General features: G+C 60.0%; 48 protein-coding genes and 1 tRNA gene (2 of these 49 running past the window's edge). 30 read left to right on the forward strand and 19 right to left on the reverse strand.

What is annotated here, in order from left to right; all coding sequences use genetic code 11:
- The 13 genes in view from nuoF to AC0V6T_RS05945 are tightly spaced (at most 29 nt apart) and all read left to right on the forward strand, a layout consistent with a single transcriptional unit that may run on beyond the window.
- Positions 1–1,247: the 3' portion of an NADH-quinone oxidoreductase subunit NuoF gene (gene nuoF / locus AC0V6T_RS05885; protein WP_486125140.1), read on the forward strand. Its footprint begins 46 nt before the window's first position; the window shows 1,247 of its 1,293 coding nt (coding positions 47–1,293); its start codon lies off the left edge, out of view; the stop codon is at positions 1,245–1,247.
- Positions 1,248–1,249: 2 nt separating this feature from the next.
- Positions 1,250–3,265: an NADH-quinone oxidoreductase subunit NuoG gene (nuoG, locus tag AC0V6T_RS05890; protein ID WP_486125142.1), complete on the forward strand. Its 2,016-nt coding sequence runs from the start codon at positions 1,250–1,252 to the stop codon at positions 3,263–3,265.
- Positions 3,262–4,404: an NADH-quinone oxidoreductase subunit NuoH gene (nuoH, locus tag AC0V6T_RS05895; RefSeq protein WP_486125144.1), complete on the forward strand. Its 1,143-nt coding sequence runs from the start codon at positions 3,262–3,264 to the stop codon at positions 4,402–4,404. The genes nuoG and nuoH overlap by 4 nt, the downstream gene beginning before the upstream one ends.
- Positions 4,401–4,889, forward strand: coding sequence for an NADH-quinone oxidoreductase subunit NuoI (nuoI, locus tag AC0V6T_RS05900; protein ID WP_007164311.1), 489 nt, complete (start codon positions 4,401–4,403; stop codon positions 4,887–4,889). The genes nuoH and nuoI overlap by 4 nt, the downstream gene beginning before the upstream one ends.
- A 27-nt stretch (positions 4,890–4,916) precedes the next feature.
- Entirely contained in the window at positions 4,917–5,540 is a 624-nt protein-coding gene (locus tag AC0V6T_RS05905; protein WP_007164310.1) for an NADH-quinone oxidoreductase subunit J, read from the forward strand.
- Positions 5,537–5,845 carry an NADH-quinone oxidoreductase subunit NuoK gene (gene nuoK, locus AC0V6T_RS05910; protein ID WP_007164309.1) on the forward strand — a complete coding sequence of 103 codons (309 nt, stop codon included), beginning with the start codon at positions 5,537–5,539 and terminating at the stop codon, positions 5,843–5,845. The genes AC0V6T_RS05905 and nuoK overlap by 4 nt, the downstream gene beginning before the upstream one ends.
- 6 nt (positions 5,846–5,851) lie before the next feature.
- Complete coding sequence (gene nuoL / locus AC0V6T_RS05915; protein WP_486125148.1) at positions 5,852–7,861, forward strand: NADH-quinone oxidoreductase subunit L; 2,010 nt, start codon at positions 5,852–5,854, stop codon at positions 7,859–7,861.
- A gap of 15 nt (positions 7,862–7,876) precedes the next feature.
- Positions 7,877–9,418 (forward strand): NADH-quinone oxidoreductase subunit M, encoded by a 1,542-nt coding sequence (locus AC0V6T_RS05920; RefSeq protein WP_486125150.1) that lies wholly within the window; start codon positions 7,877–7,879, stop codon positions 9,416–9,418.
- Positions 9,419–9,420: 2 nt separating this feature from the next.
- A complete protein-coding gene (gene nuoN / locus AC0V6T_RS05925; protein WP_486128513.1) occupies positions 9,421–10,899 on the forward strand; it encodes an NADH-quinone oxidoreductase subunit NuoN in 1,479 nt (492 codons plus the stop codon).
- A 14-nt stretch (positions 10,900–10,913) separates the two neighbouring features.
- Positions 10,914–11,624: a biotin--[acetyl-CoA-carboxylase] ligase gene (locus AC0V6T_RS05930; protein WP_486125152.1), complete on the forward strand. Its 711-nt coding sequence runs from the start codon at positions 10,914–10,916 to the stop codon at positions 11,622–11,624.
- Between the two features lie 15 nt (positions 11,625–11,639).
- Entirely contained in the window at positions 11,640–12,437 is a 798-nt protein-coding gene (locus AC0V6T_RS05935) for a type III pantothenate kinase (protein WP_486125154.1), read from the forward strand.
- 29 nt (positions 12,438–12,466) lie between these two features.
- A complete protein-coding gene (locus AC0V6T_RS05940) occupies positions 12,467–14,134 on the forward strand; it encodes a ribonuclease J (RefSeq protein ID WP_486125156.1) in 1,668 nt (555 codons plus the stop codon).
- A complete protein-coding gene (locus AC0V6T_RS05945) occupies positions 14,134–14,424 on the forward strand; it encodes a DUF1467 family protein (RefSeq protein ID WP_486125158.1) in 291 nt (96 codons plus the stop codon). The genes AC0V6T_RS05940 and AC0V6T_RS05945 overlap by 1 nt, the downstream gene beginning before the upstream one ends.
- Before the next feature lie 6 nt (positions 14,425–14,430).
- Here the strand turns inward: AC0V6T_RS05945 and AC0V6T_RS05950 are convergent, their stop codons facing one another.
- Positions 14,431–17,010: a coiled-coil domain-containing protein gene (locus AC0V6T_RS05950; RefSeq protein WP_486125160.1), complete on the reverse strand. Its 2,580-nt coding sequence runs from the start codon at positions 17,008–17,010 to the stop codon at positions 14,431–14,433.
- A 70-nt stretch (positions 17,011–17,080) separates the two neighbouring features.
- On the opposite strand from AC0V6T_RS05950, the gene AC0V6T_RS05955 reads away from it, so the two are divergent.
- The 4 genes from AC0V6T_RS05955 (at position 17,081) to AC0V6T_RS05970 (ending at position 21,127) form a co-directional block, all read left to right on the forward strand.
- A complete protein-coding gene (locus AC0V6T_RS05955) occupies positions 17,081–17,398 on the forward strand; it encodes a hypothetical protein (RefSeq protein WP_007164300.1) in 318 nt (105 codons plus the stop codon).
- 122 nt (positions 17,399–17,520) lie between these two features.
- Positions 17,521–18,729, forward strand: a complete 1,209-nt coding sequence (locus AC0V6T_RS05960) for a hypothetical protein (RefSeq protein WP_486125162.1) — start codon at positions 17,521–17,523, stop codon at positions 18,727–18,729.
- Positions 18,730–18,785: 56 nt separating this feature from the next.
- Positions 18,786–19,709, forward strand: coding sequence for a hypothetical protein (locus AC0V6T_RS05965; RefSeq protein WP_486125164.1), 924 nt, complete (start codon positions 18,786–18,788; stop codon positions 19,707–19,709).
- Positions 19,706–21,127 carry a sensor histidine kinase gene (locus AC0V6T_RS05970; protein ID WP_486125166.1) on the forward strand — a complete coding sequence of 474 codons (1,422 nt, stop codon included), beginning with the start codon at positions 19,706–19,708 and terminating at the stop codon, positions 21,125–21,127. The genes AC0V6T_RS05965 and AC0V6T_RS05970 overlap by 4 nt, the downstream gene beginning before the upstream one ends.
- Before the next feature lie 63 nt (positions 21,128–21,190).
- On the opposite strand, the gene AC0V6T_RS05975 is transcribed toward AC0V6T_RS05970, so the two are convergent.
- Both AC0V6T_RS05975 and gltX read right to left on the reverse strand, forming a co-directional pair.
- Positions 21,191–22,477 carry a citrate synthase gene (locus tag AC0V6T_RS05975; RefSeq protein ID WP_486125168.1) on the reverse strand — a complete coding sequence of 429 codons (1,287 nt, stop codon included), beginning with the start codon at positions 22,475–22,477 and terminating at the stop codon, positions 21,191–21,193.
- A 45-nt stretch (positions 22,478–22,522) separates the two neighbouring features.
- A complete protein-coding gene (gltX, locus tag AC0V6T_RS05980; RefSeq protein WP_486125170.1) occupies positions 22,523–23,926 on the reverse strand; it encodes a glutamate--tRNA ligase in 1,404 nt (467 codons plus the stop codon).
- A gap of 36 nt (positions 23,927–23,962) precedes the next feature.
- On the opposite strand from gltX, the gene AC0V6T_RS05985 reads away from it, so the two are divergent.
- Positions 23,963–26,248: a ComEC/Rec2 family competence protein gene (locus AC0V6T_RS05985; protein ID WP_486125172.1), complete on the forward strand. Its 2,286-nt coding sequence runs from the start codon at positions 23,963–23,965 to the stop codon at positions 26,246–26,248.
- 23 nt (positions 26,249–26,271) lie between these two features.
- On the opposite strand, the gene lexA is transcribed toward AC0V6T_RS05985, so the two are convergent.
- From lexA to AC0V6T_RS06035, 10 genes are all read right to left on the reverse strand, one after another.
- Complete coding sequence (gene lexA / locus AC0V6T_RS05990) at positions 26,272–26,976, reverse strand: transcriptional repressor LexA (protein ID WP_486125174.1); 705 nt, start codon at positions 26,974–26,976, stop codon at positions 26,272–26,274.
- A gap of 214 nt (positions 26,977–27,190) precedes the next feature.
- Complete coding sequence (locus AC0V6T_RS05995; protein WP_486125176.1) at positions 27,191–28,369, reverse strand: molybdopterin molybdotransferase MoeA; 1,179 nt, start codon at positions 28,367–28,369, stop codon at positions 27,191–27,193.
- Positions 28,366–28,842, reverse strand: coding sequence for a cyclic pyranopterin monophosphate synthase MoaC (gene moaC, locus AC0V6T_RS06000; RefSeq protein WP_486125178.1), 477 nt, complete (start codon positions 28,840–28,842; stop codon positions 28,366–28,368). Before moaC ends, AC0V6T_RS05995 begins: the two co-directional genes overlap by 4 nt.
- Before the next feature lie 168 nt (positions 28,843–29,010).
- Complete coding sequence (gene trpC, locus AC0V6T_RS06005) at positions 29,011–29,799, reverse strand: indole-3-glycerol phosphate synthase TrpC (RefSeq protein WP_486125180.1); 789 nt, start codon at positions 29,797–29,799, stop codon at positions 29,011–29,013.
- A gap of 5 nt (positions 29,800–29,804) precedes the next feature.
- Positions 29,805–30,797, reverse strand: coding sequence for an anthranilate phosphoribosyltransferase (gene trpD, locus AC0V6T_RS06010; protein ID WP_486125182.1), 993 nt, complete (start codon positions 30,795–30,797; stop codon positions 29,805–29,807).
- A complete protein-coding gene (locus tag AC0V6T_RS06015) occupies positions 30,794–31,396 on the reverse strand; it encodes an anthranilate synthase component II (protein ID WP_486125183.1) in 603 nt (200 codons plus the stop codon). The genes trpD and AC0V6T_RS06015 overlap by 4 nt, the downstream gene beginning before the upstream one ends.
- Positions 31,393–32,370: a prolyl aminopeptidase gene (gene pip, locus AC0V6T_RS06020; protein ID WP_486125185.1), complete on the reverse strand. Its 978-nt coding sequence runs from the start codon at positions 32,368–32,370 to the stop codon at positions 31,393–31,395. The genes AC0V6T_RS06015 and pip overlap by 4 nt, the downstream gene beginning before the upstream one ends.
- On the reverse strand, positions 32,363–33,202 hold the full coding sequence (locus AC0V6T_RS06025; protein WP_486125187.1) for a phosphodiester glycosidase family protein: 840 nt from the start codon (positions 33,200–33,202) through the stop codon (positions 32,363–32,365). The genes pip and AC0V6T_RS06025 overlap by 8 nt, the downstream gene beginning before the upstream one ends.
- Positions 33,199–34,716 (reverse strand): anthranilate synthase component I family protein, encoded by a 1,518-nt coding sequence (locus tag AC0V6T_RS06030; protein WP_486128515.1) that lies wholly within the window; start codon positions 34,714–34,716, stop codon positions 33,199–33,201. Before AC0V6T_RS06030 ends, AC0V6T_RS06025 begins: the two co-directional genes overlap by 4 nt.
- A gap of 50 nt (positions 34,717–34,766) precedes the next feature.
- A complete protein-coding gene (locus AC0V6T_RS06035) occupies positions 34,767–36,704 on the reverse strand; it encodes a SurA N-terminal domain-containing protein (protein WP_486125189.1) in 1,938 nt (645 codons plus the stop codon).
- Between the two features lie 291 nt (positions 36,705–36,995).
- Between AC0V6T_RS06035 and tpiA the strand changes: the two genes are divergently transcribed.
- From tpiA to pyrG, 3 genes are all read left to right on the forward strand, one after another.
- Positions 36,996–37,760, forward strand: coding sequence for a triose-phosphate isomerase (gene tpiA / locus AC0V6T_RS06040; protein ID WP_486125191.1), 765 nt, complete (start codon positions 36,996–36,998; stop codon positions 37,758–37,760).
- 115 nt (positions 37,761–37,875) lie between these two features.
- Positions 37,876–38,298, forward strand: coding sequence for a preprotein translocase subunit SecG (gene secG, locus AC0V6T_RS06045; RefSeq protein ID WP_486125193.1), 423 nt, complete (start codon positions 37,876–37,878; stop codon positions 38,296–38,298).
- A 105-nt stretch (positions 38,299–38,403) separates the two neighbouring features.
- Positions 38,404–40,041 (forward strand): CTP synthase, encoded by a 1,638-nt coding sequence (pyrG, locus tag AC0V6T_RS06050; protein ID WP_007164281.1) that lies wholly within the window; start codon positions 38,404–38,406, stop codon positions 40,039–40,041.
- 534 nt (positions 40,042–40,575) lie between these two features.
- Here pyrG and AC0V6T_RS06055 read toward each other — a convergent pair.
- On the reverse strand, positions 40,576–41,067 hold the full coding sequence (locus AC0V6T_RS06055; protein ID WP_486125195.1) for an Hsp20 family protein: 492 nt from the start codon (positions 41,065–41,067) through the stop codon (positions 40,576–40,578).
- Positions 41,068–41,244: 177 nt separating this feature from the next.
- On the opposite strand from AC0V6T_RS06055, the gene grxC reads away from it, so the two are divergent.
- The 5 genes from grxC to AC0V6T_RS06080 all read left to right on the forward strand — a co-directional run bounded on the left by grxC (position 41,245) and on the right by AC0V6T_RS06080 (position 45,152).
- Positions 41,245–41,508: a glutaredoxin 3 gene (gene grxC / locus AC0V6T_RS06060; protein ID WP_007164279.1), complete on the forward strand. Its 264-nt coding sequence runs from the start codon at positions 41,245–41,247 to the stop codon at positions 41,506–41,508.
- Positions 41,509–42,330 (forward strand): carbon-nitrogen hydrolase family protein, encoded by an 822-nt coding sequence (locus AC0V6T_RS06065; protein WP_486125198.1) that lies wholly within the window; start codon positions 41,509–41,511, stop codon positions 42,328–42,330.
- A gap of 9 nt (positions 42,331–42,339) precedes the next feature.
- Complete coding sequence (locus AC0V6T_RS06070) at positions 42,340–42,828, forward strand: DUF1178 family protein (RefSeq protein ID WP_486125200.1); 489 nt, start codon at positions 42,340–42,342, stop codon at positions 42,826–42,828.
- 40 nt (positions 42,829–42,868) lie between these two features.
- Positions 42,869–42,945, forward strand: a tRNA-Arg gene (locus AC0V6T_RS06075).
- An 86-nt stretch (positions 42,946–43,031) separates the two neighbouring features.
- Positions 43,032–45,152 (forward strand): S9 family peptidase, encoded by a 2,121-nt coding sequence (locus tag AC0V6T_RS06080; RefSeq protein WP_486125202.1) that lies wholly within the window; start codon positions 43,032–43,034, stop codon positions 45,150–45,152.
- A 17-nt stretch (positions 45,153–45,169) separates the two neighbouring features.
- Here the strand turns inward: AC0V6T_RS06080 and AC0V6T_RS06085 are convergent, their stop codons facing one another.
- From AC0V6T_RS06085 to AC0V6T_RS06105, 5 genes are all read right to left on the reverse strand, one after another.
- Entirely contained in the window at positions 45,170–48,490 is a 3,321-nt protein-coding gene (locus AC0V6T_RS06085; protein WP_486125204.1) for a S41 family peptidase, read from the reverse strand.
- 104 nt (positions 48,491–48,594) lie between these two features.
- Positions 48,595–50,649 (reverse strand): prolyl oligopeptidase family serine peptidase, encoded by a 2,055-nt coding sequence (locus AC0V6T_RS06090; protein WP_486125206.1) that lies wholly within the window; start codon positions 50,647–50,649, stop codon positions 48,595–48,597.
- 329 nt (positions 50,650–50,978) lie between these two features.
- The gene (locus tag AC0V6T_RS06095) at positions 50,979–52,142 is read right to left on the reverse strand and encodes an MFS transporter (protein ID WP_486125208.1); all 1,164 of its coding nucleotides are present in this window, start codon (positions 52,140–52,142) and stop codon (positions 50,979–50,981) included.
- 62 nt (positions 52,143–52,204) lie between these two features.
- Positions 52,205–53,116 (reverse strand): haloalkane dehalogenase, encoded by a 912-nt coding sequence (locus tag AC0V6T_RS06100; protein ID WP_486125210.1) that lies wholly within the window; start codon positions 53,114–53,116, stop codon positions 52,205–52,207.
- A 56-nt stretch (positions 53,117–53,172) separates the two neighbouring features.
- On the reverse strand, positions 53,173–54,021 hold the full coding sequence (locus AC0V6T_RS06105; RefSeq protein ID WP_486125212.1) for a mechanosensitive ion channel family protein: 849 nt from the start codon (positions 54,019–54,021) through the stop codon (positions 53,173–53,175).
- 147 nt (positions 54,022–54,168) lie between these two features.
- On the opposite strand from AC0V6T_RS06105, the gene AC0V6T_RS06110 reads away from it, so the two are divergent.
- From AC0V6T_RS06110 to AC0V6T_RS06125, 4 genes are all read left to right on the forward strand, one after another.
- Positions 54,169–55,335 (forward strand): acyl-CoA dehydrogenase family protein, encoded by a 1,167-nt coding sequence (locus AC0V6T_RS06110; RefSeq protein WP_486128517.1) that lies wholly within the window; start codon positions 54,169–54,171, stop codon positions 55,333–55,335.
- Positions 55,336–55,463: 128 nt separating this feature from the next.
- Positions 55,464–55,763 carry an FtsB family cell division protein gene (locus tag AC0V6T_RS06115; RefSeq protein WP_486125214.1) on the forward strand — a complete coding sequence of 100 codons (300 nt, stop codon included), beginning with the start codon at positions 55,464–55,466 and terminating at the stop codon, positions 55,761–55,763.
- A 183-nt stretch (positions 55,764–55,946) separates the two neighbouring features.
- Positions 55,947–57,047: a pyruvate dehydrogenase (acetyl-transferring) E1 component subunit alpha gene (gene pdhA / locus AC0V6T_RS06120; protein WP_007164267.1), complete on the forward strand. Its 1,101-nt coding sequence runs from the start codon at positions 55,947–55,949 to the stop codon at positions 57,045–57,047.
- 3 nt (positions 57,048–57,050) lie between these two features.
- Positions 57,051–57,671, forward strand: partial view of a pyruvate dehydrogenase complex E1 component subunit beta gene (locus AC0V6T_RS06125; protein ID WP_486125216.1) — the 5' end (the start) only. It continues 735 nt past the right edge of the window; only the first 621 of its 1,356 coding nucleotides appear in the window; it begins with the start codon at positions 57,051–57,053; the stop codon falls past the right edge of the window.

The following is a 57,671-nucleotide window of genomic DNA, read 5'->3' on the forward strand; positions in this document are numbered from 1 at the left end:
AGGATGCCGGGCTCAAGGCTGCGCAGGCGCGCGGCGATTGGGACAATACCAAGGCCCTGATCGAGCGGGGCCAGGACGCGATCATCGAAGAGATCAAGGCATCTGGCCTTCGCGGGCGGGGCGGTGCAGGCTTCCCTACCGGCCTCAAATGGTCGTTCATGCCAAAGGAATCGAAGGACGGTCGTCCGAGCTTCCTCGTCATCAACGCCGACGAATCCGAGCCCGGTTCGTGCAAGGATCGCGAGATCATCCGTCACGATCCGCACAAGCTGGTCGAAGGCGCACTCGTCGCCGGTTTCGCGATGCGCGCGCGTGCCGCCTATATCTACATTCGCGGCGAATACATTCGCGAAGCGCAGGTGCTGCAGGCTGCCATCGACGAAGCTTATGACGCAGGCCTGATCGGAAAGAATGCCAGCGGTTCAGGCTTCGATTTCGACGTTTTCATGCACCGCGGTGCGGGCGCCTATATCTGCGGCGAAGAGACCGCGATGATCGAGAGCCTTGAGGGCAAGAAGGGCCAGCCACGTCTCAAGCCGCCTTTCCCGGCAGGCGCTGGCCTTTATGGCTGCCCGACCACGGTGAATAACGTGGAATCTATCGCCGTCGTGCCCACGATTCTGCGTCGCAGCGCCAATTGGTTCTCAAGCTTTGGGCGTGAGAATAACAAGGGCACCAAGCTCTTCCAGATCAGCGGCCATGTCGAAAAGCCCTGCGTTGTCGAAGAAGCGATGAGCATTCCTTTCGAGGAACTGATCGAAAAGCATTGCGGCGGTATTCGCGGCGGGTGGGACAACCTGCTGGCGGTTATTCCCGGGGGTTCCTCGGTTCCGCTGGTTCCGGCAGAGCAGATCCGTAACGCGCCGATGGATTTTGACGGGCTCAAGGATCTTGGCTCGGGGCTCGGCACGGCAGCTGTCATCGTGATGGATAAGTCCACCGACATCGTGCGCGCGATCAGTCGCCTGTCCTACTTCTACAAGCACGAAAGTTGCGGCCAGTGCACGCCGTGCCGCGAAGGAACGGGCTGGATGTGGCGCGTGATGGAGCGTCTTCGCACCGGCGATGCGGCAATCGAGGAAATCGACATGCTGCACGAAGTGACCAAGCAGGTCGAAGGCCACACCATCTGCGCTCTGGGTGACGCAGCAGCGTGGCCCATCCAGGGCCTGATCCGTCACTTCCGCCCGGAACTTGAGCGCCGGATCGAAGAACACAACGACAAATTTGCTGAGGCAGCGGAGTAACCATGCCTAAAGTCACCGTAGACGGCGAAGAACTCGAAGTCCCGGCAGGCGCTACCGTCCTGCAGGCATGCGAGATTGCGGGTAAGGAAATCCCGCGCTTCTGCTATCACGAACGCCTTTCGATTGCGGGCAATTGCCGCATGTGTCTGGTCGAGGTTAAGCCTGGACCGCCCAAGCCGCAGGCGTCCTGCGCACTTCCGGCTGCCGACGGCCAAGAAATCCGCACCGATACGCCGATGGTCAAAAAGGCCCGCGAAGGGGTGATGGAGTTCCTGCTCATCAACCATCCGCTCGACTGTCCGATCTGCGACCAGGGTGGTGAGTGCGACTTGCAGGATCAGGCTGTCGCCTATGGCCGCGGCGGATCGCGCACCAAGGAAAACAAGCGCGCGGTCACCGAAAAATACATGGGCCCGCTGATCAAGACGATCATGACCCGCTGCATCCATTGCACCCGCTGCGTTCGCTTCTCGGAAGAGATCGCTGGCGTCGACGAAATCGGCGCACTTTATCGCGGCGAGGACATGCAGATCACGACCTATCTGGAGCAGGCTGCAAAGCATGAGCTTTCTGCCAACGTGATCGATCTGTGCCCGGTTGGTGCTCTGACTTCGCGTCCCTACGCCTTCGAGGCGCGTCCATGGGAGTTGAAGCGCACGCTTTCGATCGACGTGTCGGATGCTGTGGGCGCGAATATCTCGCTGCACTCGAAGGGCCGCGAAGTCATGCGCGCACTTCCGCGCATCAATGATGGCGTCAACGAAGAGTGGCTGTCGGACAAGGGCCGCTATCAGGTTGATGGCCTGATGAAGCGCCGCCTCGACAAGGTCTTTATCCGCAAGGGCGGCAAACTTCAGGCCTCAGGCTGGAGCGAGGCTTTCGAGACGATCGCAAGCCACCTCGGCAGCGACAAGAGCTCAATTGCGGCGGTCGCTGGTGACATGGTCGATTGCGAGACGATGTTCGCAGCCAAGTCGCTTTTGAAGGCTTGTGGCTCGGACCTCGTCGAAGCACGTCAGACCGGCATGACCTACGATGTGTCGAACATTGCGGCGGTCAACTTCAATTCGACGCTCGCCGGGATCGAGACCGCCGATGCGATCCTGATCGTCGGCTCGCACATTCGCTGGGAAGCGGCGCTGGTCAACGCGCGGATCCGCAAGGCGGTGAAGCATGGCGGGAAAGTGTTCGTGGTCGGTCCTGAATGGGAAACCACTTATCCTGCAGAATTCCTTGGCGAAGATCTGAAGGTTCTCAATCGCGTACCCAAGGCTCTTGGCGATGCGATGAAGACTGCGGAACGCCCGGCTGTGATCCTCGGCGGCGCGGCATTGGCGGCAGGGGCGCTCGCACCTGCGCTCAAGCTCGTCGATAAGTTCGGGCTCGTGAAAGACGGTTGGAACGGGTTCAACGTGTTGCACATGAGTGCGGCTCGCATGGGTTCGCTGATGCTCGACTTTACGGTCGAGGGCGGGATGGCAGACATCGCCGCAGCCAGGCCCAAGGTCGTCTTGAGCCTCGGTGCGGACGAGATGGATCACGAACCGTTCGCCGACAGCCTCAAGGTCTATATCGGCCATCACGGCGACAAAGGCGCGCATGCGGCGGACATTATCCTTCCGGCGGCAAGCTATGCCGAGAAGGACGGAACCTACGTCAACACCGAGGGCCGCGTGCAGTATGCAGAAAAAGCCGTCTTCGCGCCGGGCGATGCCCGCGAAGATTGGACGATCCTTCGTGCGCTCGCCGATGCGCTGGGCGTAAGCGTCGGCTTCGACAGCTTCACCGAACTTCAGGGCGCTATGATCGCCGAAGTGCCTGAGTTCGGCGAGGAAAGCCTCGCTGATTACGGCGCGCTTCCCAAGGCTGACAGCAGCGCCAAGGCGGAAGGCACGATCAGCGCCTATCCGATCAAGGATTTCTACCTCACCAACCCCATCGCCCGTGCGAGCGCGGTCATGCAGCAATGCTCGGCTGAACTGCTCCACGCCGATGAGATCAAGGAGGCTGCGGAATGACCGAATTCTTCCAAAGCTTTGGCATGTCCTATGAGTGGGCATGGACCGTCGCCACGCTCGTCGGCATCCTCGCGATTTCGCTGATCGTGATGTTCTCGGTCGCGATGGTGATCTATGTCGACCGCAAGGTGCTCGGCGCGATCATGCTGCGCCGCGGGCCCAACGTGGTCGGTCCGTTCGGGTTGCTGCAGTCGTTTGCCGACGGGCTCAAGGTGTTCCTGCAGGAAACCATCATCCCGAGCGCCGCGAACAAGGGCATCTTCCTGCTTGCGCCGATCATCACGTTTACCGTTGCGCTCGCCGCATGGGCGGTGATCCCGTTCGATGCGGGCGTGGTGCTGGCGGATATCAATGTCGGCCTTCTATACATCCTCGCGATCTCGTCGCTTGGCGTTTACGGCGTGGTGATGAGCGGATGGGCTTCCAACTCAAAGTATCCGTTCTTCTCCGCGATGCGCGCAGCTGCGCAGATGATCTCTTACGAGGTCTCCATCGGTTTTATCCTCGTATGCGTCGTGCTGTGGGCGGGAACGTTCAACATGACCGGCATTGTCGAGGCGCAGCGTGGGCACGGCTTCGGGATCGTCAACGGGTTCTTCTTCAACCTGCTGTTGTTCCCGATGTTCGTTGTGTTCTTCATCTCGGCACTGGCCGAAACAGCACGCGCACCCTTCGACCTGACCGAGGCGGAATCCGAGCTCGTTGCCGGCTACCAGACCGAGTATTCGAGCATGGCCTTCGCCCTGTTCTGGCTGGGCGAATATGCGAACATCCTGCTGATGTGCTCGCTGTGCACGCTGCTCTTCATGGGCGGATGGCTGCCCCCGATTGAGTGGGCACCGCTCTATTACGTGCCGGGCATCGTGTGGTTCTTGCTCAAGACCTTCTTCTTCTTCCTGCTGTTCAGCTGGATCTGGGCGACCGTGCCGCGTTACCGCTATGACCAGCTGATGCGGCTTGGCTGGAAAGTGTTCCTGCCGATGAGCCTGCTCTTCGTGGCGGCGATCAGCGGATACCTGATGGCGACCGGCCACTTCACCGGTCCGGCACCGCTTGTCGACCCGGCCAGCGTTGCACCTGCTGATTTCGTCGAAACCCAACCGGCAGCACAACCAATTGCTGCGAGTGAAGCATCATGAGTACCGCAACACAGCTCCTCAAATCGTTCACCCTGTGGGAGTTCCTCAAGGCTCACAGCTTGACCTTGAAGTACTTCTTCAAGCCCAAGGTGACGATCAATTATCCTTTCGAGAAGTCGCCGCTCAGCCCGCGTTTTCGCGGTGAGCACGCGCTGCGTCGTTACCCTAACGGCGAAGAGCGTTGCATCGCTTGTAAGCTGTGCGAAGCGGTGTGCCCCGCGCAGGCAATCACGATTGAAGCAGAGCCGCGCGAAGACGGCAGCCGCCGCACCACGCGCTACGACATCGACATGACGAAATGCATCTATTGCGGCTTTTGCCAGGAAGCCTGCCCGGTCGATGCCATCGTCGAGGGTCCGAATTTCGAATATGCCACCGAAACTCGCGAAGAGCTGCTTTACGACAAGGCGAAGCTGCTCGCGAATGGTGACAAATGGGAACGGGCCATCGCGGCCAATCTTGAAGCCGACGCACCCTATCGTTAAGGGCGCGCTCAGCGGAAAACGGGGATCATGATTCAAGTTCTTGCCTTCTACCTGTTCGCAGGGCTCGTCATCGCGAGTGCGGTCATGGTCATCATGGCCCGTAACCCGGTGCACAGCGTCCTGTGGCTCATCCTCTCGTTCTTCAACGCGGCAGGCCTCATGGTGCTCGTCGGTGCCGAGTTTATCGCGATGCTGCTGGTGATCGTTTACGTCGGCGCGGTCGCGGTTTTGTTCCTGTTCGTGGTGATGATGCTCGACATCGACTTTGCTGCAATGCGCGCTGGTTTCATCAAGAATTTCCCTTTGGGAATTGCGGTTGCGCTGATCCTGCTGGCTGAGCTTTTCCTTGGCCTTGGCGCTTATGGCGCAGGCGGTATCGAGCTTGGCACGCCTGACGGAACCGCAGCGGAGCGCGGCGATGTCAGCAACATTCAGGCTATCGGTGCTCTGCTTTACGGGCGCTACATCGTGCTGTTCGAAATCGCGGGGATCATCCTGCTGGTTGCGATGATCGGCGCGATCGTCCTCACCCACCGCGAAGCCAAGCCGGGTGCGCGCGGTCGTCAGGACATCGGCAAGCAGATCCGCCGCCGCCCCGAAGAGGCAACCGTCATGAAAAATCCCGAATACGGGAAGGGGGTCGAGCTGTGAGCATCGGCATCGAACATTACCTAGTCGTAGGCGCGATCCTGTTCGTGCTCGGCGTGCTGGGTATTTTTCTCAACCGCAAAAACGTGATCGTCATCCTGATGGCGGTCGAACTGATCCTTCTAAGCGTCAACATCAACCTTGTCGCGTTCAGCGCGTTCATGGGCGATCTCGTGGGTCAGGTCTTCGCAATGATGGTTCTGACAGTCGCTGCGGCAGAAGCGGCGATCGGGCTCGCAATCCTTGTCATCTACTATCGCGGACGCGGCACCATCGCGGTCGACGACGTGAACCGGATGAAGGGATAAGCACCGGTGGCAACGCAAATCCTCATCATCGTTTTCGCGCCGTTGCTGGCGTCGATTATCACAGGGCTGGGCAACCGCGCGCTGGGCAACACCGTAACCAAGTCGATCACGACCGGTGCGCTGTTCCTTTCCGCGATCCTGAGCTGGCCGATCTTCATCGGTTTTCTGACCGGCACGCAGACAGCCGAAGTCGTACCCGTCCTACAATGGGTGCAGTCGGGCGACATGAGCTTCGACTGGGCGCTGCGCGTCGATGCGCTGACCACCGTCATGCTCGTGGTCATCAACAGCGTCTCCGCCCTCGTGCACCTTTATTCCTGGGGCTACATGGAGGAAGAGCCGGATCAGCCGCGGTTCTTCGCATATCTGTCGCTCTTCACCTTCGCGATGCTGATGCTCGTGACTGCCGACAACCTTGTCCAGATGTTCTTCGGATGGGAAGGGGTTGGCCTTGCGAGTTACCTACTGATCGGTTTCTGGTTCAAGAAGCCGTCCGCCAACGCCGCTGCGATCAAGGCTTTTGTGGTCAACCGTGTGGGCGACCTTGGCTTCATGCTCGGCATCTTCGGGACCTTCCTGGTATTCAACACCACTTCGATCCCTGAGATTCTCGATGCAGCGCCCGCGATGAGCGGGACGACCATCACCTTCCTTGGCATGCGCCTCTATACGATGGATATCCTGTGTATCCTGCTGTTCATCGGTGCGATGGGCAAGTCAGCACAGCTTGGCCTGCACACCTGGTTGCCTGATGCGATGGAAGGTCCGACCCCGGTGTCGGCGCTGATCCACGCAGCTACCATGGTCACCGCGGGCGTGTTCATGGTCTGCCGCCTTTCGCCGATGTTTGAAACCGCGCCGACCGCTCTAATGATCGTTACCGTGATCGGTGCCGCCACCTGCTTCTTCGCAGCCACGATCGGCACGACGCAGTGGGACATCAAGCGGGTCATCGCTTATTCGACCTGTTCGCAGCTGGGATACATGTTCTTTGCAGCGGGCGTCGGCGCATATGGCGTCGCCATGTTCCACCTGTTCACGCACGCCTTCTTCAAAGCGCTACTGTTCCTTGGTGCAGGCTCGGTCATCCACGCGATGCATCATGAGCAGGACATGCGCTATTACGGCAACCTGCGGAAAGAGATCCCGGTCACTTTTTGGGCGATGATGGCGGGCACTCTCGCGATTACCGGTGTCGGTGTGCTCGGCGTTTTCGGTTTCGCAGGTTTCTATTCGAAGGACGCCATCCTTGAGGCGGCCTGGGCGCGCGGTACTGGCGTTGCACAGTTCGCATTCTGGGCAGGCGCGATCGCAGCTCTGCTGACAAGCTTCTACAGCTGGCGTCTCATGTTCCTCACCTTCTGGGGCAAGCCGCGCTGGATCGAGAGCGAGCATATTCAGCACTCGGTACACAAGACGCCTGAGGAAGCTGGCGAAGACACCACCGGTGGCTATCATCCTCATGAAAGCCCGATCACCATGCTCGTTCCGCTCGGTCTGCTGACTGTAGGTGCAGTGTTTGCTGGCTATGTTTTCAAGTATCCGTTCATCGACGGAGCATCAGACGCTGTGAACGGCGCGTTCTGGGGTGGATCGATCTACTTCAACGAAAACCTCGTCCACGCGCTTCATGCCGTACCGCTGTGGGTCAAGCTGACCGCGACGGTCGTGATGATTGTCGGCTTCATCGGCGCCTATGTCGCTTACATCGCAAAGCCCGACATTCCCGCGAAATTTGTCGGCACGTTCGGTGCGCTGCACAACTTCGTGTTCCGCAAGTGGTACTTCGACGAGCTCTACCACGCGATCTTCGTCAAGCCTTCCTTCTGGTTCGGACGCCAGTTCTGGAAACTCGGCGATGTCGGCACGATTGATCGTTTCGGGCCCAACGGCATTGCCGCCGTCGTCCAGCGCGGCTCTGTCGCCGCCAAGTCGATCCAGTCGGGCTATCTCTACACTTACGCGCTGATCATGCTTCTCGGCCTGATCGCCGCTGTCACTTACGTGCTGCTCTAGGGGTCATTGAGAGCAATGGATTTTCCCATCCTCACCACCATGATGCTGGTGCCGCTCGCTGGAGCGATTGCCTGCTTGTTTGCAGGAAATGCTTCCCGCGTGATCGCGCTCGGCGCAACGCTCGTGACCTTTGGTCTGGGCGTGATGCTGTGGGCCAACTACGAGATCGGCGGCGCTCAGTGGCAGTTTCAGGAAAGCTACGAGCTTGTCGCCGGCTTCTCCTACGCGCTCGGGATCGACGGCATCGCCTTGATGCTCATCATGCTCAGCGTCTTCCTGATGCCGATCTGCATCCTTGCAAGCTGGGAAGGCATCACGAAGCGCGTTGGCGAATACATGGCCGCCTTCCTGTTCATGGAAGTCCTCATGATCGGGACATTCGCTGCGCAGGATATCTTCCTGTTCTACATCATGTTCGAGGCGGGCCTGATCCCGATGTACCTGATCATCGGTGTCTGGGGCGGCGATAACCGGATCTACGCGTCGTATAAGTTCTTCCTCTACACGCTGCTTGGCTCTGTGCTGATGCTGGTCGCGATGTTTTGGATGGTTGCCGAAGCGGGCACGTCCTACATTCCGGCACTCATGGAGTATCCGTTCCCGGGCGGAGCGCAGACTTGGCTATGGCTAGCATTCTTCGCGAGCTTTGCGGTGAAAGTGCCGATGTGGCCGTTCCACACCTGGCTTCCCGATGCTCACGTTCAGGCGCCGACCGCGGGGTCGGTGATCCTTGCCGGCGTGCTTTTGAAGCTTGGCGGGTACGGTTTCATCCGTTTCAGCCTCCCGATGTTCCCGGAAGCCAGCGCTGATTTCGCATGGTTCGTCTTCATCTTGTCGATGATCGCAGTGGTCTACACCTCGCTCGTCGCGCTGGTTCAGGCGGACATGAAGAAGCTTATCGCCTATTCCTCGGTCGCTCACATGGCGATCGTGACCGTCGGCCTGTTCGCATTCAATGTTCAGGGGCTTGAGGGCGCGATGATCGTCATGCTTTCGCATGGCCTAGTGTCGGGCGCGCTGTTCCTGTGCGTAGGCGTGATCTACGACCGTCTGCACACCCGCGAGATCGAGCGTTACGGCGGCCTGTCGATCAACATGCCGTATTACGCGATCTTCTTCCTGCTGTTCACCATGGCCTCGATCGGCCTGCCGGGCACGAGCGGCTTTGTCGGCGAGTTCCTCTCGCTTGCGGGCATCTATCAGACTTCCAGCCTTGTGGCGCTGATCTGCACCACCGGCATCATCCTTGGCGCTGCCTACATGCTTTACCTTTATCGCCGCGTCGCTTTCGGGGGGCAGAAGAACCCCGATGCGGCTGCCATGTCCGACATTACCGTGCGCGAGTGGGCCATGATGGCACCGATTGCCGCCGTGGTTCTGTGGATGGGCGTCTACCCTGAGAGCTTCCTTGCACCGATGCGCGCCGACATTGCCGCGCTCGATGCGCAGATTGCTGTGGCGGCACCGGCGAGTGATGCTGACCTAGCCGCTGGCGATCCGCGTGCGGAGGCAGCCAACGCCATCGAGTACGATCACGGCGAAGGGGAGGGTCACTGATGATCGACTTTGCATCCTCTTTCGCGCTGGTCATGCCCGAACTGCTGCTGACGGCAGCAGGGCTCATCCTCTTGCTGGTTGCGGCTTGGGGCGGGGACAAGCTTGCTCGCCCGGTCACGATCCTTGCTGTCTCCGCGCTGTTCGGTGCTGGAGTTATGACGGTTCCCGGCCTTCACTTCGGCGTCGACGGGGCGGACTCATACGCCTTCGGCACGCTGATGAAGGTCGACAGTTTCGCGCTGTTCTCGAAGGCGCTGATCTATCTGGCGGCCATCGGCTGTCTGATTGTCGCTCCTGCATTCTTCAATTCAGCCGCAGCTGGGGCGGAGCGCGGTCTTCGCGCCGAGTATCCGGTGCTGGTCCTGTTCGCGACGCTCGGCATGAGCATCATGGTGTCTGCCAGCGATTTCATGACGCTGTATCTTGGGCTCGAGCTCAATTCGCTCGCAGCTTATGTGCTGGCGTCGATCCTTCGCGCGGACCAGCGTTCGGCCGAAGCGGGCCTCAAATACTTCGTTCTCGGCGCGCTTGCCTCGGGCATCCTGCTTTATGGAATGAGCCTTCTCTACGGCTTCACCGGCGGCACCGACTTCGCAAGCGTTCGTGCTGGCCTCGAAGGTGAGCTTTCAACCGGGCAGCTGTTCGGCCTGATCTTCGTGATGGCAGGCCTCGCTTTCAAGATCGCTGCTGTGCCTTTCCATATGTGGACGCCTGACGTTTACGAGGGCGCACCGACTCCCGTTACGGCGTTCTTTGCCACCGCTCCTAAGGTCGCCGCATTAGCCCTGACGGCTCGCGTGGTGTTCGAAGTGTTCGGCGGCCAGGTGCTCGCGTGGCAGCAGATCGTGATGTTTGCAGCGCTGGCCTCGATCGTGTTCGGCGCGCTCGGCGCCATCGGTCAGGAAAACTTGAAGCGCCTGCTCGCCTATTCTTCGATCAACAATGTCGGCTTCATCCTGCTTGGCCTTGCCGTGGCATCGCCAGCGGGGGCTAGCGCGATGCTGATCTATCTTTTCATCTATGTCGCGATGAGCCTTGGCAGCTTCGTTGCTCTGCTCATGCTGCGTAGCGAAGACGGGACCCTGTTCGAGACATTTGGAGACATTGCAGGCCTCGCCGTCACGCGTCCTGCGATTGCGTGGTGCCTCTTGCTACTGATGTTCAGCCTTGCCGGCATTCCGCCGCTGCTTGGCTTCTACAGCAAGTTCGTGGTCTTTCAGGCGACTGTGGAGGCCGGTCTGGTGGTCTTCGCAGCCATCGCTATCGCAGCAAGCGTGATCGGGGCGTTCTACTACATCAAGTTCGTCAAGGTGATGTTCTTTGATGAGCCTGCCGGCGTCGTCACCGGGAAAAGCGGAAACGCGCACTGGGTCCTGCTAGCCATCACCGCTTTGATTATCTCGCCGCTCGGCTATCTGCTGACGCCGTCGCTGACCGATCTTGCGGACAAGGCTGCGCGCGCGCTCTTCATGGCGGTCTGATCGGACAGGCTGGTTTGATCCGATTCATCGAGGAAACCGGCTCTACAAACGCCGATCTCGCAGCCTCCTTGCGTTCTGCGTCTACACCCGCAGAGGGGCATTGGTTGGTCGCGCGTCGACAGACGGCGGGCAAGGGGCGCCAGGGACGTGAGTGGTTCGATGGAGCGGGCAATTTCATGGGCTCGACCGTTGTCCCCATTCGCGATGGCGATCCTCCACCGGCCTCGCTCAGCTTTGTTGCGGCGCTCGCCGTGGCTGATGCCATCCATGAAAGTGTTGAGGGCACAGTCCGCGCCGAGCTCAAGTGGCCCAATGACGTGTTGGTGAACCGCGCGAAGGCGTCTGGCATCTTGCTTGAAATGGTCGAACGGAGCGTTGTCGTCGGCATCGGGGTCAACCTTGCAAGAGCTCCTAGCCTGCCGGACCGTGAGACTGCGGCTCTTGCAGATTTTGGGCGAGCACCAACCGTCGAAGCCTTTGCCGCCGAGCTCGCTAGTCGTTTCGCTCTCTATGTTACAATCTGGCGCGCCACCGGCCTTGGAGCAGTCCTGCGCGCATTCACTGATGCCTCGATCCACCAAAGCGGCGATCATGTCCGAGTGCATGATGCCGATGGTTCACGGATCGAAGGCGCCTTCGCCGGGCTTGACCCATCGGACGGCGCGCTCAAGCTGAACTTGGCGGATGGCTCCGAACGTGTCATTCGGGCGGGCGACATTACCTAGAGGAGAGCAGGGCCCATGCTGTTGGCGGCCGATGTCGGAAACACCAATGTTGTTTTCGCCCTTTTTGAGACGGACGGGGAGGGTGGTTACGTCTGCCCGCCGCGCGCTCGATGGAGGATTGCGACCGATCCGCGGCGCACCGGCGATGAATATGCTGTCTGGTTGCTGCAATTGCTCACCATCGAGGGCGTGAGCCGCGATAACATCACTCAGATCGTTTACGCATCGGTCGTACCGCGCGCCGACCATAATCTCAGCGTGCTGTCGCAGAAGTACTTTGGCATAACCCCGCTCAAGGCAGGCGAGGGCGATGCTGCCTGGAAGTTTGAGATAGACGTCGATCAGCCCAGTTCGCTGGGTGCGGACCGGGCGCTCAACATCCTTGCTGCGCACCAGAAATATGGCGGTGATATCATTGCAATCGACTTCGGCACCGCGACCAAATTCGAAGCGATTGATTTCAACGGCACTTACAAGGGCGGTTCGATCGCGCCCGGCATCAATCTCTCGCTGGATGCGCTCGTCGGGAAGACCGCAAAGCTTCCCCGTATCGCCATCCGCTCGCCCGAAAGCACCAGCGTCATCGGCCGCAACACCGAAGACCAGATGCTGATCGGCGTTTTCTGGGGCTATGTTGCGATGATGGAGGGGATTGTCGCGCGTATGAAGAAAGAGATTGGCCGCCCGACCAAGGTTGTAGCGACCGGCGGGCTCGCTATCTTGTTCGACGAAGCGACCGACATCTTCGATATCGTTGACGCTGATCTCACAATCGAAGGGCTCGCCATCCTCGCCCAGCAGGCGAGCGAATAAGCTCCCTTTCCAGATAACAAAGAGAATTCGTGAAAAAGAACTACACTCCTGAAAAGGAACTGCTTTTCCTGGCCCTTGGTGGGTCCGGTGAGATTGGGATGAACGTCAACCTTTATGGCTGCGACGGCAAGTGGCTGATGGTTGATCTGGGGATGACCTTTTCAGGCGGCGAGTATCCGGGCGTCGACCTTGTTTTTGCTGATCTGGAATTCATTGAAGAGCGCACCAAGGACTTGCTTGGGATCGTCCTTACGCACGCGCATGAGGATCACATTGGCGCTGTTCCATACTTTGCTGGCGAGTTGGGTGTGCCGCTCTATGCGACGCCGTTCACGGCTGATCTGGTTGCGCGAAAGCTTGAAGAAGCAGGCTTGCTCGGCAAGGTCGAACTCAACATCATCGAGGAAGACCACGGTCAGTTCGACATCGGACCTTTCTCTGTCACTTACCTCCCGCTTGCCCATTCAATCGCGGAAGGCAACGCGCTGCTGATCGACACGCCGTATGGCCGCGTGTTTCACACTGGCGACTGGAAGCTCGACGAGGACCCAATCATCGGAGAACCGACCACCGAAGCAGAATTGCGTGCGATCGGTGAAGAGGGCGTGCTCGCATTGGTCTGCGATTCCACCAATGTGTTCAATCCCAAGCCGTCAGGTTCCGAAGGCGCCGTGCACAAGGGGCTCATGGAGGAAATCGCGGTTCACAAAGGCAAGCGCGTGCTCGTCACGACCTTTGCAAGCAATGTCGCGCGGTTGCAGACGCTTGGCGAAGTGGCGCGCGAGACGGGCCGACAAGTGTGCGTTGCTGGCCGCTCGCTCGATCGCATTATCGAGGTCGCTCAAGACAACGGCTATCTTCAGGACTTTCCGGAAACCGTCGACTTCGACACCGCCATGAGCCTGCCGCGGGGCGAGGTCCTGATCCTCGCAACCGGGGGACAGGGAGAACCGCGTGCCGCCTTGGCCCGGATTGCGGATGACAACCACCCGCTAGAACTGGTGCCTGGCGACGTGGTGCTTTTCTCATCTCGCCAGATCCCCGGCAATGAAATCGCCATCGGCAAGATGCAGAACCAGTTGGCTGCCAAAGGGATCACGATGATCACTGATCGGCAGAGCCTCATTCATGTCTCTGGCCATCCGGGACGCCCTGAGCTTGAGGCGCTTTATGACTGGCTCAAGCCAGAAGTCTTGGTACCGGTGCACGGTGAAATTCGCCACATGGCTGAACAAGCTCGTCTTGGAAAAGCTTGCGGCATCCCCGCAGGCGTCGTCCAGAAGAATGGCGATGTGGTTCGTCTTGCTCCGGGCCAGCCGGGAAAGATTGCTGAAGTGCTCAGTGGACGCCTTGTGCTTGACGGAGATATCATTGCGCCCGCCGACGGAGAGGCAGTCACCACGCGACGCCGCTTATCCTTTGAAGGGCTGGTGGTTGTGGTACTCGCTCGCGGACAGGTGCCGGTGGTCGAACCAATCGGTCTGCCTCTCGACGAGGACCTGCCTGAGTTTATCAAGGAGACGCAGGAAGATATCCTCAAGGCAATCGGGAAGCTCAAAGGCCGCGACGCCAACGACCCTGCCGCAGTTCACGAAGCGGCTCGTCTTGCTGCACGGCGCGCAGCCCGTCGATGGTCTGGCAAGAACCCGCAGGTTCGCGTGATCATGCCAGGTCTCGGCGCGCCGGAGGCGAATTGATGCAGTTGACCTCGATCCTTGCGATCTACTTCCTGTTCTGGGTGATGAGCGCTTTCATGCTCCTCCCATTCGGCGTGCGTACGGCGGATGAGGAAGGCATCGAGAAGGTGCCCGGACAGGCTGAAAGCGCTCCGACCAACTTCAGGCCGGGACCGCTGGTGATCAAGGCCACGATCATCGCGAGCGTGTTGACCACACTGTTCGTGCTCAATTTTGAGTATGGCTGGCTGTCTGCCGAAGATCTCGACATATTTCCTGAACCACCGGCCCAGATCGGACCGCGCGACTAGGCGTACCTATTGGCGGAAACGCTCGATTGCCTGAGCAAGGACGACATAGAGCTTGCCCATGTCCGATCCCAGGATCGTGACGCCCAGTGCGTTGCCATCGCGTGTGGACAACATCGAGCGCAGCATCGCTTCGAAATCGTGGATGTAACGACTGACATTGGCCTTGAACGCATCGTCTCGCTGATACAGTTCAGCGATTTCCTTGGCCTCTCCGCTGTTCACAAGGCGAACCGCTCGCCGTGTGAAGATACCGCGGTCACCCTTAAGATATGCATCCCACTGGGTGTCGGTGACTTCGCTCGACAGTGACGAAGCGATATCGATGGCATTCGAGTTGAGACTGTCTGTGATCAAAGCCATGCGCCGCGCGAAGTCGTTCCCGACTTGCTCTTCGGCCAATTCGCGCGCCCGCGAGACGCGCTGCTCCAGGTTGACGGTCAACTCGTTCACCTTGGCGAGTTGATCGCGCAGCTGTGCGGTGGCTTCACGGCCTACGCCAGCGGCATGGCTTGCCGCCTGTTCAAGCTTCCCGACGGTTTCTGCGGTGTCATTGCGTAGAGCGCGCTCAATCTCCTGAGCTGCCTCTTTCGATATAGTCTGCGCCAGCGTCCCGACCTTCTCGCGTGCCCCGTCCTCGAGCGCAGCGAATGCGGACTTCGTGGCGCTCTCAAGCGTGTTGAGCGCGAGCCGAAGCGTATCCTGCGTCCCTTCGGCGAACTCGCTGCTTTCAAGGCTCAGGCGGGTAAAGCCGCCACGAAGGCCCTGCAAACGCGCAAGCGCTTCTTCGGATTGTTCGGTGAGCTTGGCTTGAAGGTCTGCAACCTGGCTTTCCGTATCGCTGATCTTTCCCTGCGTGGTGATCAGGTATTCGGCCAAGCCTTCGGCATTCTCGCGAGTGCTGAACATGATGCTGGAAAGCTTGTCCGCTCGCTCCTCGACCGACCCTAGAGATCCGAGCGCCGTTTCTATCGCTTCAGGCAATTCTTCGCGGCTATGCTTGGCACCAGATTGAATGATCTCGAGCAGCCTGATGCCTGATTCCGTCAATTCAGCAAGCTGCGCCTCTGTTTCACTGAGCGCAGCGCGCTTGTCGGTCAGCTGTTTGTCGAGATCGCTGAGTCCTGCGGTGAGGTTCGTTCGTGTTGTTTCGCCTTGCTGGTCAATCGATCCGATGAGTGTCGAAAGTTTTTCAAGTTGCTCGCCAATGGCAGCCGAATGGGCAACGAGCTTCTCGGTTTCCTGCGTCTGTGCAACGCGGCGTTCCGCAAGAGCATCGTCGAGATCGGCCAGGCGCTGCGCCAGAACTTCGCTGGCCTGCGCTTCACGGGTCTCGAACTCCTCTTGGCGGCGGGTCATTTCCTCAAGGAACTTGCGGTCACGAATGCCGAGGCGTTCATCGAAGCGGATTGCTTCCTGATTGAGCTCGTGAATCCGTTTCTGCGATGCAGCCAAGGCGTGGGCATCAAGGCGGTCGAGCGACTCGACCGTCTTGCCCACCTCTTCTTCGAAGCGCTTTTTCGAGGCGAGCAACTGGTTGAGCGCACCCGTTTCTGCATCGCGGAGCTTAATCGAGACCGCTTCCGTTTCGCTTTCGAGGGTGGTGATCCGCTTACCAATTGCAGCGATGGCTTGCTCTTCGGCGGCTTGAACCTCGGTCCGATATTCTGCCGCCAAGGTCTTGACCGCTTCGAGACGTTTGCCGACCGTTTCTTCGACCGCGGCGATCTGTGCCCCGAAGCTGCTGAGTATCTCTCCAACCCGGTTATCGAGCGCGGTAACCTGGTTCTCGCTCGCCTTGCCAAACTGGTTCAGGCGTTCAAACCCTGTGATAAGCTTGTCCAACTGCTCCTGAGCCGTGCGCCCGGCCGCGCCAACCTGGTTCGACACATCGCGCGCAGAGTTGGCAACCACTGGCAGGTCGTCACGAAGGCGGTTCATGTTGCCAAGCGCAGTTTCGCTGGCGCTACCGATCGCATCGACCTGCGCGCCGTTCGTCTTGATTAGAGACTGGAGTTCGGCAGCGTGGGTCGAGAGCTTCTCACTCGCGATCCTTCCGAGCGATTCAAGCTCGCGCGATTGTGCACCGAGAAACTCGCGAGCAAGGCTGAGTTCCCGGTTCACGACGGTCAGTCGATCTTCAATCTCACGGCTTTCCTGCGAAAGGAGCGCCGCGGTTTCGGCAAAGCGCTTCGCTTCGGCACGCGAGTGCCGCATGGTCAGTAACCAGACAACGCAAACAAGAAGAACCGGCACTGACCAGTCGATGATCCAGCGTGTCCATTGCGCCGGCTGTGCGCTCGCAGCGTTCAGCAACTGATCCTGCATCGCCCAAACGTAGAGACCGGTCCATACGGCAACGACACTGAAGGCGAGGGCAGGGGCGACCCAACCGAAACGCGACGCGGTTACGTAACCATCGTCCTCAAAGGCAGCCTCGTCGGCATACTCCTCAGTGTAATCCGAAAGATCGAGCTCGCCATCGCTGGCAGCGATCTCGTCAGGCGTAGCTTCGCCCGATTCGGTTTTGGATTGCGCATCTTGCGCGGCGTTGGGGCCCACGGCCCGGATATGGTGTCCGCCTGACATTGCGTGAAGATACCACAGCTTAGGCTGGGATAAACCCCGCATTAACTCCAAGTGCTTATCCATCCCAGTCATGGCCTATGAAAGCGGAGCACTCGACGCGACATTAGCGGCAGCTGCCGGAGACGATCCGGCACTGCTCGGCGAATTGCGCTCGGCATTTGTAGAAAGCGCCACCAAGCAGCTCGACCTGCTCAAACGTTCGCGTTGTGATGGCAACTGGAATGTAGCCGCGATGCGATTGAAGGGCCTCGCTGCCAGTTTTCATGCCGAGGAACTGCTGCTCGCTGCAGAAAATGCACTGTCGTCTGCGCCCGGTGAGCCTGCGGCCATTCGCCAGATCGAGACGGTTCTCGACCGCTTCGATGGCCGGGGCGTGGGCTTCCAGTAACGACGCGGGCGGTTTTCACTGCCACTCACCGCAAAATGATGGGGTTTGCCTGCGCTCGCCGGTTGATGAGGGGCGATTGCTACGCCTAGCCTCGCGGACGTTCTCTACTGGAAAGTCCCAAATTGCGCACCGCTCTTGTCGCCGCGATCAAACGCACATCTTCTGGCAATCTGCGGGCTGAGCTGACGCTTGGTGGGCGCAGCGTCTTGGCGTGGCAAATCGAGCTTGCTCAAGCGCTCGGTTGTGAACGTGTCGTATGCATGTGCGAAAGCCCTTCCGAAGAGGTGCTGGCCCAGCAAAAATGGGTCGAGAGCGATGGCCATGAGTTTCATGTGGTGCGGGGAAACATCCAGCTGACCGGCATCGTGCGGGCTGATGACGATCTGGTGCTGATTGCCGACGGGCTTGTGCCGAACCGCGGGGCTGTTCTTGGCTTGATGAGCGATCAAGCCCAGCTGAAAAAGGGGATCTGGACCATCGCCTCAGGCCACGAACTGGCCGAAGCTTTCCCGGAGGATTTTGAAAGGATCGACCGGGATCGGCACTGGGCTGGTCTTGCGATCATGCGGGCCGGGAAGGTCCAAGAGCTCGCCGATCTTCCACAAGACGGCGATGCAACTTCTCTCCTGTTGCGGCTTGCACTGCAAGCAAGGACGGAGTGCCTTGCTGTTTCCTCGGACAGTCTAGAGGAAGATCGCTGGCTGCTGGCGGCGTCGCAGGCAGCTTTGGAAGAGCGTGAGCGTGCGTTGATCACCTCAAGTGCGCCAGCGGCACCAGCAAGCGCACCATTCCAAGCCGTCGCTGATGCGATTGTTCGCGAAACAGCACCGCGCTGGCTTGAAAAAGGCGCAGAGATGAGCGCGGTCGGCGCCATCGCGATGCTTGGTATTGGCGCGCTGCTTGCGGGACTTGGTCTGGGACCGTGGGGCTTGGGTGTCGCCGCAATTGGTGCCTTTGTTGGTCAGCTGAGCGGTTCTTGGGCACGCATGCGCTCTGCGCTTTGGTCGCGCGGGGCGAGTGCGCGGCTTGAACGTGGGCTATCGATTGTCACGGACTTGCTGTGCGTTGCTGCCCTTGGCTTGACGATCGCCTCAACTTCCATCTCTTTACCGTTGATATCATTGACTATTCTTGCACTGGTTTTGTCGCAGATAGTCGGGAAAGGTCGTGCGCCTAATAGACCTCCGCTCGTTACAGCCATCTGGCGGGACCGCGCATTGCATATGGCTATCTTCGCAGGCGCTGCGGGTTTTGGAGTGTTGCCGGAAGCGCTTGCTATCTTTGCACTCGCGGCCGCAGTGCAATTGATGCTGCGTGAGCGAGCATATTGAGCTAACCCCGCCTTAACCATAGGCGCTGTATGGGGTGCCGGATGGGCGAAATGGGTATGGACCGGACTGAAACCACCTTTGTGGAAGCCATCCTGAAGGATGAGCTGGAGCGTGAAGATCGCGCGCTGCGTTCGGTTGCGCCGGTCATTTCGCACATGCTCGACACAGGTGGCGGATCACTTGTCAGCGACGCGGCAGTCGCGAGGCTGCGCGGCATGCTAAGCGATATCGCGCGGCAGTTGCTTGAATCTGTCACATCCAGCGCGGCGAGCGATGAGGAAATCGACCGCATTGTCGATGAACTTTCGAATGATAGCGCCCTGATTGACCACCTCTATGCGCTCGCGATGGAGGGGCACTTGGCGGACCGGTTGGAAAGCCGGTTCGGGATCGATCCTGTCCTCAGCCCGCTGATGCAGGAGCTGATTGCGTCCAATCATCCCGATACTGCCGAACTCGCGATGAGTGCGATGGCGGCTCAATCGCGCTTCAACCTGTGTCAAAGACGCATGGAATTGCCGCTCGGAGAGCTTCCCTCGGAGTTGTTCTCGGCTGTGATCGAGCGCTTTTGCAACGCCGCGCAGGATTGCGAACCTGCACAGCTTGATCGAGCAATGGCGCAGCTAAAAGCGAACTATGACGAGGCGGCAACGCGGCTTGGCCTGCTGGCAAGGGTGACATCGACCATGCGTGGAGGGGCGATTGCGGGGCTGAACCTTGAACACGCCGGGCTTGCTCTGTTCGCAAGCTCGCTAGCGGCGCTTACCATGCAAAGCCGTGACCATGCCATTTGTGCCTGCCATGATCGCCAATCGGCGCGGTTGACCATCAGCCTCCGGGCCGCCGGACTGGATGCAGAAGAGATCGAAACGCAGTTCGGCCTGCTCGATCAGAGCCAGTCGCCGCCCGACGGAATTACGTCAATGCCGCCTGAGGTCGCCAAGGAGTTGCTCAAGGCATCTCGCGGAGGGCTCGCGTGAACCGGCAACAATCCATCACGGCCGCCCGCGGTTTGACCGATGCTCAAGACCGGTTGCTGACTGCCGATGAGCCCTTGGCAGAACTGCACGAGGCATGCGGTGGCACTCTACCTGGAACGCTAGCCATTCCTGAGCTGTTGGCGCTCGTGCGCCGCTCACGGGGGATGGGCCTTCGCATCGCGAGGGAATTCAGTGCATTTGATGGCGAAGAGATCGTGAGCGGATTTGCTCGAATTCAGCCAATTGACGATGATGAGCTCGGCGGATGCGAGGTGATCGTCGAGAACTGGCACCGGGCCGTTCAGAGCGAAACCAGCTCACATGACGATGCGCAGAGGATCGATGAAGTCGACCGCGCAACGGCGGAGGTCCGCGCCCGTCTGGATGCTCGCCAACAGGTCCAAATCGTCACCGACTGCGCTGGTGATGCGACCAGCTTCAAAGATGCTGTCGAGGCAATTCCGGGCAGCGCGTGGTCCGATCATGTCGAGTTGCAAGGGATCTCGCACCAGCAGCCCCTTCATTGGCGCCTACTAGACGGCGCGAGCGCCAGCATACCCGGCTCGCCTCGTAATTGGCGTGTGAGGCTAATACCCTTGGGTCCCAATAGAGCGGCGCCGCGCGGTTTCGAGCTGCTCTTGCTCGCGAATGAACCGCTGGGTGTTGATGGCGCAGGGACTGAGCCAGCAGAGATCGAGGGCGCGCATTCCCGCATAATCGGTAGCGCGCTCACCCCGGTTCTGCGCCAACCGATCGCGCGCATCATCGCCAATGCCGAAACCATCCGCACACGGCTCGCCGGGCCCTTGCGCGACGAATACAGCGAGTATGCCGGCAATATCGCAGCTGCCGGTCAGCACTTGTCGGGCATGCTCGATGACCTTGCTGACCTTGAAGTGGTCGAGGCTCCGGGCTTCTCTACCGCAAGCGAGCGGGTTGATCTCGCTGACGTCGCAAGGCGCGCGACGGGAATACTTGGGGTCAGAGCCCGTGATCGCAAGATCGATTTCGCGATCGAATGCGGTGATGAGCCTGTGATTGCGATGGGCGAATTTCGCCGCGTCCTCCAAATCTTCATCAACCTGATCGGAAACGCGATTGCTTATTCGCCCGAGGGCAGCACCGTGACCGTGACGGCAGACAAAGCAGGTGAGGGATTGGTCAGCGCAAGTGTGCGCGATGAAGGGCCGGGCGTGGATGCCGAGCAGGCTCAGAAGATCTTCGACAAATTTGAGCGCCTTGGCCGCGACAGTGACGGCGGCAACGATACAGGCTCGGGTCTCGGCCTCTACATCTCGCGCAAGCTGGCACTGGCGATGGGAGGCGATCTCGAAGTCGTTCAACCGAGCCAGGACGAAGAGAGCGCTGGGGCGCAGTTCAAGCTTACGCTCGCTGCAGCCGATACCTCCAAGTCCTAGCAAAAAGGCCCGCCCGGTGAGGGGCAGGCCTTTCTTCAAATGCGTTGCTCTTTAGGGCGAGCCTCAGCGTTCGCTCAGCGGCACGTAGTCGCGCTCAACCGGACCGGTGTAAAGCTGGCGAGGACGTCCGATGACCTGTGCTGGATCGGAGATCATTTCATTCCACTGCGCGACCCAGCCAACGGTGCGTGCAAGGGCAAACAGAGCGGTGAACATCGTGGTCGGGAAACCGATCGCCGAAAGAATGATACCCGAATAGAAGTCGACGTTCGGGAACAGCTTCTTTTCCTTGAAATACGGATCGTTGAGAGCGATTTCTTCGAGCTGAAGGGCGGTTTCGAACACCGGATCCTTGACGTTCAGTGCATCGAAAACTTCGCGCACGGTCGACTGCATCACAGTCGCGCGCGGATCGTAGTTCTTGTAGACGCGGTGACCAAAGCCCATCAGGCGGAACGGATCGTTCTTGTCTTTGGCGCGCTCGATATAGTGCGGGATGCGGTCAGGCGTGCCAATCTCGCGCAGCATGTTGAGGGCCGCTTCGTTTGCGCCGCCGTGAGCCGGACCCCACAGGCAGGCAATGCCAGCTGCGATACAGGCGAACGGGTTCGCGCCCGACGAGCCGGCGAGGCGAACGGTCGAGGTCGATGCGTTCTGTTCGTGGTCAGCGTGGAGTATGAAGATCCGGTCCATTGCCTTTTCGACCGCGGGAATGACCTCATACTCTTCAGCAGGCACGCCGAAGGTCATACGCAGAAAGTTGCCCGTGTAGCTCAGGTCGTTTTTAGGCTGCATGAAGGGCTGCCCGACCGAATATTTATAAGCCATCGCTGCGATGGTCGGCATCTTCGCGATCAATCGGTGCGAACTGATCTTGCGGTGCTCGGGGTCCGAGATATCGGTGCTGTCGTGATAGAAGGCCGACAGAGCACCAACAACGCCGCACATGATTGCCATCGGGTGCGCGTCACGGCGGAAGCCCTGGTAGAACGTGTTCAGCTGATCGTGCAGCATGGTGTGCCGCGTGATCGTGTAATTGAAGTCCTCGTACTCCTGCTGGCTCGGCAGTTCGCCATTAAGAAGCAGATAGGCGGTTTCCATGAAACTCGAATGCTCGGCCAGTTGGCCGATCGGATAGCCGCGGTGAAGAAGGACACCTTCCTGGCCGTCGATATATGTCAGCGCGCTTTCGCAGCTTGCAGTCGACTTGTAGCCGGGGTCAAAGGTGAAGGCGCCGGTTGAACCATACAGCTTCCGAATATCGACCACATCAGGGCCGGTGCTGCCTTCGAGCACGGGAAACTCGTAAGTTTGCCCGCCTAGTTCGAGTTTCGCCTGCTTGTCTGCCAAGTTAAGTCTCCTGCCGTATTTCTATTCAGCGTGATCACCCAGACTTCAAGAAGCCTGCGCGTCGATCCGTGCCAGGGATTCTTCCCGTCCCAACAGGACCAGAACATCGAAAATACCGGGCGATGTGGTCGTCCCGGTCAGTGCGGCGCGCATTGGCTGCGCCAGCTTGCCAAGCCCCAATCCCTGTTGCTCCGCAAGCGATTTGGTAGTGGCTTCGAGTGCCTCGATTGTCCAGCTATTTTCCTTTGCAAGAGCCGTTGAAACCAGTGCAAGTCGAGCGCGGCCATCATCGTCGAGCAGCTTGGCGGCTTTTTCCGTCATTTCCAAGGGTCGCTTTGCGAACAAAAATCCAGCGCCTTCAGCGAGTTCGTCGACATTCTTCGCGCGCGTTTTCAGTACAGGCATGGCTTCGGTGAGAATCGCCGCATCCGCTCCTTCGCCGATCTTGGCTGCGACCAACTCAGCGAGACGCGCGTTCTCAGCCTCGCGGATGTAATGTCCATTCAGGTTTTCAAGCTTCTTCATGTCGAAGCGCGACGGACTTTTACCGACGCCAGACAAGTCGAACAGCTCGATCGCCTCTTCGCGGGTGATCTCCTCACGGTCACCGTGACCCCAGCCAAGACGCAGCAAGTAGTTGAACAGCGCTTCGGGCAGAATGCCGAATTCGTCGCGATAGGTCTCTGCCCCCAGAGCGCCGTGACGCTTCGAAAGCTTCGCCCCGTCGGACCCGTGGATCAAAGGGACATGCGCGTAGATCGGATCGGGCCAACCCCCTTCGATTGCATCCATTGCGCGATAGATCGGCAACTGGCGAAAGGCGTTGTTGAGGTGATCGTCGCCCCGAATTACATGAGTGACGCCCATGTCATGATCGTCCACCACTACGGCGAGCATGTAGGTCGGGGTCCCGTCGGCGCGAAGGATGATGTAGTCATCAAGCTCTTCATTTCGCACCGAGACTTTGCCCTGGACCTGGTCTTCAATGGTGGCTTCGCCCTCGAGAGGGGTCTTGAGGCGGACCGCGTAAGGTGCGCCTTCGGAAGCCTCCGAAGGATCCCGGTCGCGCCAGCGTCCGTCATACCGCATCGGTTGTTTGTTGGCGCGCTGCTCTGCGCGCATGGCTTCAAGTTCTTCAGGCGTCGCAAAGCACTTGTAGGCATGGCCTGCCTCCAGCAACTTGTGAGCAACCTCGGCGTGGCGTTCTGCGCGCTGTGACTGGAACGTGGGCTCCTCGTCGTAATCAAGTCCAAGCCAATCCAGTCCGTCCAGGATTGCGTCGATCGCTTCCTGTGTGGAACGCTTCTTGTCTGTGTCCTCAATCCGCAAAAGCGCCTTGCCGCCGTGATGGCGGGCATAAAGCCAGTTGAAGAGCGCCGTGCGAGCTCCACCGATGTGGAGGAAGCCGGTCGGCGAAGGTGCAAAGCGGGTGACAACTGGACTTGCCATGGGCTTGATATTCCTATTCATTCAGGCGCATTGAGTATGGCCGAACCCGAGGGGGGAAATGGGCCCTTGGCCAATACGCCGATCATTCCGATTGCGGGCGAGCCCGACAGCAGCGTCGAAGCGGCGCGAACCGGTCCGTCCACGCCTCGAAAGGCCGCTGCGCGCCTGTGGCAAAGGGGCGGCGGATTGTCCAGCGCTGCGAGCGCGGTTGCGACCAAGGTCGAAGCCTTTTTGGCCGGCGCTGGCTTTGACCGCGCGCCATGGCTGGCGGTTGTATTCGTATCAGGGATCCTGAGTTGGTTCGCCTTGCGGAACGAGTGGCAATGGATTGGCGCCATCGCGCTCTCCCTGTTTCTGGTTCTGTTCGCTGTCGCTGCATGGAGAGACCGGCCTGAGCGCGATCATGTTCGAACCGCAGTAATAGCTTGCGGATTGGTGTTTGCCGCCGGGGTCAGCGTCATCTGGCTGCGCTCCGAAATGGTCGGAGCCCAGCCAATCGAACGCCCTATGATTGAGCGGGTGCAGGGATATGTCCTCGAACGGGACGACCAACCCTCTCAAGACCGCATTCGCCTGACATTGGCTGTTCGTGACGCGGCCAGTGGTCAGGGCCGCAAGATAAGGGTCAATGTACCGCTCGACGTGGCGGCACGTGCAAGCGACGGTCAGGCTGCGGGAGCGCTGTCCGAAGGCGCGGTTGTTCGCATGCGCGTGCGTCTCATGCCTCCGGCAAGCCCCATGCTGCCCGGCGCATACGACTTTGCGCGCGCCGCATGGTTTAAGGGGTTGAGCGGTACTGGCAGCGTGTTGGGCGATATCGAGATTGTTGAGCCCGCGCCGCAGACAAGCGGCATCGCCGCGATGCAACGTGCCTTGTCGGCGCACGTTCGCGACCGGGTTGACGGGTCGGCCGGCACCATCGCGGCGGCGTTCGCGAGCGGCGACCGTGGTGCAATCGCCGAGACGGACGAAGACGCGATGCGCGATGCAGGGCTCACGCACTTGCTCGCGATCAGCGGCCTGCACGTGAGCGCAGTGATTGCCGCTGCTTATTTCATTGCACTGAAGCTCTTGGCATTGTTTCCGGCGATTGCGCTTAGAGTGAGGCTTCCGGTTGCAGCTGCCGCGATCGGAGCGCTTGCGGGCATCGCATACACCTTGCTGACAGGCGCGCAGGTTCCGACCGTTCGAAGCTGCGCAGCGGCGATGCTAGTGCTGATTGCCCTTGCTCTGGGGCGCGAGGCTCTCTCGCTTAGGATGGTCGCAGCTGCTGCTGTGTTTGTATTGCTGCTTTGGCCAGAGAGCGTCATCGGGCCGAGTTTTCAGATGAGCTTTGCGGCGGTGCTCGCCATTGTCGCGTTGCATTCGTCAGTTCCGGTGAAAGCATTTCTAGCGCCGCGTGAAGAGAGCTGGACGAGCCGTGCGGGAAGGCGAGTCTTCATGTTGTTCTTCACGGGTCTCGTCATCGAGATAGCGCTGATGCCTATCGTGCTGTTCCACTTCCACCGTGCTGGTGTCTACGGCGCGTTTGCCAACGTGCTGGCCATTCCCCTGGTCACGTTCATTTCGATGCCGCTGATTGCGTTTGCGTTGGCATTCGATCTGGTAGGGCTGGGCGCACCGTTCTGGTGGCTCGTCGAGCGCTCTCTCAACCTGCTCCTTTCGATAGCTCACTTCACCGCATCGCAGCCCGGAGCGGTGAAGCTGATGCCTCAGATGAGCGGTGCGACCATTGCTCTTTTCGTAGGAGGAGGCCTTTGGCTCGCTCTGTGGAGCGGTAAGGCAAGGTTGCTCGGGTTTGTGCCTGCGGCGCTTGCTACGATCCTGCTCATGACAACCCCGATACCTGACGTTCTCATCGGCCGGGAAGGAAGGCACGTTGGTATCACGATCAAGGGCGAAGATGGGAGCCGAAGTCTGCTCTCGCTCAGGGACAGCCGCTCGTCCTACTCGCGTGACAACTTGCTGGAATTGGCAAGCGTTCAGAGCGAACCCATCCCATTGGCCGAGTGGGAAGGCGCTCGCTGTTCGACCGAGTTCTGCACGATCAACCTCGAGCGTGGGGATCGCGAATGGTCGCTCCTGCTTGCGCGCAACCGTGATCTGATCGAGGAACGCGCTCTAGCCGCTGCCTGTGAGCGAGCCGATATTGTAGTTGCCGACCGATTCCTGCCGAGGTCTTGCAAGCCGCGTTGGCTCAAAGCAGATCGCAGCCTGCTTCTGCAAAGCGGTGGATTGGCACTCAACCTCAAGGGCCAGCAAATCGTTAGCGTGGCTGAAAGCCAGGGCTCACATGGATGGTGGCAAGGGGAAGGCGATTAGGCATTCCCCCGCCGACCGATCAATCAGTGATAGCGACGAAGCAAGCCTGCAAGCTTGCCCTGTACTTCGACTTCATCAGGGCCGTAGACCTGCGCGTCATAGGTCGCATTGGCCGGGTCGAGCCGGACCATTGCGCCTTCCTTGTGCAGATACTTCAGCGTTGCTTCCTCTCCGCGGACAAGCGCCACGACGATTTCGCCATCGCGCGCGGTGTTTGTCCGGCGGACGAGTGCGAAGTCCCCGTCAAAGATACCGGCTTCGATCATCGAATCTCCCGATACCTCGAGAGCATAATGCTCGCCCGGGCCAAGCAGCGCAGCGGGAACAGGCAGGGAATTCTGGCCTTCAAGCGCCTCAATCGGGGCACCGGCCGCAATTCGGCCGTGTAGCGGGATTTCGATGACGTCATTGGCTGGCTCTGGCGCCCTTGCCATAACGCTGGAGGCTGAGGCCACCGCGTCATTGGCTGCCAGTGCCGCAGGAGCAGCCTGCGAACGCGGAGAGGTGACCGCGTCTTCGGGAACTTTGATGACCTCAAGCGCGCGCGCCCTGTTGGGCAGGCGGCGGATGAAGCCGCGTTCTTCAAGAGCCGAAATCAGGCGGTGGACGCCTGACTTGCTCTTCAAGTCGAGCGCCTCTTTCATTTCCTCAAAGCTGGGCGAAATACCGGTTTCTTCGAGCCGCTGCTGGATAAAGCGGATCAGTTCATGCTGTTTTGCCGTCAACATTGGCAAGCTCCGTAAAAGCCGCATTATGAGCGCCCGGACCAGGACCGGTCCAAACGCAATGCCAAACTCGCGCACTCTCAGAGGCACCGCCCGCTAAAACGGAACAGGTGCGATACAGAGCACTAACCGCGCACCAATATGGTGAACGAATGTGGAACAAGTAGGCAACTTCGGATTTCAAGTCAAGCGGGCTAAATCCACAAAGCCAAGCATTTCAGCCATTTTCGAGGTTGTAGATGCGAAGCATCTCGCCCGGTGCGACTTCACCCGATCCGGCAGGGCGTTCGATCAGGCAATTGGCTGCGGCGAGTGAGCGGATGGCGCTGGAATCTTGCGAGGCTGCACGGCGCACGCGCTGGCCATCGAAGACACCTCGCACGAATTCGCGGCGTCCGCCGGTTGCGGGCATTGCCTCGACTGCCATCACTGTCTGCGAGGCCGGAATAGGTGCGCGCATCCCCATCGCAGCGCGTATCAAGGGCAGGGCGAAGAGGAACGCGGTCACAAAGCTCGAGACAGGATTTCCCGGCAAACCGAGAACCACTTGCGCGCCGCGCTTTGCGACCATGAGCGGCTTTCCTGGGCGAATTGCGACTTTCCAAAAGGCGATTTCCGCGCCCCATTCGCGCAGCGCGGCTTGCACAAGATCATGATCGCCGACCGAGGCCCCACCGGATGTGATCAGGATATCGCAGTCCTCAGCCTGGGCGAGGGCAGCCGCAAGCGCATCCATGTCATCGCCCACCGGGCCAATAGGTTCGCAGCGACCAACGAGCGGTTGCAGCATGGCAGCGATCATCGCTCCATTCGATGCAGGGATCTGGTTCGGGCCGCAGTTTTCGGGGTCTAAGCTCAGTTCATCGCCGCTATCCAGCACGGCCACTCTTGGCCGGTTGCGGACAGTGAGTTTCGCATGTCCCGCCGCGATGGCGAGTGCAAGCTGTGCAGGTCCTAGCCGGGTTCCGCCTTCAAGCACGATATCGCCCGAGGAGAAGTCGAAACCGCGTTTGCGCACATGCTTGCCCGCGGTCGGGCGCTGATCAGCGCTGATCGTTGCGTCAGATACGCTCGCATTCTCCTGAATGAGCACGCTCTCCGCGCCATCCGGCATGTGCGCGCCGGTCGAGATGCGCACGGCTTCGCTTGGCGCAAGCTTGCCTTCGAATGGTGCACCGGCGCGGCTTTCTCCCACAAGTGTCCAAGGACCAGCGCCGGACACCGCATAGCCGTCCATTGCCGACAGGTCCGCAGGGGGCTGGGTTCGGTTTGCTTTCAGGTCATGTGCGAGGACCCGCCCAAGTGCCTCCTCGATCGCGACAGTTTCCTCGCCCAACTGCGGCGCGAGCGCGAGTAGCCGTTCTTGCGCATCGGAAAGGTCGAGCAATCCGCTCACGCAGCAGGCGCTTTCCAGTCGCCTGACTTGCCGCCGCGTTTTTCGGTAAGGCGCACCTCGCCGATCACCATCCCCTTATCGATGGCCTTCGCCATGTCGTAGATGGTGAGAAGCGCGGTAGAGACAGCGACCATCGCTTCCATCTCGACCCCGGTCTTGCCCGTAAGCGATGCGGTAGCGGTGGCGAGGATAGAGTTGTCTTCGAGTGCGAAGTCGACATTCACCGCTTCAAGTCCGAGCGGATGACACAGCGGGATCAACTCGTCAGTGCGTTTCGCCGCCATGATCGCTGCGATGCGGGCCGTGCCGAGGACGTCGCCTTTGGGGGCATCGCCCAGGCGTATCGCTTCCAGCGCCTCGGACGACATCGTGATCCGTCCCGAGGCGACTGCGACACGCTGCGTTTCGGGCTTTCCACCCACATCCACCATGTGCGCGGAGCCTTGCGAATCGAGATGCGTCAAACCGTTCATGTTCAGTGCCTTAGCTGAGAAGTGGACCGCATGTTACACGGTCCAGAGGCAAATAGTGGACCGATCACGAAAGCGCCTTTTGATCGCCAGTCTCGATCACTAAGGATACGTGCTGCGCTGCTCATGCCCACCTGATGCCACGACGGCGGCATGTAGGACAGAGCGCGCTCAGCCTTCGAGGAGCGACCGCGTCGCGGCGGCAACGTCGTCAGCCCGCATCAGGCTTTCGCCGACGAGGAACGTGCGGACGCCGCTTTCTGCCAAGCGTTCGAGATCGGCATGGCTGTTGATCCCGCTTTCACCGACCAGCAGCGACCCCTTCGGGGCCAGCGGTGCAAGGCGTTCTGTCACTTCGAGCGAGGTCGTGAAGGTCTTCAGATCGCGGTTGTTTACTCCGAGCAATCGGCTTTCGAGAGTTGTTGCTGCTCGCTCAAGCTCCTCCTCGTCGTGAACCTCAATAAGCACATCCATCTTGTGCTCGGACGCTGCCGCCTCGATCTCAGCCATCTGTGCATTGTCTAGCGCCGCGACGATGATGAGGATTGCATCGGCTCCGATCGCGCGCGCTTCGAGGCATTGCCACGGATCGACCATGAAGTCCTTGCGCAGAACCGGCAGCTTGCATGCCGCGCGGGCAGCAATGAGGTAGTCCTCATGTCCCTGGAAGTATGGCGCATCGGTCAGGACCGAGAGGCATGCCGCGCCGCCTGCTTCATAGTCGGCAGCGTGAAGTGCGGGCTGAAAATCCTCGCGGATCAGTCCTTTGGAGGGGCTGGCTTTCTTGATCTCGGCGATCAGCGCAAAGCCGGTTTTGGCCCGGGTGCGCAAGGCCGCCTCAAACCCGCGCGGCGCAGTCTGGATTGCGGCGGCCTGTTCGAGCTGGCTCAGCGGCACCGCGCTTTTGCGGGCGGCGACGACTTCGCGCTTGGCGGCGCAGATTTCTTCGAGCTTGTTCATGCGCGTCAGGCCGCCATCTCGATCCAGTCGGCAAGCAGCTTCGCCGCTGCACCTTTATCGAGCGCCTCAGCTGCCATTGCGGCACCATCGGCCCATTCATCGACCTTGCCAGAGACTACCAACGTCGCCGCAGCGTTCAGCACAACCGCGTCGCGATAGGGGCCTGGCGTGCCTTCAAGCAGCGCCTTGAGCGCCTTCGCATTGTGCTGTGCATCGCCGCCGCGAATGGCTTCGACCGGAGCGTGCGAGAGGTTCACGGTCGAGGCATCGACACGGCGCATCTCGAAATCGTTTCCGGTGACATCGGCAAGCTCGTTTCCGCCCGCAAGGCTAAGCTCGTCGAGCCCTTCGTCGCCTGAGACGATGAAGGTGCGCTTCGTGCCAAGCTTGGCCTTTGCCTCGGCGTAGATCGGCACATAGCCGGGGCGCGCGATGCCGATCAGCTGGCGCGTCACGCCTGCCGGGTTCGAAAGCGGGCCCATCAGATTGAAGATCGTGCGCTTGCCGATTTGGAGGCGAATTGGCTGGATCCTGCCCATCGCCGGGTGGTGGTTCTTGGCGAAGAGGAAGCAGATGCCGAGCTCAGCGAGCGTCTTTTCCGCCGTGCGCCCAGCAGCATCCATGTCCAGCCCCAGCGCTTCGAGCGTATCCGCCGCGCCCGATTTGGACGAGGCCGCGCGATTGCCGTGCTTGGCAACGGGCACGCCGCATGCTGCGACCACGAGGCTCACGGCAGTTGAGACATTCAGCGTGTGGTGTCCATCGCCGCCCGTGCCGCAGCAATCGACTGCATCTTCGGGCGCGTCGATCGGGATTAGGCGAGCGCGAAGGGCACGCGCGGCCCCTGCGATTTCGTCCGCCGTTTCGCTGCGCTCGGTCATGGCGAGCAGGAACCGGGCAATTTCCTCGTCGGTCGCTTCACCATCGAGGATCCAGCCGAACACCTCCTCGGCCTCGGTTTCGCTCATGTGAGGGACGGCGAGGGGGAGCGTCTTCATGCGGGCATGTCCTCGTTCTTTGGCGTCTCTATCCCGCACAGGCGCAGGAAGTTTGCGAGCAGGTCGTGACCGTGCTCGGTGGCGATGCTTTCGGGGTGGAACTGCACGCCGTGGATCGGCAAGTCCTTGTGGCGGAAGCCCTGGACATATCCATCATCGGAGTTCGCGTTGACCTCGAGCGCATCGGGAAGGTTCTCGACGATGAGCGAGTGATAGCGCGTCGCGGTGAAGGGCGAGGGCAGGCCTTCGAAAACGCCCGTTCCGTCATGTGTCACCGGCGAGGTTTTGCCATGCATCAAACCGCCGCGCGTGACTGTACCGCCGAAATGCTGCCCGATAGCCTGATGGCCAAGACAAACGCCGAGCAGCGGCTTTTCGGCATCTGCGCAGGCCGCGACAAGGTCGAGACTGATCCCGGCCTCGTTGGGAGTGCATGGGCCGGGCGAGATCAGGAAACCGTTCGCATTGGTTGCCAAAGCCTCGCTCGCGCTGATCGCGTCATTACGCTCCACTTGCACATCCGCGCCCAGTTCCATCAGGTAATGGACAAGGTTGAAGGTGAAGCTGTCGTAATTGTCGATGACGAGTATCTGACTCATGACGTTTTGCCCGCCAGCTTGTCGGTTGCGCGGACCAGTCCGTCGATGATGCCCGGCTCACCGGCAGAGTGGCCAGCGTCATGAACCATCCAGAGCTCGGCCTCGGGCATCGCCTTTTTCAGCTCCCATGCGCTTGTGGGGGGGGTGCATATGTCGTGGCGGCCCTGCACGATGATCGTGGGGATATCGCGGATTTTGTCGACGTCGCGCAGCAGCTGGGCTTCCTCGAGGTAGAAATCGTTGAGGAAGAAGCGCGCGCAGATGCGGGCGAAGGGGACGGCCCTTGCGGGGTCCTCGAAATCGGCGAGCAATTCGTCATTGGGCAAAAGCGTTGCGACCGTGCCTTCCCACAGCGACCATTCCTTGGCGGCGGCGAGGCGCGTGGCCTCGTCATCGCTGGTCAGGCGGTCGTGATAGGCTTTTACGAGGTTGCCACGCTCATCTTCGGGAATGAGACCGGTGAACTGGTCCCACTGCTCGGACATGATTTCGCTCGCTCCGTACTCATAGAGCCACGCCTTTTCCTTCTGGCGGGCGAGAAATACGCCGCGCAGGACGATCTCGGAGGTGCGCTCAGGATGTTTCTGCGCATAGGCCAGCGCGAGAGTAGCGCCCCAGCTGCCGCCAAAGACTTGCCATTTCTCATGCCCGCACATCTCGCGCAGACGATCAACGTCCGCGACGATGCGCCAGGTGTCATTGTTCTCTATTTCCGCGAAGGGCAGCGATTTGCCGCAGCCGCGCTGGTCGAACAGCAGCACGTCGTAAGCTTGCGGGTCCCATTGACGTCGATGCGACGGTGCCATCCCGCCGCCAGGGCCGCCATGCAAGAACACCGCAGGCTTCGCGCCCGGAGTGCCAACTCGCTCGTAATAGAGCTGGTGGCCTTCGCCCACGTCAAGCATCCCGGTCTCATACGGCTCGATCTCGGGATAAAGCGTGCGGGTGTAGTCGAGCATGTTCGAGTTACTCATCAATTTTCTCCACCACCAAAAGTGGGCCTACTCGGCGCTCGTCCATACGCCCGGATGCCGGGTTCCAGAGCGAGGAAATGTTGCCGTCGAGGAACAGCGCGTTGGGGGTCTGCAATTCGTCGCGGAAGAAACGGGCGAAGCGTCCGAAGCTGATCGCTTCGTTCGAAATCACGAAATGCGCGCGACCATCCTCGTCGATGCCCACGCCATTGCGGATGGCGCGCGAGGGACCGTTTTCCTGGAAGTCCGGGTGCAACTCGCCATTCACGACCAGCATCGGGCCTGATTGGGTGCCGAATGCGGGGCGTGTTCCGATGGTGCGCAGGAAGACGCCTGTTTCGATGATATTCCAGTTGCCGCCCGTGCCAAAAAACACGCCGTTGGGCTTCATGTAGAAGTTACCGCTGCCATCTCCACGGTCGAGCTCGGCAAGGCGCTCGCCGTCCTCGACGAAGTAGCCGAGCGGGCGCAGGTCGTCGCCGTACATCCCGGCATTCATTACGAAGGCAATACCGCTTTCGTTGCGGCCAGCGGCCCAGGCGCGGATCGTGCCGAAGTCATCGCCGCTCGATGGGGCGAGGCTCGTGCGGATGCGGTGGGTCGCCGGATCGGCGATGCAGTGGGTGAGGGAAGTCTCCTCAAACGTCACCGGCACACAAGCAGAGTTCGCATCGGGAACCCCGCCTGCATCGGGCACGATTTCCTCAAGCGCGGCGAGTTCTTCGCCCGCGACCGCTTCGCTCAACTCCGCTCGCACGACCGGCTCGCCAGCGGGTTGCTGTTCGCATGCCGAGAGGGCGATGGCGGCGATGATGATTGCTGCGCGCTTCATTGTCCGAACCCCGGCTCGCTGGCGACGCGCACGGCCTCTTTTGCCGCCGCTATTAGCGCGCCCGCCTTGGCGCGGCATTCTGCCAGTTCGTAATCGGGATCGCTGTCTGCGACGATGCCAGCGCCTGCTTGCACATGCAGGGTTCCGTCTTTCACGACAGCGGTGCGCAGGACGATGCACGAATTCACTGACCCGTCCGGCGCGAAATAGCCGACCCCGCCCGCATAGGCCCCGCGCGTTTCGGGCTCGAGTTCAGCAATGATCTCGCAGGCGCGCACCTTCGGTGCTCCCGAGACTGTGCCTGCTGGGAAGCCTGCGAAAAGTGCGTCGAGCGCGTCCTTGTCGCTTGCGAGGCGGCCTACGACGTTGCTGACGATGTGCATGACATGGCTGTAGCGTTCGATGGTGAAGCTGTCTGTGACTTCGACAGTCCCGCGCGCTGCCACCCGGCCAACGTCGTTCCGTCCAAGGTCGAGCAGCATGAGATGCTCCGCGCGTTCCTTCGGATCGGCAAGCAGGCTTGCTTCGTTTTCGCGGTCCAGAGAAGGAGTTTCGCCGCGAGGGCGTGTCCCGGCGATGGGTCGGATCGTGACCTCTCCGTTTCGGACGCGGACGAGTATCTCAGGGCTCGAACCGACGATGGCGAAACCGGGCAGGTCGAGGAAATAGAGGAAGGGCGACGGGTTCACCCGGCGCAGACTGCGGTAGAGTTCCAGCGGCGGCAATTCGAAGGGACAGGTGAAGCGCTGGGCCAGCACGACCTGGAAGATGTCGCCGGCAAGGATGTACTCTTTCGCGCGCAGGGCGAGCGCCTTGTAGTCCTCCCCGTCCATCACAGGCGTGAGTTCAGGCTCGAGCGTGTCAGCGGCCGCACGTGGCGCTTCGGGACGAGGCTGGACGAGGGCACGCAGGGTTTCGTCGATCCGCTCGCCTGCCGCTTCGATAGCGGCGCGGGCATTGTCGGCTTCCCAGATGGGGGCCACGCAAAACAGCGCATCGCTCAATCCGTCGAACACGAGGATGACAGTCGGGCGAACGAACAGCATGTCTGGCAGCGCCAACTCGCTCTGCGGCGCGCGCGGAAGCGTTTCGACAAGCCCGATCGTCTCGTACCCGAAATAGCCAACAAGGCAGGCAAGGGCAGGGGGCAATGGGTTCTCGGCGCCCTCGGGCAAATCGACGCGGCACGCGTCGGCGAGCGCGCGCAGTTCGCTCAGGGCGTCGCCCGAACAAGGCTCAAACGCCTCACGGTCGGATTTCCAGGCACGGTTGATCGCCGCCTCGCTAGCGCTAGCGCGGAAAACGAGGTCGGGATCGAGGCCGAGGAGTGAATAGCGCCCGCGAACCTCACCACCTTCGACCGATTCCAGCAGGAAGTCGCCGCGACCAGGCACGATAAGTCGCCGCGCTGCTCCAACCGGTGTGTCGCTGTCGGCAACGACCTTGCGCCACACGAGCGCAGGCGCGCCGCTTTCGAGAGCCTTGGCGGCTCCGGCAGCGTTTTCGAGCCCGATCGGAAAGGATGCGGGGGATGCGTTCACGGTGGTTTCGCGTGTGTCCCTGCTCAGATTTCGCCAGCAAGCTGACGACGCAGCGCTTCGACCGCTTCTTCATTGCGTTCCACGCCCACTTCCTCGCGCACTGCGGCAGCGAACTGCGCGTTGTATTCGCCAGCCAGAGCCTGCGCGAGCGAGTTCTGTGTCTGATCGAGGATCGGATTGTCGTTAGCGACTTCGGGAACAACGATCTCGTCAAGGTCAACAAGGAACCAGCCAAGGTCATTTTCTTCTTCAAGAATCTTGGTCGATCCTTGCGCCATCGAGAACATGAGGATCAGTGCAGTGGGCACGCGCTGGTTTGGATTTGCCAGCAGCTCGCGGCGTTCAAGGTCGATCCGTTCGACCTGGGTCAGAGACGGGTTTTCCGCACGCATCGCCTCTGCCAGCGGAGTTCCGCTACGCACGGCTTCAAGAATGCGGTTGGCTGCCTGTTGCGCAATGCGGTTGCCCTCGCTGCGGCGCCACGCGGCAGTCACTTCTTCGCGCACTTCCGCGATCGGAGGCGCGGCGCTTTCGGTGATGTCCGAGACGTCGAAGATTAGGAATTGCTCGCCAGCCACGAGTTCTGCAAGTTGCGGCTCGCCTTCGTCCATCTGGAAAGCAGTCTCGAGTACCGGACGGACCGCTTGATTGAGGGTCTGCCCAGGCGTTCCAAAGATGCGCCCGTCAGCCAAAACACCCGGAACGGCAGTGACTTCAAGACCGAACTGGGTCGCAGCATCCATCAGCGAAGTGCCGGTGTCGACCAGTTCTTCGATCTGTGAGCTGAGGTCAATCAGCTGCGCTGCGACCGCTTCTCTGCGGATTTGCGCAGCGATCTCGCCGCGAACATCTGCAAGCGAGCGAGCCGGCGTGTTTTCCACATCGTCTACCCGCGCTACGTACCAGCCCAGCTGAGACCGCTGAGGGGTGATGACATCGCCTTCGCCGGCGGCAAAGACTGCCTCTGCAAGCGCAAAACTGGTTGAGGATGACATGCTTTCGCGGTCGAGGAGCTCGCCTGACGAAACGTTGAACCCTGCCTGCTGCGCCGCAGCTTCAAGGCTGAGACCGGCACGAATGCGCTCTACTAGGGCTTGTGCTGCCGCTTCGGTTGGCACGACGAAAGTGCTGATCGCGCGGCGTTCCTGCGCTGCGTACTGTGCAGCGTCTGCCTCGTAACGGGCCGCGATCTGGGCATCGGTCGGCTCTGCTACGGTTTGAACGCTGTCAGCCCCGAACCGTGCGAAACGGATCGTGCGGCGCTCAGGCAGAATGAAGTTTGCGCGGTTTTCGCTGTAGAATGTGTTGAGTTGCTCATCCGTGGGATCGCCATCGGGTGCATATTCACTGCTCGGAACCAAGCCGATGCGCCCCTGACGTCGCTCAAGCACCAATGCGGCATACTGACGAGCGGCTGCGCGCGGCAGTTGCGGCGCGGCAAAGGCCGGGCGCAGGAGCTGCTGGGCGAGGAGGCCGTCCGCGATGTCTTTGCGCAGGATCGCATCGGTAATCCCCTGACGGCGAAGCGCCGCCTGATATGTGGCCTGATCAAACTCACCGGTGACATTGCGGAATGCACCAATCTGGAGGATCTCGCTGTTCACGAGATTTTCGCCAGCGCGAAGGCCGTATTCTTGTGCAAACTGTCCAATTGCAAAGCGGTCGATAAGCAGTTCAAGTTCGCGATTAAGGCCATCATTTGCGACCAATTGCGGCATCGTAATGGTCGGGTTTTGATCGCGAGCACGGTCAAGCGCGTTGTTCATTGCGCCGCTCATCTCGTTGCTGGTGATCGGTTCGCCGCCCACAACTGCGACCTTGTCGTCGCCGGTCAGACCACCAAAAGTCGCTGATCCCGAGATGTCCGACGCCGCGAAGGCGAGGGCAACCAGAACGAGAAATCCAATGAAGATCGGCAGACCAATTTTCGACTGGAAGAAGTTGCGGAACAGCGAAATCATTTCTTGGTGGCTTCCGGTTTTCTATGATCGCGTTGGCAGAATTGCGCGCGATACTTGCCCTTCTGGCGGTGGATAAAGCAATTGTGTTTCGGTGCGGGGAGGGGGCTGGCGTGCGCTAACCCAAACCTCGACCGGGAAGTTCAGCGCTTTATCGGCCCTGCGACCTCCCGGCAACAGGTTGGCGGAGCTTTTGACTAAATCTTGCGCCTCCGCTAGCCGACCCAACCCCCTGACCCTAAATCGGGTCAACCAAGATTCGAATTCAAGCTTCACGATAGACAGGATTACTTGATGTCCCAGCGGCCATACATCGTTGGAAACTGGAAGATGCACGGCACCCGCGCCATGCTCTCCGAAGCGCGCGCGATCGACCGCGCGGCTCAGCGACATATGAAGGTCGAAGTGGCGCTTGCGCCGCCTTACACGCTGATCCACCCAATCCACCGGGAGGCGGAGCAGATCGCTGTGGGCGCACAGGATTGTCATCACGAAGAGGGCGGCGCGCATACCGGCGACATCTCAGCAGCGATGGTTGCCGATGCCGGCGCGAAGTTCGTGATCCTCGGCCACTCCGAGCGTCGCCAAAACCATGGCGAGAAAGACGCGGTCGTGCGGGCAAAGGCCGAATTGGCGCTTGCTGCCGGCCTTCGCATCATCTTGTGCTGCGGTGAGAGCGAAGAGACCCGCGATGCGGGCAAAGCGGTGGCCTTTGTGAGTAAGCAGCTAATAGCCTCGCTTCCCAAAACCATCGAAGACGTCGCCGAGAAGCTCACCGTCGCATATGAGCCGATCTGGGCGATCGGAACCGGCAAGACCGCAACGGTCGAAGATATCGCAGAGATGCACGCTGAAATCCGTGCCTTGCTGGTGAAGATGTACGGCGAAGAAGCGGGCGCGGAAGTCCGCATCTTGTACGGCGGCTCGGTGAAGCCTGAAAATGCTGGCGAAATTCTCTCCACTGCCGAAGTCGGCGGCGCATTGGTGGGCGGGGCAAGCCTTGCTGCCGACAGCTTCATGGGGATCGCTCTGGCTGCAGGCGAAGCCGACGAAGGGTAAGGCCGCGAAGGCGAGCATTCGCGCCGCACTTGCCGAGACGCGCGCGCATCCCTAGATGCGCGGTGGAAATGCATTCATCCGTTACGATTTCACATAGAAGAACACAGCCGGGATCATGTCGCTCTTTATCATCTTCACTGTCATTCAGGCCATCGTGGCTGCTGCGCTCGTGGGCGTTGTCCTTATGCAGCGTTCAGAAGGCGGCGGCTTGGGTATTGGCGGCAATCCTTCCGGTGCCCTCGGTGCGCGCGGTGCGGCTGACTTCCTGACCAAATCGACCCGCTGGCTGGCTATCGCTTTTGTCGCGCTTTCGATCTTCCTGGCTGCTCTGGCCGTGAGCGAATTGAGCATGGGCGACGTCAGTACGGATCTCGAGCGCGATGTGAACGCTCCGAGCGCTGCCGATCTGCTGGGCGAGGGCGCGCCCGCAGGCGTTTCGCCAGATGGCGCGGCGTCGGACCCGGCCGATCTTGAAGATTTGCTGGGCGAAAACCCGGCAAACACAGAGCCTGCAAACGACGATCCGCTCGCCGAATAAGCGCGCTCGTTTTCGAATTTTCCTCACAGCTTTGTGGATTGGACGGGCTTCACCCGATCAATTCGCTTGCCTCGAATCCCTCATCACGATTAAGGCCCAACTCCCATGGCGCGGTACATTTTTATCACCGGCGGCGTGGTCTCCTCGCTTGGCAAAGGTCTCATGGCAGCATCGCTTGCTGCCCTCCTCCAAGCGCGCGGCTACAAGGTCCGCATTCGTAAGTTCGACCCCTATCTCAACGTCGATCCGGGCACGATGAGCCCGTATCAGCACGGTGAGGTCTATGTCACTGACGACGGGGCGGAAACCGATCTCGACCTTGGTCACTATGAACGCTTTACCGGCGTGTCTGCGCGGCAGAGCGACAACATCACGAGCGGGCGTGTCTATCGCGACATCATCGCCAAGGAACGTCGCGGCGACTATCTCGGTGCGACCGTGCAGGTGATCCCGCACGTGACCGACGCGATCAAGGAGTTCGCGCTCGCTGATCAGGACGATCACGATTTTATCCTGTGCGAGATTGGCGGGACGGTCGGCGATATTGAATCGCTGCCATTCATGGAAGCGATCCGCCAGATCCGAAACGAGCTTGAGCCGTTCCAGACCTTGAGCGTCCACGTGACGCTCGTGCCGTATATCGCGGCGGCGGGCGAGCTGAAGACGAAGCCAACCCAGCACTCGGTGCGCGAACTGGCATCGCTTGGCATCAAGCCGGACGTACTGCTGTGCCGCGCAGAGCATCCGATCCCCGATGGCGAGCGTCAGAAGATCGCGAACTTCTGCAACGTGCGCAAGGAAGCCGTGATCCCCGCGCTCGATGCGCCTTCGATCTACTCGGTCCCGCTGCAATATCATGAGGAAGGGCTCGACGCAGAGGTTCTGCGCGGCTTCGGTATCACGGACGCGCCTGCGCCTGACCTTGCGCGCTGGAACGACGTGACCGACCGCTATTTCAATCCTGAAGGCGAAGTCACGATTGGCGTGGTTGGCAAATATGTCGGCCTCCCCGATGCTTATAAGAGCCTCAACGAAGCGCTCGTCCATGGTGGCCTGGCCAACCGCGTGAAGGTCAACATCAAGTGGATCGATGCTGAAATCTTCGAAGGCGAAGACGAGGCGGAGATCGTTTCCGCACTTGAGCCGATGCACGGCATCCTTGTGCCCGGCGGCTTTGGCGAGCGCGGCAGCGAGGGAAAAATCTCGAGCGTGAGGTTCGCGCGCCAGCGTAAGGTTCCGTTCTTCGGCATTTGTCTGGGGATGCAGATGGCCTGCATCGAGGGAGCGCGTGCCGCAGGCTTCGAGAATGCGTCATCGACCGAGTTTGGCGAAACGAAAGAACCCGTTGTCGGCATCATCAGCGAATGGATGAGCGAAGAAGGCCTCCAGCAGCGCGAAGAAGGCGGTGACCTTGGTGGTACGATGCGGCTTGGCGCTTACGAGGCCAAGCTTGCGGGCAACAGCCACACCTCGTCGATCTATGGCGGTGCCGAGGAAATTTCTGAACGGCATCGTCACCGCTACGAGGTCAACAGCGCGTACATCGAGCCGCTGGAAAAGCAGGGTCTGGTGTTTGCAGGGATGTCACCCGACGGGCTGCTCCCTGAAATCGTCGAGCGACCGGATCACCCCTGGTTTGTCGGAGTTCAGTTTCATCCTGAACTGAAATCAAAGCCGTTCGACCCCCATCCGCTCTTCGCAGGCTTCATTGCTGCAGCGCTCGAGCAATCGCGGTTGGTCTGACGTATCGAACCTTGAGGCATGTTATTCTGTCTCAGAATCCCGCCGGGTTCCAGAATTGTCCGACATTCGCCCGATGGCGGAAGTCTGCTGCTTTTTAAGGCGATTTTTGGGGTAATTGTCCCGAAATGACCATTAATGGGCCGGTATCTGTCGCGTTCGTACAAGCTGGGTAATTAATCCTTGCGTGCCTCCCATTTTGCGCACTACCACTGTGACCAGCCTACAGCTTTTCTGAAGGGGTAGGCTCCGGATCACGGCGGTGTTCATTGCCATGGTTCGGGTCTGGAGGGACTAGGAACAGTTAGAGCTTTGCCCCGTCCATCATGGAACGGAGGTTTGGCTACACCGAGCTCGTGTCGGGATTGATCATCTTCTGCGACCCGGATGATCATTGTCGTACGGGGCGACTTCAGTGTCGCGGGGGCGGACCTTTCAAGGCCGCCCCCACTTCTTTTCAATTGATCACGAAGCTTTTGAATTCAAGGCAATCTTTGACAGCCTTCAATCGCGGTAAGCTGATTTGAGCCTGTCCGATCAGGCTGCGTCAGCTGACTTGTCGTCTTCGTCCGCCGCATTGTCCGAAGGAACAGCTGTGAGCGTGGTAGCGCCATTAACGGCGATCTTCTTCGGCTTCATCGCGTCTGGCACTTCGCGCACCAGGTCGATTATGAGAAGGCCATCGGCAAGCTGCGCGTCATCGACGCGAACGTAGTCAGCCAGTTCGAATCGGCGCTCGAACCCGCGATTCGCAATACCGACGTGAAGAAGCTCGGAGCCATCGTCGGCATCTTCGCGCTTCTTCCCCTGAACAACCATCAGGTTCGCCTGAGCGGTGATGTCGATATCCTGCGGACGGAAACCGGCCACGGCGAGCGTGATGCGGTAGTTGTCTTCGCCGTTCTTCGCGATGTTAAAGGGGGGGTAGTTGTCGCCGGAGTTCAGCCGGGCCTGATTCTCGATCATGTCGAAAAGACGATCGAAGCCAACGGTCGAGCGGCGATAGGGGGTAAAATCAAGACGTGACATATTTCAAATCCTCTTGTTTTGAGCAATTTGGTTCTTGAAGCAGGCCTGCCTCGTGCAGCACCTGCCAATGTCACCCGCTGATGTTCCCCGAGACTGGCGGAACCGGGCGACACATCCTAGTTAAGTGAGGCGAAAACGCTTTCAAGGGCCTTCAGCCAGGCCCAATGGGATTGAATTATGAGCACACCGCAAATCGATATGTACACCAAGTTCGCATGCCCGTTCTGCGTGCGGGCAAAGCATCTGCTTCAGAAAAAGGGCGTAGAGTTTAACGAGTACGACATCACGATGGGCGGGCCCAAGCGTGAAGAGATGATGGAGCGTGCGCCGCTCGCGCGTACTGTACCGCAGATTTTCATCGGCGATGTCCATGTTGGCGGCTCTGATGACCTTGCCGCGCTTGAAGAGGCAGGCAAACTCGACGCGCTGCTGGCGGGCTGAATGGTCAAAATCGCTGTCCTGCAGATGACTTCGGGGATCGATCCGGAGGCCAATTGCGCAGCTGTCGAGCGCGCCGCGAAGGAGGCAAGCGAGGCCGGGGCGGCGATCCTGTTTACTCCTGAAATGTCGATCCTGCTCGACCGTGACCGCAAACGGGCTTCTCCGTGGATCGTGAGCAATGCGCCCATGAAGATCGTCGACAGGCTGGCGAGAGCGGCAGTTGACCGCGGCATCGACATCGCCGTGGGATCAATCCCTGTCGAGGCAGACAACAGCGCGAAGTTCGCCAATCGCTCGTTCTATTTCGCTGCAAATGGCGCGGCGCCCGTCACCTACGACAAGATTCATATGTTCGACGTGGAGCTATCGACCGGCGAAACTTGGCGTGAAAGCAATGCATACGAGGCAGGACGCGAAGTCGTGACTTTGGACGATACGCCTCTCGGCACGCTTGGGCTCTCAATCTGCTACGATATGCGCTTCCCCGCGCTGTTCGAGGCGCTTGGCAAGCGTCGATGCGACGCCATCGCTATCCCGGCTGCTTTCACCATTCCGACCGGCAAGGCGCACTGGCATACCCTTCTGCGCGCCCGTGCAATTGAAGCCTCCGCTTTCGTCATCGCCGCCGCACAGGTAGGCAAACACGAAGACGGACGCGAAACCTATGGTCACAGCCTCGTGGTCGATCCGTGGGGCGAGGTGCTGCTGGATATGGGCGGAGAGGCACCGGGTCTCGCTTTTTGCGAGATCGACCTTGCCCGGATCGAAGAAGTCCGCTCGCAGGTGCCGAGCCTTGCCAACCGGTGCGAAATTCCCAATTAGAAGAGTGTTATGATCGTTTTCGACCTCCACTGTGATGCTGGCCACCGGTTCGAGGGCTGGTTTGGCTCATCCTCCGACTATGAAGAGCAAAAGGCGAGCGGCCTTGTCAGTTGCCCGCATTGTGGCTCCGACGTCGTCGGCAAGGCGCCCATGGCTCCGGCAGTAGGCGCGAAGGGCAACACCGCGCCCGAAACGCGCATGCTGGTTCCTGCCACGGCGGCACACGAAGATGCGCAGCCTGTTTCCAACACGCCGATAACTCCCGAGGTCCAAAAGGCGCTGACAGCTCTCGCAAAGGCGCAGGAAAAGGCTCTCAAAAACAGCACCTGGGTCGGTAAGGATTTCGCTAGCCAGTCGCGCGAAATGCACTATGGCGAGCGCGACGAAGCGCCGATACACGGGCAGGCCAGCATCGAAGAGGCGAAGGCGCTCGTCGATGAAGGCGTACCAGTTGCCCCTCTGCCATTTCCTGTGGCCCCACCTGACGAACTCAATTGATTGGAAAGAGGCTCCTGCTATGGGAGGCCCTCTGCCGAGAGTCCCCGTAGCTCAGGTGGATAGAGCGTTGGATTCCTAATCCAAAGGCCACAGGTTCGAATCCTGTCGGGGACACCACATCAGCTTCTCAAGTCCAGATTGACCCCATGCCGCGTGACGTTATCACACGGAGGCAATCATTTCTGAGAGAGAGGTTCACGACAATGAAATCGACCTTTGCAGCGCTCGGCGCGTTTGCCCTGATCGCCGTTCCGCCAGCGGTTCTGAATGCGCAGACAAGCGAACCCTCATCAGAAATGTCTGTCACCGGCAAGGGATCGGAAAGGACCGGGCCCAACTCGCGTCTGACGGGCGAAGACCTGTTCACCATTGCATACGCATCTGACCCGCAGATCAGCCCTGACGGATCGACCATCATCTACACTCGCCGTCAGAGCGATATCATGACGGACCGGGTTGTCAGCAGTCTGTGGTCGATCGATGTCGCAAGCGGTGAGGAGCGCCCTTTCGCGGGCAATGACGGGGCTGCCTTCGGGGCCCGCTGGTCGCCAGACGGATCGCGTGTCGCTTACGTGTCTACCGAGAACGGCGGCGCACAATTGTGGGTCAAGTGGATGGATAGCGGCGAGGCGGTCAAGCTGACCGGTCTCCCGAATTCGCCGATGAGCATCACCTGGTCACCCGATGGCACGCAGATCGCTTACGTCATGATGGTCGACGACAACGCACCGTCACTTGGGTCTGCACCGTCGAACCGCCCAGAAGGCGCGACATGGGCCGATGCGTTGCAGATCACCGACCTTGTGAATTTCCGAGCAGATGGTGCTGGCGAGATTGCTCCGGGATTCGAGAAGATTTTCGTCATTTCAGCAACCGGCGGCGCGCCGCGTCAGCTGACTTTTGGGCCCAATCACGATGGAGGCGCGCTCAGCTGGTCGGCCGACGGGACCAAGGTGTTCTTCACGTCCAACCGCAACCCCGATTGGCAGACTGACCCGGTTGAAGCGGACATTTGGTCGGTCGACACGCGCACGCTTGCCCTTGCGCAGCTGACCATGCGTAACGGGCCGGACGGCGGACCGCTGGTTTCACCTGATGGATCAATGATCGCCTATGTCGGATTTGACGACGAGGGCCGAGCTTACGAGCAGACCGAAATCTATGTGATGGACGCCGATGGCAGCAATTCGCGGCTTCTGACCGGCGACTGGGACTTTAGCCCCGATGCGATGGAATGGGATGCGAATTCGCGCGCGCTCTACGTCCAATACGATAAGCGCGGTCAGACTTTCGTGGCGCGCATGTCGCTCGATGGCTCTGTTCGCGATGTCGTCGAAGGCGTTTCGGGCGGTGGGCTCGATCGACCCTACACCGGCGGCAGCTTCTCTGTGGCTGACAACGGGACGATCGCATTTACAGGCGGAACAGCGACTCGGCCGCCCGAAGTCAAAGTCGCGCAACGCGGCAATGCGCGCTATCTGACGCATCTCAATTCAAGCCTGCTCACGACCAAGCGCCTTGGCGAAGTGCGCGCGATCACAACCCCGTCGAGCCATGACGGAAAGGAAGTGCAGGGCTGGCTTACGCTTCCGCCTGATTACACCGAAGGTTCGTGGGTGCCGCTGATCCTGGAGATCCACGGGGGACCATTCGCGGCTTACGGTCCGCATTTCTCGACCGACAACCAGCTGTATGCTGCGAGCGGATATGCGGTCCTGTCGGCCAATCCGCGCGGGTCGACCAGCTATGGCGAGGGGTTCGCGCAGGAAATCGACAAGGCTTACCCAAGCCAGGACTATGACGACCTGATCAGCATCGTGGACCGGGCAATCGAGCTCGGCATTGCAGATCCTGACAAGCTGTACGTGACTGGCGGCTCAGGCGGCGGAGTGCTCACTTCGTGGATCGTGGGCAAGACCAATCGCTTCAAGGCGGCCGCGACACAGAAGCCCGTGATCAACTGGACCACGCAGGCGCTGACCGCCGATGGGACGGGCTATTTCGGACTTTACTGGATCGGGTCGCGCCCATGGGAAGACCCGCAAAAGTTCTGGGATCAATCACCGCTTTCCCTCATCGGCAATGTGCAGACACCGACGCTGGTGGTTGTCGGAGGCGAGGACTATCGCACCCCGGTTAGTGAGGCGGTGCAGTACTATTCCGCGCTTCAACTGGCCGGCGTGCCGACCACGCTCATCCGCGTGCCCGGAGCCAGTCATGCGATCACCGCACGGCCTTCGCAGAGCGCTGCGAAAGCCTCCGCGATCCTCGCATGGTTCGAGCGCTATGCTGAAGGTTGGGAGCCGAGCGATTCTGCCGAGTAAGTGAGGGTTGTCGCCGCTCAGTCCGAGAGCGGCGACACGTCCCTTGCAGGTGTTCCCAGCGGACTAAGCGAACGCGGGCTCAGCGGCATGACCGGTTCTTCGGCGATGCGTTGCTGGAGAAGCCCGATTGCCGCCTCTAGCTGAGCGTCGCTTCCCTGATAGGTCGCCACCGGTCCGTTCTCGACCACGTAATCAGGGGCAACTCCGTAGCCTTCGACGATCCAGTTTCCGTCGATGTCGTATTGGGCATATTCGGCAATCCGAACCGCACCGTTATCGACAAGACGATTGCGATCGGAGAGCCAGATGCCTGCGCCTGCCGTGCGCGTGCCGATCAGCGGCCCGAGGCCGAGCGATTTGACAGCAGCTGCGAAAGTCTCGCCATCTGAATAGGTGCGCTCATCGATCAGCACGGCGATGTGTCCGCGATAGGCGTTTTGCATGTTGGTGGTCTGTTGGCCAGTCCCATCGGGAGCGCCCCAGAATGCCCACGCCTTGCGCATCAGTTGCGCAATCAGGATGGAATCAATGTTGCCGCCGCTGTTGTTGCGCACGTCGATAATCAGGCCTGGTTTGTCCAACTGCGCAAAGTAATCGCGGGCGAAGCTGGCAATGTCTCTGCCGCCCATTGCGCGCAGCTTGAGATAGCCAATCTCGCCGCCGGACAGGCGCTCAGCTGCCGCTTTGCGGTCTTCGGTGAAGTCGTAATACTCGGCCATCGCACGCCCTTGCGCATTCATGGGCGACACGATTTGTGAAACCTCGCTTGAACCGCGAGTAAGGTCCAGACGCACTTGTTGCCCGGCCTTGGAGGCAAGGGCGAGCCTCAGGTCAGCCAGCGATGTGATGGAACGCCCGTCGACGCGGCGGATGATGTCACCTTCGCGCACATCAACGTCGGGGCGCCGCAGCGGCGGACGAAGTGATACAAGATCGGCTTCGCCCTGATAGATACGGTCGATTCTCAGGCCTCCCGAGACGGATGAATACTCGGCACCCAAGAACGCCATGTCGCTGTTCTCGTCGTCCTCCGGCAGGTCGCCTGAACGAACCTGGCTGTGGAGGATGCCAAGTTGCGAGGCCATCTGGCCGAGGATCGTGTTCAGCTCTGCGCGGTGACCAATGCGGCTGACCAGCGGTTCATGCTGATCGCGAACCGCCTCCCAGTCGATGCCGCGAAGGGCCGGGTCATAGGCAAAGTCACGGTGCAGACGCCACGCATCGTGGAACATCTGCTGCCACTCGGAGACCGGATCGATGGTCAGGCTCCAATCGTCCAGACGGACCATTTTGCCATCGAGCTTGTCGGGCATCTTTGGACCTGCCGGAACCAGAGCAAGGCGAGGGCCATTGGGACCCGGCAGCGCCACCGCTATTGTCTCCCGGTCGGCCGCCAGCTCAATTGCCAGAGCGTTGCCCGAGAACGTTTCAACCTTGGGATCATTCTTGTCGATCGCGATGGAAACCCACTCATCGCCGATCCGGGTGAAAAGATGCGACTTCGTGGCGAACAGTTCGCGACTTGCGCCCGCTTTTACGGGGAGTTTGTAGAGACGATCTGCGAGCCCATCGAGAACGATGTTGGCCGATGGCTTTTCGTCCTCTGCTTCGTCCTTTTCACCTTCATCATCGCTATCGCTGTCCGAGCTTTCATCCTCGTCTTCGCCTGCGAGCGTCAGCTCATTGTCTTCGCGGAATGGGAATTCGGCTTCGGGGTCGAGTTTCAGCGCGTGAATCTCGCCGCGATCGGGGAACGACACGCCCATGTTGCGGTCGCCCCAGGGGCTACCCGGTTCCGGCGAAAAGTTGCGTTCCGATACGAAGTAGAGCCACTTTCCATCCGGCGAGAAGGCGGGGACGAAGTCGTTGAACTTGCCGGAGCTCGCCTGCACCCGCTCACCGGTTGAGAGGTTCTGAACCTGGATGTTGGCGGTGTTGGAGAACTGCTCAGGGCCGGTTTCGGAATATGCAATGAACTTGCTGTCGGGCGAGAATACGATGTTGACGAAGGCGTTGTCGTTGCCGGTCGTGTTTTGTGCGAGGAGCGTCACTGCACCGCTCTCGACATCGACCTTTTGCAGTCGCGCGAGCTTGTCGCGTACGACCAGAGTTTTGCCATCGGGCGAGACGACGAACGACCAAATGTGCGCGTCGTAATTGGCGGTGATGACATTGGGTTCACCGGAACCATCGGCATCCATGCGAACGAGGTCGCGCGTTGCGCCTCTATCCAGAATGAGGAAGAGATTGTCGCCCTCGGGCCCTGCGACGGCCTCACGGGCGCGCGCACCATCGGGCACGTTGAACTCGACTCGCCTGCGCGCGAGGGGGGAGGCGAGCGCCACCTGACCACGGGCAGTCACCGCGATTGCATCGCCAGTTGGCGAGACGCGCGCTGCCTCGATCTGCTCCATCGGGTTGTCGAGTGTGCGCGGACGCGTCTGCTCACGGTCGGTTACGAGGTCGATGGCGAGCGTCGAAAGCGTGTTTGATGCAAGCAAGAAGACATGCAGGTCGGCGCCGTTCTGAACGAAAATGGCACCGCCATCGATTGCCGCTTGCAGCACTGGAAAAGCAAATTCTTCGCTGTGTTGTGTGACGCCGCTGCCGTCTTCACTGACGGACCAAATTGCGTCGCCACCGCTTTTGTCCGAGATGAAATAGATCCGCCCGCCATGCGCCATCGGCATCCGGATGGGGGCACCGAAATCGGCGAGAAGCTGCGTCGCTTCGTCGGTTGATCCGGGCATCCAACTCCATAACTGGGCCATTCCGCCGCCGCGATAGAGCACCGCATTATCACGCGCCCGCGCGTAGAGGCCGCGGCGATTAAAGAAGAGCCTGCCGTCCGATCCGTAAGTGGCGCTGTTGGCGCGCCAAAGCGGGATTGCGCTTGGCTGGCCGCCGGTGGCAGCGATTGTGTGAAGGACTTCGCCCTGACCGCTTCCGCGCAGACGCGATGAGAAGATAACCTGTCCGTCGGGCGTCCACCCCACGGTGGTCATGCCGCCGCCCTCATATGTGAGGCGAGTGGGACGCCCTCCTGCGACCGGCATCACATAGATATCATCGCCGCTGTCATAGCCGGCATTGAATGCGACCATCGATCCGTCGGGCGAGATATGGAGGTTGCGCTCCTCGCCCTCATGGTTTGTGAGGCGAACTGCAGTCCCACCATCTCGAGATGCGCGCCAGATGTCGCCTTCACTCGCAAAAACCAGAACATCGCCGCGCGCAGCAGGGTATTGGTAGAACCCTTCTTCGGCCATCACAGGCGCAGCCGTTGAGGTTAAAAGAACAGCGGCAAGCGCAAGAGTGCGCCGACGAAGTGGCTTCATGAATTCAGTCCCCTGTTGCGCGAGGGGATGCGACAGCCCCTCGCATAATCATCGTTGGCTAGCGAGGAGGATAGCGCGAGGCACCACCCTCATCGACAAACTGGTTACTCCTCCCCATCGCGGTCGGTTCGATAGCGCTCGAACCATGCGATGGTGTAGTCCGTCTTGGCGTTCAGCAGTGAAGGCCGCGAGGCGATGCCGTGATTGGTACCCGGTACGCGCACCATGACACTGGGCACGCCGCGCAGTTGCAGCGCCTGATAGAACTGCTCGGTTTCCGAGATCGGCGTGCGGTAATCCACCTCGCCAGTGATCAGCATGGTTGGGGTCGTCACATTGCCGACAAGGCTGAGCGGGGAGCGCTCCCAATAGTGATCGAGATGCTCCCATGGCGGTCCGGGAAACTGGTTTGCGATCTGGCCGATGTAGCTGTCTGCGGTCAGCACTTTGGAGACCCAGTTGATGACCGGTTTTGCGGCCATTGCGGCATTGAAACGGTCCGTGAGGCCAATGGCGTAAGCGGTCGCGATACCGCCCGCCGATCCCCCGGCGATGAAGAGGTTTTCCGGGTCAGCAAAGCCGTTGTCGATCGCCCAATCGACAGCGGAATTGTGGTCGGCAAAATCGTCGGGGCTCGAATACTTGTATTTCAGCAGGTTCGCGAACTCGCTTCCATAGCCAATTGATCCGCGATGATTGTCATAGATCACCACGTATCCTTCCGCCGCCATCCGCTGAAGCTCGGCCGAGAAATGCGGGCCATAAGCAAGGTGAGGACCGCCATGAATTTCGATAATGAGGGGGTAAGTCTTGCCTTGCTCATAGCCTGGCGGCGTGATCATCCAGCCTTGGATTTCGAGCCCGTCGAGCTCCGAATTGTAGGTGAAGCTGGTGACTTCACCCAGATCCCGGTGTGCGAGGAGGTCTTCATTCAGAGAGGTCAGACGCGTATCGCGGCCTGATCGAAACGCGTAAAGGTCAGCGGGCCGCTGCGCGCTTCCCTTGGTATAGAGAAGGGTGCTGCGCGCGCCTGCGTCATACGATCCGCTGACATAGGGACGACCGATGGTGGTTCCGCCGATCCCCTCGACCGCTGTGCGGCGATTGCCCCGCGTGTCGACAACTCCGATGTTGTTTTCGCCCCGGTTCTGGAACGTGAAAGCTATTTCCGAATTGGAGAGCCACTGGACATCGCCTGCGCGCCGATCGAGGCTCTCAGTCAGGTTTCGCGCATCACCGCCATCGAGGCTCATCACGAACACGTTGGTTGGCAAGAAGGGTTCGCGCGCGTTGCCGGTGCCGAGAAACGCTATCGACCCGCCATCGGGAGAGACTTGCGGGCTCGTTTCCGTACCCGGCATCTCGGTCAGCTGCGTCAGCTCGCCTGATGAAACATGCACCGAGAAGACATCCGCCTCGCGGCTCTGCAATTCCCATCCTTCATTGCGATTGGCCGAGAAGATGATCTGCTCGCCATCGGGGGTGAAAGAGAGCGGGCCGCCGTGGTTGAAGTCACCAGAGGTAAGCTGTCGCTGTGTGCCGCCTTCTGCCGGGATTACGAAGATGTGATCGTAGGCCAGTTCGACAAAGCCTGCGCCGTTGGTGCGATAGCGCGCGCGGTCGATCACGACCGGTGCTTTCGCCCAGTTCGCGCCTTCGGGGCGGGACGGGGGGCTCAGCAGCTTGTCGCTCTTCGCCTCAACTGACATCGCAAAGGCGATCATAGTTCCATCAGGCGACCAGGTGATGCTCGATGGGCCACGCTCGAAGCTGCCAATCAGCGCGCTTCGGCCAGATGCGAGGTAATGAACATACAGCGCCGTCCGGCCATTCTCGGAGGTCATGTAGGCGATGCGCGAGCCATCGGGGGACCAGCGCGGCGAGCGGTACGAGCCGCCGTCAGCCAAGAGCGGTTCGTGCGCGCTGCCATCCAGATTGACGATCCAGACATGCGAACGCGTGCGATCGGTCATGATGTCGTTGAAGCGGCGCACGTAAATCGCCTGGCTGCCATTAGGTGATACCTGTGGGTCGTCTGCCCATTCGAGCTCAAACACGTCTTGAGCTGAAAACAGCTTCAATTCTTCACTGTGATCATCTGCGAGCGCTGGTGTGGCGAGACCTGCGGCGAAGATCGCCATGGCCAGAATTCGTTGCATCGAGCACCTTTTCCTTTGAAGAATCCGAGTGCTCAGCTTGGGCAATGCGCGGCGCAGTGGCAACAATGAAATGCAGCACAAGGGCGCGATAAAAAAGACGCTCGGCCAACCCGGAAGAGGCTTCTGCGAAAAGCCATTCGGGATGAAGCCTCAGCGTCTTTTTTATCTCCCGTCCAGTGGGAGATCGGGCCGACCACACTTTGCATTCGGTAAGACCGGAGATGATCAGGTCACGCTGAAGATCATCGGTAAACACCTGAGTGCGTGTGCGCGCTAAGCCTCTCTAGTTGGCTAAGTTTCGGTTAACAACAAAAGGTTCCTAGGCACTGTTACCTAGTGTCGCCAGCTGACTGCGAACGCCGGTCCCAAGCGAATTGGGCATAGTATGAGAGGGCTACGACGCCTGAGGAAATCGCGAGGAGCAGCACGCACGTTCCAAGCCAACCGCCATAATCATAAATCGATGTTCCAAGAACACTGCCAAGCGCTCCGCCAATGAACATGATCACGATATATGTCGTGGTCAGCCGCGTGCGGATGGCCGGCTCAAGGCTGAGATAGGTCATGCGACCCGTTACATCGATGCTTGGCCCGACGATGTTCGTGATGACCAGCGGCACCATGACCGCCCAGGCATTCCACCCGAGCGGGTACATAAGGGCAATGCCAACCATCTGCACCACTGCTGCGAGCAATCGGGCTCGGCGCGCCCCGATCCTGTCGGCGATCTTGCCGAGCCGTGCAGTGGTGAAAAGGCTTATCGCGGAAACCCCTGCGAGATAGCCCACCGTATCGACCCCGTAGCCCAGCTCGTCACTTGTCAGGTGAAGTGCCAGCGCCAGCCATGTCGCAGTAAATGCGGCGAAGTTCAGGCCTTGGATCAAGCCTGAAATCAGCATGTCCTTGTTGGATTTTGCGAGTGTGAACACTGACGCCAAGAGCGCGCCATAGCCAGTGCGCGGCTGTTTGGCAGAGCTCCCTTCGCTGCGGAATGTGATCGGGAGCAGGGCAGTCGTTGCCGCCATCAAGATGAAAGCGCACCAATAAACCGCGCGCCAGCCAAATTGCTCGGCCACGACACCTGCACCCACGCGCGCTACGAGTATTCCGAAGATCACCCCCACCGTAAGAAGTGCAGTGACCTGGCCCAGCCTGTCAGGCGACACACGCTTCGAAGCGAAAGCGGGAATGAGATATGGTGCGATGGTCACAAAGCCCAGCAGGGTCGAGGACAGCGTAAACAAGGCAAAACTTTCCGCCATCACCATGCCGAGCATGAACAGGCTCTGCGCGCTTACGAAGATGATGCAGAGCGACCGGTTTGAGTAGATATCGCCCAGCGGCAGAAGCAGCAGAATACCGAGTGCCAGCGCCAACTGGTTAAGCGCTGGTACGATGCCAATCCGCGCTTCACTCACGCCAAAGTGTGCGGCGACTTCTCCGATGATCGGGTGGATGTAATATGCATTTGCGATGACCACAGCCGCAGTCACGGCCAGAGCGAATTCCTGGCCGCGTGTAAGATAGGCTGGGTTGGACTGCGCGTGGGTCTCGCTCAGAGCACGCCCGCTTTCTTGGCGGCGAAGACAACGCCTTCGGCCAGTTCGTTAGGACGGTCTTCCTGGCAGAAATGTCCGCAAGTGCTCAGGATCTCGTGAGGCATTCCCTCGGCACCCTTGATGCGTTCGCTTAGGGTCTTGCCAAGCCCGCCAGTCACAGGATCGTCGGCACCGAACAGTGTCAGGAATGGTTTGTCGAATGCTGCGAGTCCTACCCATGCCTCGGTATTTTGCTCGATCCCATCCATGCCGTCTTCAACCGGCACAAGCTGCGGGAAGGCGCGCGCGCCAGCTTTGGAGGCTTCGTCGGGGAAGGGGGCATCATAGGCTGCCACCTCTTCCGGCGTCCGCTCAGTAGCGGTCGCGCGCTGGAGCAGTTCGCCGATCTGAAACTCGGGCGAGCTCTTGGCAAACTGGCGCCATGCAAGGAATGCGGGTGAGGGCGTCCCGCCGGTCGGTAGAAATGTGTTGCTCGCGACCACACAAGCGAACCTGTCTGGCTCTTCTCCGACGAGGCGAAGGCCAAGCAGTCCGCCCCAGTCCTGGCAGAAAAGGGCAGCGGGCGCAGGCACGACCGCGTCGCGCCACTGGCGCAACCAAAAGATGTGGCGGTCATAGGTGTAGAACGCGATATCGTCCGGCTTGTCGCTCTTGCCAAAGCCGATGAGGTCGGGCGCCAAGCAGCGGAAACCGGCGTCAAGCAGCACCGGGATCATCTTGCGATAAAGGAAGCTCCAGCTGGGTTCACCATGGAACAGGAGAACCGGCGGCGCATCCTTCGGGCCCTCGTCAATGTAATGCATCCGGCCCGAATAGCCTTCGCCCAGATCGATAGTGATCCAATGCTCTTGGAAGTCGTAGTCGGGCAGATTTGCGAACCGCGCGGGATCCGATGTCAGAATTTTCATGTCTGTCTCCTCTCGCTCGAGAAGATCAGTAGCACGAAAAAACTGATCGGAAAGGACTAAGCCTCTTCGCCCGGCTTCTCACCCATGGGCACGCGCTCCTTGAAGGTATGCGTGATGTAGGGGAACGGGATCTCGATACCGGCATCGTCGAGCGAACGCTTGATCGCGCGGACAACTTTGTCCTTCGATTCCCAGCCAGCACGCGGGGTCGAACCCGACCACCAGCGCACGAGGAAATCGACCGATGACGAGTTGAACTCCTGTGCGAAGATATCGATGCCTTTGTCCTCGTCGACCTCTTCAACGCCGGTGACAGCCTTGCGGATGACTTCGGCAGCTTCGTCGAGATCGGTGTCGTAGGAAACGCCTATCACTACATCGTGACGACGCTGGTCCTTGTCGGTGAGGATCTCGACCGGGTTCTTGAACAGGATCGAGTTGGGCACGACCGTCACTTCGCCCGACAGCTTGCGGATATGCGTTTCGCGGAGGGTGATATGCTCGACCTTGCCTATCATGCCTTCGCATTCAATCACATCGCCGATGCGCATTTTCTCGCGCACCATGATGAGTACGCCGGCGAGGAAGTTCTCAAAGATGTCCTGAAACGCGAACCCGATGGCCACGGCACCGATGCCGAGGCCCGCGATAAGACTGCCGACCGTAAGGCCGGGAAAGACCACAATCATCGCGATGAGCATACCGATGATCCAGACGGCAAGCTTGACGATGGTTTCGATCAGCTGGCGCAGTGAAGGCCGCAGATCGGTCTTGCCTGTGATCCTGTCTGCGATCGACGTCGCGAAACCCGCGATAATCGCGGTGATGATGACGATGACTAAGGCGATACCGAGTGAGGGAAGAAGGCGCACGAATTCCGTGCCCATCTCGTTCAGTTGGTCCATCAAAGTGCTTAGCATATTACCTCGTGTTGTAACTCTGTTAGCTACCCAACGATTGTGTGTGCGCGATAGTTCCGGATTTGCAGGGGGTGTGCGCTTACGGGTGCTGGACGCGAGCGCCGTGTCGCGGCAAGGGATGCAGCCATGACAATGCCGATGACGAACGAAAGCGAAGAACTCGCCGAAATCCGCCGCGCCGTGCGCGCTTTGTGCGATGACTTTCCGGGAGAGTACTGGCGCGCAAAGGACGCTGCCCGCGAATATCCGGGCGAGTTCGTCGACGCGCTCACACAGGCCGGTTTTCTGGCTGCCCTCATCCCCGAGGAATTCGGCGGCAGCGGCCTTTCGCTCGACGCGGCGGCCGTCATCATGGAGGAAATCCAGGCAACCGGTTGCAACGGATCGTCCGCTCATGCGCAGATGTACATTATGAACACGCTGCTCAAATACGGGTCTGACGATCAGAAAGCGGAGTACCTGCCGAAGATTGCGCGGGGAGAGTTGCGACTACAAGCTTTCGGCGTTTCCGAGCCCACCAGCGGCACCGATACGCTCAGCTTAAAGACCCGTGCGGTGCGCGAGGGCGATGAATATGTCGTATCTGGTCAGAAGATATGGACGAGCCGCGCCGAGCATTCCGACCTCATGCTTCTCCTCGCTCGCACAACGCCGCGTGACCAGGTCGAGAAGAAGACCGATGGCCTCTCGATCTTTCTCGTCGACATGCAGGAAGCGCTCAAGAACGGCATGAGCATCAAGCCGATCCGCACAATGATGAACCACTCTTCGTGCGAGGTGTTCTTCGATGACCTGCGTATTCCGGCCAGCTCGCTTGTTGGCGAGGAAGGGAAGGGCTTCCGCTACATCCTGTCCGGCATGAACGCCGAACGCATTCTTATCGCTGCTGAATGTATCGGGGACGCCAAGTGGTTCATCAAGCAGGCCAAGGATTATGCGGGCGACCGTAACGTGTTTGCCCGTCCGATCGGGCAGAATCAGGGAGTGCAATTCCCGATCGCGCGTTGCTACGCCCAGATGCGCGCGGCAGAGCTCATGGTGCATCACGCGGCACAGGTTTACGACGAAGGCGGTAATCCGGGTGCAGAAGCCAATATGGCAAAGCTCCTAGCATCCGAAGCCAGCTGGGCGGCCGCAGACATGTGTGTGCAGACGTTCGGCGGGTTCGGTTTCGCTGAGGAATACGACGTCGAGCGCAAGTTCCGCGAGGCGCGGCTTTACACGGTGGCGCCAATCTCGACGAACTTGATCCTGTCCTACCTCGCCGAACACGTCTTGGGGCTGCCGCGCTCGTACTGATCAGCGATCTTACCGATACGTGGCAATTCTAACTCGTTTTCTCGTGAATTGAGTGGCCTAGAGCGCATTTCTCTTGCGGTCTGTGGTTAACTATGATTCTGTGGACGGCGGATCGAGGGATTGGGACAATGCGCAGACCACCACAGGAGCATATCAAGCAGGGCCTTGCGCTCGTGCTGCTTGTCGTCCTGACCGTCTCCGCAATCGCTGGTCCCACGGGTCTCCTTGCATGGGCGGAAAATGGCGAGGTGCTCGAACAGCGTCAGTTTCGCATCGCCCTGCTCAAGGAAAAGCGAGACGCGCTGAAGAACCGCGTGGAACTGCTTGATCCAGAGGGCGCTGACCCTGATCTGGTGAGCGAGTTGGTGCGTGAGGATCTGGGAGTGATTCACCCGGACGAGATCGTCATTACGCTCGAAGACGAATAGCCAGATCGCAGCCTTCTTGGTTTGCGAAATTGGCCAGTTTAACCACATCGGTAATTTGTAGGTACTTCGGGTCGACTTACGTTGCGTAAGGCCAATTGCGATGCCTATAGCAGCCCTTCAACACCAGAGGCGCGCACCGTGGGTTCACGCGAAGCGCGCTGCAAGTGAGGGAAGGGATCACACTTGGCCAAGAAACCCGCCGCGAAAAAGCCTGCCGCAAAGAAAGCAGCAGCGCCCGAAACGCTCGCTCCGTCCGACGATCCGGACTTCATCCTCCACTCGCTTCAGGAAGAATTCGAAGCGGCAAAGAGCTACGCTGCGAGCGACGAACAATTGCTCGAATTCTACCGCCAGATGCTCCTCATTCGACGTTTCGAGGAAAAGGCGGGCCAGCTTTACGGCCTCGGCCTCATCGGCGGTTTCTGCCACCTTTATATCGGTCAGGAAGCGGTTGCGATTGGCCTTCAGTCCGCGCTCGACAACGACCGCGACAGCGTCATCACCGGTTACCGCGATCACGGCCACATGCTCGCCTACGGTATCGATCCCAAGGTGATCATGGCGGAACTGACCGGCCGCGAGGCCGGCATCTCGAAGGGCAAGGGCGGGTCGATGCACATGTTCTCGACCGAGCACAAATTCTATGGTGGCCACGGCATCGTCGGCGCGCAGGTCGCGCTCGGCGGCGGGCTCGCGCTCGCTCACCAGTACAATGAAGATGGCGGCCTGTGCCTTGCTTATTTCGGTGACGGTGCAGCAAACCAGGGCCAGGTTTACGAGACCTTCAACATGGCTGCCCTCTGGAACCTGCCCATCGTTTTCGTGGTCGAGGACAACCAGTACGCGATGGGTACCGCCTCCTCGCGCTCCTCGGCTGAAACCCGCTTCCACCGCCGCGGCACTGCATTCCGCATTCCGGGTATGGAAGTGAACGGAATGGATGTGCTCGAAGTGCGCGCCGCTGCAGAGGTCGCATTCAAGCACGTCCGCGAGGGCAAGGGCCCGGTGCTGATGGAATGCAACACTTATCGCTATCGCGGCCACTCGATGTCCGACCCTGCCAAATATCGCACGCGCGAAGAGGTGCAGGAACAACGCGATCACCACGACCCGATCGAGCGGCTCAAGAAGTCGTTGATCGAAGGCGGCCATGCCGAGGAAGACCTCAAGGCTATCGACAAGGATATTCGCAAGATCGTGACCGAAGCGGCTGATTTCGCGGAAAGTTCACCCGAACCGGGCCCGGACGAACTCTACACCGATGTTCTGGTGGAGGAGTATTGATCCATGGCTATCGAACTCAAAATGCCAGCGCTTTCGCCGACCATGGAAGAAGGCACGCTCGCCAAATGGCTCAAATCCGAAGGCGACACGATTGAACCCGGTGACATCATCGCCGAGATCGAAACCGACAAAGCAACAATGGAATTCGAAGCCATCGACGAGGGCGTGCTTGCCAAGATACTCGTTGCAGAAGGCACCGAGAATGTCGCCGTTGGCACCGTGATTGCCGAGATGGAAGGCGAGGGCGAAGAGGCATCGCCTGCTCCCGCGCCTGCCGCGAAAGAAGAACCTGCGCCTGCGCCAACTTCGCCTCCTGTGGCGACCAAGCCAGAGGTCAAGGCAACGCCAAGCGATCCGGAGATCCCGGAAGGTACGAGCTTCACCTCGACCACCGTGCGCGAGGCTCTTCGCGATGCGATGGCTGAAGAAATGCGCGCAGATAAGCGCGTTTTCGTGATGGGTGAGGAAGTCGCCGAATACCAGGGCGCCTACAAGGTAACGCAGGGCCTCCTCGATGAATTCGGTCCCAAGCGCGTCATCGACACGCCGATCACCGAGTACGGTTTTGCCGGCATCGGTTCGGGCGCTGCTATGGGCGGCCTCAAGCCGATCGTTGAATTCATG

The sequence above is a fragment of the Erythrobacter sp. S158 genome (assembly GCF_057364915.1).

Coding starts and splice junctions, on each gene's coding strand:
- AC0V6T_RS06100 (WP_486125210.1), bottom strand. CDS start 53,116: ATGAAAATTCTGACATCGGATCCCGCGCGGTTCGCAAATCTGCCCGAC.
- AC0V6T_RS05935 (WP_486125154.1), top strand. CDS start 11,640: ATGCTGTTGGCGGCCGATGTCGGAAACACCAATGTTGTTTTCGCCCTT.
- moaC (WP_486125178.1), bottom strand. CDS start 28,842: ATGAACGGTTTGACGCATCTCGATTCGCAAGGCTCCGCGCACATGGTG.
- AC0V6T_RS05945 (WP_486125158.1), top strand. CDS start 14,134: ATGCAGTTGACCTCGATCCTTGCGATCTACTTCCTGTTCTGGGTGATG.
- trpD (WP_486125182.1), bottom strand. CDS start 30,797: ATGAAGACGCTCCCCCTCGCCGTCCCTCACATGAGCGAAACCGAGGCC.
- AC0V6T_RS05955 (WP_007164300.1), top strand. CDS start 17,081: ATGGCCTATGAAAGCGGAGCACTCGACGCGACATTAGCGGCAGCTGCC.
- AC0V6T_RS06065 (WP_486125198.1), top strand. CDS start 41,509: ATGGTCAAAATCGCTGTCCTGCAGATGACTTCGGGGATCGATCCGGAG.
- AC0V6T_RS05920 (WP_486125150.1), top strand. CDS start 7,877: ATGGATTTTCCCATCCTCACCACCATGATGCTGGTGCCGCTCGCTGGA.
- tpiA (WP_486125191.1), top strand. CDS start 36,996: ATGTCCCAGCGGCCATACATCGTTGGAAACTGGAAGATGCACGGCACC.
- grxC (WP_007164279.1), top strand. CDS start 41,245: ATGAGCACACCGCAAATCGATATGTACACCAAGTTCGCATGCCCGTTC.
- AC0V6T_RS06115 (WP_486125214.1), top strand. CDS start 55,464: ATGCGCAGACCACCACAGGAGCATATCAAGCAGGGCCTTGCGCTCGTG.
- AC0V6T_RS05965 (WP_486125164.1), top strand. CDS start 18,786: ATGGACCGGACTGAAACCACCTTTGTGGAAGCCATCCTGAAGGATGAG.
- pip (WP_486125185.1), bottom strand. CDS start 32,370: ATGAGTAACTCGAACATGCTCGACTACACCCGCACGCTTTATCCCGAG.
- AC0V6T_RS06015 (WP_486125183.1), bottom strand. CDS start 31,396: ATGAGTCAGATACTCGTCATCGACAATTACGACAGCTTCACCTTCAAC.
- secG (WP_486125193.1), top strand. CDS start 37,876: ATGTCGCTCTTTATCATCTTCACTGTCATTCAGGCCATCGTGGCTGCT.
- AC0V6T_RS06070 (WP_486125200.1), top strand. CDS start 42,340: ATGATCGTTTTCGACCTCCACTGTGATGCTGGCCACCGGTTCGAGGGC.
- AC0V6T_RS06105 (WP_486125212.1), bottom strand. CDS start 54,021: ATGGACCAACTGAACGAGATGGGCACGGAATTCGTGCGCCTTCTTCCC.
- AC0V6T_RS06080 (WP_486125202.1), top strand. CDS start 43,032: ATGAAATCGACCTTTGCAGCGCTCGGCGCGTTTGCCCTGATCGCCGTT.
- nuoG (WP_486125142.1), top strand. CDS start 1,250: ATGCCTAAAGTCACCGTAGACGGCGAAGAACTCGAAGTCCCGGCAGGC.
- AC0V6T_RS06090 (WP_486125206.1), bottom strand. CDS start 50,649: ATGCAACGAATTCTGGCCATGGCGATCTTCGCCGCAGGTCTCGCCACA.
- AC0V6T_RS06035 (WP_486125189.1), bottom strand. CDS start 36,704: ATGATTTCGCTGTTCCGCAACTTCTTCCAGTCGAAAATTGGTCTGCCG.
- trpC (WP_486125180.1), bottom strand. CDS start 29,799: ATGAACAAGCTCGAAGAAATCTGCGCCGCCAAGCGCGAAGTCGTCGCC.
- AC0V6T_RS06025 (WP_486125187.1), bottom strand. CDS start 33,202: ATGAAGCGCGCAGCAATCATCATCGCCGCCATCGCCCTCTCGGCATGC.
- AC0V6T_RS06110 (WP_486128517.1), top strand. CDS start 54,169: ATGCCGATGACGAACGAAAGCGAAGAACTCGCCGAAATCCGCCGCGCC.
- AC0V6T_RS05985 (WP_486125172.1), top strand. CDS start 23,963: ATGGCCGAACCCGAGGGGGGAAATGGGCCCTTGGCCAATACGCCGATC.
- AC0V6T_RS06055 (WP_486125195.1), bottom strand. CDS start 41,067: ATGTCACGTCTTGATTTTACCCCCTATCGCCGCTCGACCGTTGGCTTC.
- gltX (WP_486125170.1), bottom strand. CDS start 23,926: ATGGCAAGTCCAGTTGTCACCCGCTTTGCACCTTCGCCGACCGGCTTC.
- pyrG (WP_007164281.1), top strand. CDS start 38,404: ATGGCGCGGTACATTTTTATCACCGGCGGCGTGGTCTCCTCGCTTGGC.
- AC0V6T_RS05950 (WP_486125160.1), bottom strand. CDS start 17,010: ATGTCAGGCGGACACCATATCCGGGCCGTGGGCCCCAACGCCGCGCAA.
- lexA (WP_486125174.1), bottom strand. CDS start 26,976: ATGTTGACGGCAAAACAGCATGAACTGATCCGCTTTATCCAGCAGCGG.
- AC0V6T_RS06085 (WP_486125204.1), bottom strand. CDS start 48,490: ATGAAGCCACTTCGTCGGCGCACTCTTGCGCTTGCCGCTGTTCTTTTA.
- AC0V6T_RS05905 (WP_007164310.1), top strand. CDS start 4,917: ATGATTCAAGTTCTTGCCTTCTACCTGTTCGCAGGGCTCGTCATCGCG.
- nuoI (WP_007164311.1), top strand. CDS start 4,401: ATGAGTACCGCAACACAGCTCCTCAAATCGTTCACCCTGTGGGAGTTC.
- nuoH (WP_486125144.1), top strand. CDS start 3,262: ATGACCGAATTCTTCCAAAGCTTTGGCATGTCCTATGAGTGGGCATGG.